Source organism: Adlercreutzia sp. ZJ141, assembly GCF_011038965.1.
Lineage (GTDB): Bacteria > Actinomycetota > Coriobacteriia > Coriobacteriales > Eggerthellaceae > ZJ141.
This window is the reverse complement of sequence record NZ_JAAKEB010000018.1, coordinates 1-41,170: the sequence shown is the minus strand read 5'-3', so window position 1 is coordinate 41,170 and position 41,170 is coordinate 1. Positions and strand designations below refer to the sequence as shown.

32 protein-coding genes, 1 tRNA gene, 1 rRNA gene and 1 riboswitch are annotated in these 41,170 nt (G+C 56.1%); of the genes, 14 read left to right on the top strand and 20 right to left on the bottom strand.

Going from position 1 to position 41,170, the window contains the following annotated elements; translation table 11 throughout:
* Nucleotides 1-209 precede the first annotated feature (209 nt).
* Nucleotides 210-338 (bottom strand): hypothetical protein, encoded by a 129-nt coding sequence (locus G7Y44_RS10490; RefSeq protein ID WP_255464354.1) that lies wholly within the window; start codon nucleotides 336-338, stop codon nucleotides 210-212.
* 11 nt (nucleotides 339-349) lie between these two features.
* Nucleotides 350-525: riboswitch (Lysine riboswitch) on the top strand.
* Nucleotides 526-585: 60 nt separating this feature from the next.
* Between G7Y44_RS10490 and G7Y44_RS08625 the strand changes: the two genes are divergently transcribed.
* Entirely contained in the window at nucleotides 586-2,130 is a 1,545-nt protein-coding gene (locus tag G7Y44_RS08625) for a Na+/H+ antiporter NhaC family protein (protein WP_165045659.1), read from the top strand.
* 229 nt (nucleotides 2,131-2,359) lie between these two features.
* Nucleotides 2,360-3,586 carry a cation:proton antiporter gene (locus G7Y44_RS08620; RefSeq protein ID WP_165249104.1) on the top strand — a complete coding sequence of 409 codons (1,227 nt, stop codon included), beginning with the start codon at nucleotides 2,360-2,362 and terminating at the stop codon, nucleotides 3,584-3,586.
* 48 nt (nucleotides 3,587-3,634) lie between these two features.
* Here G7Y44_RS08620 and G7Y44_RS08615 read toward each other — a convergent pair whose 3' ends face one another.
* From G7Y44_RS08615 to G7Y44_RS08595, 5 genes are all read right to left on the bottom strand, one after another.
* Nucleotides 3,635-4,186 carry an HdeD family acid-resistance protein gene (locus G7Y44_RS08615; protein WP_165045655.1) on the bottom strand — a complete coding sequence of 184 codons (552 nt, stop codon included), beginning with the start codon at nucleotides 4,184-4,186 and terminating at the stop codon, nucleotides 3,635-3,637.
* A 243-nt stretch (nucleotides 4,187-4,429) separates the two neighbouring features.
* The gene (lysS, locus tag G7Y44_RS08610; protein ID WP_165249102.1) at nucleotides 4,430-5,947 is read right to left on the bottom strand and encodes a lysine--tRNA ligase; all 1,518 of its coding nucleotides are present in this window, start codon (nucleotides 5,945-5,947) and stop codon (nucleotides 4,430-4,432) included.
* A gap of 214 nt (nucleotides 5,948-6,161) precedes the next feature.
* The gene (gene greA, locus G7Y44_RS08605; protein ID WP_165045711.1) at nucleotides 6,162-6,632 is read right to left on the bottom strand and encodes a transcription elongation factor GreA; all 471 of its coding nucleotides are present in this window, start codon (nucleotides 6,630-6,632) and stop codon (nucleotides 6,162-6,164) included.
* Nucleotides 6,633-6,830: 198 nt separating this feature from the next.
* Complete coding sequence (gene tatA, locus G7Y44_RS08600; protein WP_165045651.1) at nucleotides 6,831-7,082, bottom strand: twin-arginine translocase TatA/TatE family subunit; 252 nt, start codon at nucleotides 7,080-7,082, stop codon at nucleotides 6,831-6,833.
* 116 nt (nucleotides 7,083-7,198) lie between these two features.
* Nucleotides 7,199-7,275 (bottom strand) — tRNA-Pro (locus G7Y44_RS08595).
* A gap of 344 nt (nucleotides 7,276-7,619) precedes the next feature.
* Here G7Y44_RS08595 and G7Y44_RS08590 point away from each other — a divergent pair.
* The 8 genes from G7Y44_RS08590 (at nucleotide 7,620) to G7Y44_RS08555 (ending at nucleotide 13,862) form a co-directional block, all read left to right on the top strand.
* Entirely contained in the window at nucleotides 7,620-8,375 is a 756-nt protein-coding gene (locus G7Y44_RS08590) for an SDR family NAD(P)-dependent oxidoreductase (protein ID WP_165045650.1), read from the top strand.
* 291 nt (nucleotides 8,376-8,666) lie between these two features.
* The gene (locus tag G7Y44_RS08585; protein ID WP_241159235.1) at nucleotides 8,667-9,773 is read left to right on the top strand and encodes a transglutaminase-like domain-containing protein; all 1,107 of its coding nucleotides are present in this window, start codon (nucleotides 8,667-8,669) and stop codon (nucleotides 9,771-9,773) included.
* Nucleotides 9,774-9,838: 65 nt separating this feature from the next.
* Entirely contained in the window at nucleotides 9,839-10,927 is a 1,089-nt protein-coding gene (locus tag G7Y44_RS08580) for a type II secretion system F family protein (RefSeq protein ID WP_165045648.1), read from the top strand.
* 3 nt (nucleotides 10,928-10,930) lie between these two features.
* A complete protein-coding gene (locus G7Y44_RS08575) occupies nucleotides 10,931-11,257 on the top strand; it encodes a hypothetical protein (RefSeq protein ID WP_165045646.1) in 327 nt (108 codons plus the stop codon).
* On the top strand, nucleotides 11,254-11,751 hold the full coding sequence (locus G7Y44_RS08570) for a DUF4860 domain-containing protein (protein WP_165249100.1): 498 nt from the start codon (nucleotides 11,254-11,256) through the stop codon (nucleotides 11,749-11,751). The genes G7Y44_RS08575 and G7Y44_RS08570 overlap by 4 nt, the downstream gene beginning before the upstream one ends.
* 1 nt (nucleotide 11,752) lies before the next feature.
* Entirely contained in the window at nucleotides 11,753-12,262 is a 510-nt protein-coding gene (locus tag G7Y44_RS08565; protein WP_165249098.1) for a hypothetical protein, read from the top strand.
* Nucleotides 12,262-12,780, top strand: coding sequence for a S4A5 electrogenic sodium bicarbonate cotransporter 4 (locus G7Y44_RS08560; protein WP_241159234.1), 519 nt, complete (start codon nucleotides 12,262-12,264; stop codon nucleotides 12,778-12,780). Before G7Y44_RS08565 ends, G7Y44_RS08560 begins: the two co-directional genes overlap by 1 nt.
* Before the next feature lie 8 nt (nucleotides 12,781-12,788).
* Entirely contained in the window at nucleotides 12,789-13,862 is a 1,074-nt protein-coding gene (locus G7Y44_RS08555; RefSeq protein ID WP_165045640.1) for a type IV pilus twitching motility protein PilT, read from the top strand.
* A 130-nt stretch (nucleotides 13,863-13,992) separates the two neighbouring features.
* Here G7Y44_RS08555 and G7Y44_RS08550 read toward each other — a convergent pair whose 3' ends face one another.
* From G7Y44_RS08550 to glmS, 12 genes are all read right to left on the bottom strand, one after another.
* On the bottom strand, nucleotides 13,993-16,953 hold the full coding sequence (locus G7Y44_RS08550) for a hybrid sensor histidine kinase/response regulator (RefSeq protein WP_165249096.1): 2,961 nt from the start codon (nucleotides 16,951-16,953) through the stop codon (nucleotides 13,993-13,995).
* Nucleotides 16,954-17,009: 56 nt separating this feature from the next.
* The gene (locus tag G7Y44_RS08545) at nucleotides 17,010-17,378 is read right to left on the bottom strand and encodes an Hpt domain-containing protein (protein WP_165045636.1); all 369 of its coding nucleotides are present in this window, start codon (nucleotides 17,376-17,378) and stop codon (nucleotides 17,010-17,012) included.
* 35 nt (nucleotides 17,379-17,413) lie between these two features.
* A complete protein-coding gene (locus G7Y44_RS08540) occupies nucleotides 17,414-19,570 on the bottom strand; it encodes a bifunctional diguanylate cyclase/phosphohydrolase (RefSeq protein ID WP_165249094.1) in 2,157 nt (718 codons plus the stop codon).
* A 556-nt stretch (nucleotides 19,571-20,126) separates the two neighbouring features.
* A complete protein-coding gene (locus tag G7Y44_RS08535; protein ID WP_165249092.1) occupies nucleotides 20,127-20,720 on the bottom strand; it encodes an ABC transporter ATP-binding protein in 594 nt (197 codons plus the stop codon).
* Nucleotides 20,713-21,798 (bottom strand): ATP-binding cassette domain-containing protein, encoded by a 1,086-nt coding sequence (locus G7Y44_RS08530; RefSeq protein ID WP_241159233.1) that lies wholly within the window; start codon nucleotides 21,796-21,798, stop codon nucleotides 20,713-20,715. The genes G7Y44_RS08535 and G7Y44_RS08530 overlap by 8 nt, the downstream gene beginning before the upstream one ends.
* Nucleotides 21,799-21,810: 12 nt before the next feature.
* Nucleotides 21,811-22,755 (bottom strand): ABC transporter permease, encoded by a 945-nt coding sequence (locus G7Y44_RS08525; protein WP_165249090.1) that lies wholly within the window; start codon nucleotides 22,753-22,755, stop codon nucleotides 21,811-21,813.
* Entirely contained in the window at nucleotides 22,752-23,732 is a 981-nt protein-coding gene (locus G7Y44_RS08520; RefSeq protein WP_165249088.1) for an ABC transporter permease, read from the bottom strand. The genes G7Y44_RS08525 and G7Y44_RS08520 overlap by 4 nt, the downstream gene beginning before the upstream one ends.
* 8 nt (nucleotides 23,733-23,740) lie before the next feature.
* Nucleotides 23,741-25,396 carry an ABC transporter substrate-binding protein gene (locus tag G7Y44_RS08515; protein WP_165249086.1) on the bottom strand — a complete coding sequence of 552 codons (1,656 nt, stop codon included), beginning with the start codon at nucleotides 25,394-25,396 and terminating at the stop codon, nucleotides 23,741-23,743.
* 228 nt (nucleotides 25,397-25,624) lie between these two features.
* On the bottom strand, nucleotides 25,625-27,760 hold the full coding sequence (gene ligA / locus G7Y44_RS08510; RefSeq protein WP_165249084.1) for an NAD-dependent DNA ligase LigA: 2,136 nt from the start codon (nucleotides 27,758-27,760) through the stop codon (nucleotides 25,625-25,627).
* Between the two features lie 90 nt (nucleotides 27,761-27,850).
* Nucleotides 27,851-28,834 (bottom strand): ADP-dependent NAD(P)H-hydrate dehydratase, encoded by a 984-nt coding sequence (locus G7Y44_RS08505; RefSeq protein WP_165249082.1) that lies wholly within the window; start codon nucleotides 28,832-28,834, stop codon nucleotides 27,851-27,853.
* A gap of 12 nt (nucleotides 28,835-28,846) precedes the next feature.
* Nucleotides 28,847-29,449: a holo-ACP synthase gene (gene acpS / locus G7Y44_RS08500; protein WP_165249080.1), complete on the bottom strand. Its 603-nt coding sequence runs from the start codon at nucleotides 29,447-29,449 to the stop codon at nucleotides 28,847-28,849.
* A 10-nt stretch (nucleotides 29,450-29,459) separates the two neighbouring features.
* Nucleotides 29,460-31,283 carry a glutamine--fructose-6-phosphate transaminase (isomerizing) gene (glmS, locus tag G7Y44_RS08495; protein WP_165249078.1) on the bottom strand — a complete coding sequence of 608 codons (1,824 nt, stop codon included), beginning with the start codon at nucleotides 31,281-31,283 and terminating at the stop codon, nucleotides 29,460-29,462.
* A 486-nt stretch (nucleotides 31,284-31,769) separates the two neighbouring features.
* Here glmS and G7Y44_RS08490 point away from each other — a divergent pair, with 486 nt between their 5' ends.
* The 4 genes from G7Y44_RS08490 (at nucleotide 31,770) to G7Y44_RS08475 (ending at nucleotide 38,419) form a co-directional block, all read left to right on the top strand.
* Nucleotides 31,770-34,154 (top strand): VaFE repeat-containing surface-anchored protein, encoded by a 2,385-nt coding sequence (locus tag G7Y44_RS08490; RefSeq protein WP_165249076.1) that lies wholly within the window; start codon nucleotides 31,770-31,772, stop codon nucleotides 34,152-34,154.
* A 186-nt stretch (nucleotides 34,155-34,340) separates the two neighbouring features.
* Nucleotides 34,341-35,843 carry an ATP-binding protein gene (locus G7Y44_RS08485; RefSeq protein WP_165249074.1) on the top strand — a complete coding sequence of 501 codons (1,503 nt, stop codon included), beginning with the start codon at nucleotides 34,341-34,343 and terminating at the stop codon, nucleotides 35,841-35,843.
* A gap of 13 nt (nucleotides 35,844-35,856) precedes the next feature.
* Nucleotides 35,857-37,341 carry a vWA domain-containing protein gene (locus tag G7Y44_RS08480; RefSeq protein WP_165249072.1) on the top strand — a complete coding sequence of 495 codons (1,485 nt, stop codon included), beginning with the start codon at nucleotides 35,857-35,859 and terminating at the stop codon, nucleotides 37,339-37,341.
* 31 nt (nucleotides 37,342-37,372) lie between these two features.
* Nucleotides 37,373-38,419 (top strand): leucine-rich repeat domain-containing protein, encoded by a 1,047-nt coding sequence (locus tag G7Y44_RS08475; RefSeq protein WP_165249070.1) that lies wholly within the window; start codon nucleotides 37,373-37,375, stop codon nucleotides 38,417-38,419.
* 101 nt (nucleotides 38,420-38,520) lie between these two features.
* Here G7Y44_RS08475 and G7Y44_RS08470 read toward each other — a convergent pair whose 3' ends face one another.
* Together G7Y44_RS08470 and rrf are read right to left on the bottom strand one after the other, a co-directional pair.
* Nucleotides 38,521-40,590, bottom strand: a complete 2,070-nt coding sequence (locus G7Y44_RS08470) for an elongation factor G (protein WP_165249106.1) — start codon at nucleotides 40,588-40,590, stop codon at nucleotides 38,521-38,523.
* A 463-nt stretch (nucleotides 40,591-41,053) separates the two neighbouring features.
* Nucleotides 41,054-41,169, bottom strand: a 5S ribosomal RNA gene (gene rrf / locus G7Y44_RS08465).
* Nucleotide 41,170: the final 1 nt, after the last annotated feature.

Below are 41,170 nucleotides of genomic sequence, written 5' to 3'. Positions count from 1 at the left end.
CCCTTTTGAAGTATTTTGTCAATCCTCCACAGAATATACAAAAAGACCAGCTCATTGGCTGGTTTTTACAGATAAGCGTATGTCGAAAATCCTAAAGAATTCTGGTGTCAAATCCTAAAGACGGGCACATCGCGCATATCGTACCACTTCGCTTGTTTTGCACGGCGACAGGTTGGTCATATCCTTTGAAAGAGAATGCAGCAACGGCATTACAATTCGGCAACGTCAAGCGGAAACGCACCAAATGGCCGGATATGCACTGTACACACCGTGCAACCGGTCAAAACGCCGTACCTATCCACCAAACCATACACATCCGCCGAATAATCTGCTACCATATGTCCGTTGTAATCATGGTAGAGGCGCGGTGTCCATCAGTAACCCCCACCTTGAGCGCTCGGGTGGCGCGGGGGCGAAAGGGAGCATCGCCGAAGGATCGGACAAAAGGCCCCCGAGCCAACCGAATCCTGGGGCGCAGCAGAACATGCTGCGCACTGTCGCGAAATGCGGAGAGCTGCCATGGCTGCGCGCCGTTTTTCCAACCGCGCCCTGCCATGTCCAGGCTCGCCGCGGAAAGGAATTGACGTGGAATTCGTCAACACTGCCTGGGCATTGGTTCCGGCGCTGGTTGCCATCGTTTTGGCCTTGGCAACCAAAGAAGTGTACGTGTCGCTGTTCGTCGGCATTCTCATGGGCGCGCTGTTAGTAGCCGGATTCAATCCAGTTGCCACCCTTGATGCCATCATCAACGACGGCATGATACCCGCCGTCGCCGACAACGCCGGCATCTTCATCTTCCTGGTGATGCTTGGCATGATGGTCGCCCTTGTAAACAAAGCGGGCGGCGCCGCAGCGTTCGGCAAGTGGGCCGCCGCGCACGTAACCTCGCGTGTGGGAACGCAGTTCGCCTCGTTCGTACTGGGCGTGCTCATCTTCGTGGACGACTACTTCAACTGCCTCACCGTTGGTTCGGTCATGCGCCCGCTCACAGACTCTAAGAATGTTTCACGCGCAAAGCTGGCCTTTATCATCGATGCCACTGCTGCTCCCATCTGCATGATTGCTCCGGTGTCATCGTGGGCCGCCGCTGTCTCTGGCGTGGCATCCGACCTGAACGTAAACGGCATCGAGCTGTTCATTAACGCCATCCCCTTCAACTTCTACTCGTTGCTGATGATCGTATTTGTTGTCGGGCTTATCTTCCTGAACTTCGACTACGGCCCTATGGCGAAGGCCGAACTTGAAGCGTACAAGAATGGTAACCTGGGCGCACTTGATGATGAGCCGGCCGTCGAGAACAGCAAGGCAAGCCTGTGGGACATGCTCGTACCCATCCTCGTACTCATTATCTGCTGCGTCGGCGGTATGCTGTATGTAGGCGGCTTCTTCGGCGGCGACGCTGCGGGTGATGTGATCGGAGCCTTCGGTAACACCGACGCCTTCGTGGCACTTCCGTGGGGTTCGCTCATTGCTGTCGTGTTCACCTTCCTGTACTTCCTGGCACGCCGCCTGCTCACGCTGCGCGAGTCATCTGAGTCGTTCGTCTCGGGCTTCAATGCCATGGTGCCCGCCATCTTGGTGCTTACCTTTGCCGTGTCTCTGAAGAACATGACAGGCCTTCTGGGTGCCGACGTGTTCGTGGCCGGACTCATGGAAGGCGCGGCTCCGGGCCTGTTCAACCTGCTACCCGCCGTGATCTTCCTGGTCGCCGTGTTCCTTGGCTTCTCCACGGGCACGAGCTGGGGAACCTTCGGTATCCTGATTCCTATCGTCATGCCCATCTTTGCAAGCGATCCCACGCTGCTCATCATCGGCATCTCCGCTTGCCTGGCTGGCGCAGTTGCAGGCGACCACTGCTCGCCTATTTCTGACACCACGGTCATGGCATCGGCGGGCGCAAACATGCTGCATGTTGATCACGTTTCAACGCAGTTACCCTACGTCATCACCATGGCGGTAGTGTCGTTTGTGATGTTCGTCATTGCCGGTTTCGTACAGAATGCCTTTATCTGCCTGCCATTGGGTGTGGTTCTCACACTGGGCACGCTCGTAGTGATGAAGAAGTTCGTTGGTGTGAGCGTAAAGGACATCAAGCTGGACGATACCGACGCAAGCACCGCAAAGGCGTAAGGCACGCAACGAAAAGCGACGTCGTGGCGTCAAGGTGTCATGTCGTTGATGCTTGGTTGTAACGATTTATCGAAGGCGCGACCGAATACGAGTTCGATCGCGCCTTCCTCTTTTTCTTGAAAGACGATACCGAGCCACGTTCGTATCGTGCGTTACGGTATAGTGCTACGTTACCGGCTAAACCTGGTAAACCACCCTGACCAGCCTCAACCGAACGGAGATCGCGACCATGACTGCCGACCTCATTTCGCTTACCATTATCGCGCTTGTATCGGCCCTCTGCCCCATCGTGGCGAACGTGATACCTCGAAAGCTCGTTCCCGAAACGGTAATGCTGCTGCTCGCCGGAGCCTTACTGGGACCACACGGTGCAAACGTCATCTGGCTCACCGATTCTGTGTCATTGCTGTCCGAATTGGGCCTCGCATTTCTGTTCCTGTTGGCAGGTTATGAAATAAACCCGAAGAGCCTCATGGGTTCCCAAGGCAAGCGCGGACTCGCTACCTGGGCAATCTCTTTTGTTGTAGCTTACGTGATACTAAGCCTTGCCTTTGAATTCCCCAGCGACCTGGAAGTAGTGGCACTCACCGTTGCGCTCACCACCACGGCGCTCGGAACGCTGTTGCCTATTTTAAAAGAACGCGGACTTATGGGAACTCGATTGGGAGAATCGGTGCTGGCATACGGAACCTGGGGCGAGCTCGGTCCGGTGCTCGCCATGGCGTTACTGCTGTCGACGCGCGCTGGATGGAAGACGATCGTCATCCTGCTGATCTTCGCCATACTGTGCTTGATCGTGGCCATCGTGCCCACACGATCGAAACGCGCGGGCACAAGGCTGTACCACTTCCTTACCGAACGAGCTGACACCACATCACAAACAATGATGCGCCTTACTGTACTGATGCTGATGATGCTTGTAGCTTTCTCAGCACTGTTCGACCTCGACATTGTACTGGGATCCTTCGCAGCGGGCTTTATCTTGCGCTACGTAATCCCTGAAGGAAATCACAACCTAGAAACGAAGCTCGACGGCATTGCGTACGGCTTCCTAATCCCGTTGTTCTTCGTGGTATCTGGGGCGAAGATCGACCTGACGTCGGTGGCGCAACGGCCGGTTTTGCTGGTTTCATTTATTGTCTCGTTGTTAATCATCCGCTGCCTGCCCGTATACATAGCCCTTTCAACGGGAAAGGACACGCGCGACATGTCGCAGCACAACCGCGCGACGGTGGCACTGTACTGCACCACCGCTCTGCCCCTCATCGTCGCTGTCACCTCGGTTGCAGTTAATGCCGAGGTCATGACGCAGAGCACGGCCGGCGTACTGGTGGCAGCAGGAGCCGTGACGGTGTTTCTCATGCCGCTCCTCGCGTCGATCACCTATCGCATGGTCGGCACAAATCCGCCCAGCGATCAGCACAACCACACCGACGAACCCGATAGCAAGTATTAGACAAGCGGCCCGCTTAACACAGCGCGGGCCGCAGCATTCACAGGTTCCTTAAATGAAAGGCACCGCGCGCGGCTCCATGAAGCCAAACACCGCCATGGTTACACCGCGCATGGCCAAGAACAGCCCAAGGAAAATCACGAACGACTCCGGCACCAGTATAAACGACAGCCCACACAGTAGAGCGACAATACCATTGGCCAGCATGAACCCCCAGCCGAAGCCCACCTTACGCAACCGAATCGCCGCCACGATGGCGAAGACACCGTAAACACACACGAACACTCCCATAAACATGGGTATGACCTCGGCGGTAATCAGAGGATGGGTGACGAAAAGGAGGCCTAAGATAATATCACACACCGCATTGACCATCACCCAGCCCGATACACCTGCGCTCTTACGTGTACGAAAATACGCAATCACATCGTAAATACCCACAGCAAGAAGCAAAAGTCCCGCCGCCGTGGCAATAGAAACCAGCGTCAACCCTGGCCAAAGCATAAGCACAAACCCTGCGATGAATACCATCACTCCGCCAAAGACCATACCCCAATCATGACGTGGTGCCGATTTCTCCTTCTTATGAGCTTTCGGACTCATACGACCACACTCCTCCCCGCATACCAGTATCCCTGTTTCCCATACACAAAGCCCCAATGGCATTGTGATTGAACTCGATGATACCATGCGCCTTGACCTCTACAATGTTGACCCAAGGTAATATTGTCGTTAAGAATCCTAAGCGAGTTAAATCCTCAATCCATTGTCAACACACCCCGCGAAAAGAATCGGCCCACGCCAAGTAGGCGCAGGCCGATTGAAAGATTGATGGACGCAGAGTGGTTAGTGCAGCTTGACACCCGCAGGAGCTTCATCGCGCATATGCGGGAACAGCAACACATCGCGAATACTCGGTGCATCGGAGAGCAACATGACCAAGCGATCAATGCCTACACCCACACCACCCGCAGGAGGCATGCCATATTCGAGCGCACGAATGTAGTCTTCATCGTAGCCCATGGCTTCATCGTCGCCCATATCCTTCGCCTCAACCTGTGCACGGAAGCGTTCGGCCTGATCGACCGGATCATTCAGCTCAGTGAAGGCGTTGGCATACTCATGCCCACAGATAAACAGCTCAAAGCGATCGGTAAGCTCAGGTGCACCCGGCTTCTTCTTCGCGAGCGGACTCACTTCAAGCGGGTGGTCGACCACAAACGTCGGCTGCACCAACTTATCTTCGGCAACCGCTTCGAAGATCTCAGCGATAAGCTTACCCTTACCCCACGCGCTGTCTGCGTGCCCACCGTTGCGTTCGAGAATAGCCACCAACTCGTCACGCGAACGGCTGAAGTCAACCGTGTCTGTTGCACCTTCGCTTGCCAGCTCGATCATAGTTGCTCGACGCCACTTGCCCGACAAGTCGATATCTCGTCCTTGATAGGTAATCTGCAGCGTACCGCAGGCTGCCATGGCGGCCGCCTGAATGTAACCTTGGGTGAGTTCCATCATGCCATCGAGGTCGGAGAACGCCTGGTAAGCCTCCATCGTAGTAAACTCAGGGTTATGGAAGGGGTCCATGCCCTCATTTCGGAACTGACGGCCGATTTCGAACACCTTCTCGAACCCACCCACCAACAGGCGCTTCAGCGGCAGCTCGGTGGCAATACGTAGAAAGTAGTCGCGATCAAGCGCATTGAAATGTGTAACGAAGGGCTTCGCGTTCGCACCACCCAGAATGGGATGAAGAAACGGCGTCTCAACCTCGTAAAAGCCCTGGTCTTCCATGTAACGGCGAATGGCCGAAACCACCTTGAAGCGCTTCTCGAAAGTTTCTCGCACCTCGGGGTTGATGATCAGATCCACATAGCGCTGACGATAACGGAGTTCTTTGTCGGCTAACCCGTGAAACTTCTCAGGCAGCGGACGCAGCGACTTACTCAGCAGTTCATAGCGCTCAACCGCAATGGAAAGCTGACCGCGTCGCGTGCGCATCATGGTGCCCGCAACGCCGATCCAGTCGCCCATGTCAAGGTCTTTCATGTCCGCGAACGCTTCATCACCCAGCGCATTAACGCGACAGAACAGCTGCATGTCGCCCGATGAGTCGCGCAGATTCATGAAGATGATTTTACCCTGATCGCGCTTGGCAATGATGCGACCAGCCACCACCACTTCATCCTCGGTACTCTGACCGTCTTCAAGGTTGACATACAACTCAGTTAGGTCAGCGAGGTGGTGCGTGTAGCTGAAAGCATGGCCGTAAGGGTTTTGACCAGCAGCTATGAGCGCTTCGCGCTTGGCGCGGCGCACCGCAATCGGGTCGTCCTCAATAACCTCTGTCTTGTTGTTCTCGGTCATGTGAATCCTTATCTCATGGTGCAAATGGTTCATACAATGTTATGGGTCAAACGCATACGTCAGCGAGAAGGGCAAGGGTGCCCCGAATTGCCGTGAAAGCTTGATGAAGCGTACGTCGTACGCGATGAAAACTTAGAGCAGCAAGGTAGGGTGCCCCAAGCCTTCACAGCGAACGTACAATTCCGCCGTCGCATCAGCACGGGGGAAACAAAAATTAGTGCTCGATTTTGAGGATGGTCATGGTAATCTCACGGCCAGTCGGGCCGGTTGCGCTTACCTCGTCGCCCTTCTTGCAGCCCAAAAGCGCCGCGCCTACCGGCGACTCGTTGGAGATCTTACCCGACGCGACGTCGCTCTCGGCGGCACCTACGATCGTAAACACACGCTCCCTGCCGCCCATGTCGACAGTCACCGTGGAGCCGATGTTCACGCGGCTCGAGCGCTTCGGAGTGTTGACCACCGTCGCCTCAGACAAAATACGCGAAATCTCAGCGATGCGCGCCTCCATCATGCCCTGCTCGTTCTTCGCGTCGTCATACTCGGAGTTCTCGGAGATGTCGCCGAACTCACGGGCGACCCTAATACGCTCGCCAACCTCGTCGCGCTTCTCGGTTTCCAGGTAATGGAGCTCTTCTTCAAGCTTGCCCTTACCCTCTTGGGTAAGAACGTAGTTTCCCTCGGCCATACCAATCACACCTGCCTTAACGTAAAACAGGCACGCCGTTTGTCCAGCGTGCACAGCCTTCATGCGAATCGAAATGTGCGGCACCATGTGGAATATCGTCCAACATCGAGCGCCCTTGTGCGGAAGCACACATGCCTCCAATAACAAGAAAGGCGGTGCGCGGCCGTTGCGCCCGCGCACCGCCTGCAGTAACTGAGGTTATTCAGACTTCTTCTTAACCGTCTTCTTGACTGTCTTCTTGGGAGCTTCTTCCTCTTCTTCGACAACCTCGACGACTTCCTCTTCAACTTCTTCCTCGTCGTCCTTGTCGCCACCGATGCCCTCGCGCAGATTCTTCACGGTCTTACCAAGCGCACTGCCGAGTTTTGGAAGGTTTTTTGGCCCGAAGATGAGCAGAATCACCACGAGGATGATGAGAAGCTCGGGCACGCCCATTCCCAGAAATTTCATGTCAACCTCCATTTGCCACACGAGACGCCCTATCGGCGTAACCCGCCCGCCTTTCCCGTAAGGCGGCCTACGTATGCAAAAAGGGATGTTCTGAAAAGCACATCCCTTAAAGCTCATGGTCGGGATGACAGGATTTGAACCTGCGGCCTCTGCGTCCCGAACGCAGCGCTCTACCAAGCTGAGCCACATCCCGATGCCGCTCTCACAGCAGACGGTATATTACCACAACGCACACGCTTACAACCGAAATCTTCGCAACTCGCGCATTCTCCACGAGCAATGCAAAACGAAGCAAACGATATGGGTGAAACAGATGGTGCTTACCCAGACCACCTTGCAACATTCCTGCAATCTACCTGCGATCAACCTACATCCTGCCTCAGACCTGCTTCAAGTCAATCCCCGTAATCTCACACACAACCGAAGTTCATCGATCGTCATCCGTTTGGCAACGCGATAGAGGGTTATGCGCGTTCTTGCGCTGAGGAAATGAGATAGTGTGTACAGCTGGCAAACACACGGATGAGGAGGTTTTAAATGCTGCTCGAGGGAAAAACGGCAATTGTCACTGGCGGAACCCGCGGAATTGGATTTACCATCGTCAAGAAATTCCTCGCCGAAGGAGCTAACGTAGCCCTTTGTGGATCGCGCCCGGAAACAGCAAACGCCGCTGTGGAGAAACTGGTGCAAGAGATGCCCGAAGCAGAGGGGCGCGTTATAGGGATTTCCCCCGCACTGACCGACCCGGAATCCGTCGCTGCCGAATTCGCAGAAGTAACGCGCACGTTCGGAAAACTCGACGTTCTCTGCAACAATGCAGGAGTGAGTTCTCGCACGCCCTTAGTTGACTACACGCTCGACGAGTTTAAAAAAGTGGTCGACCTTAACTTAAACGCCGTGTTCGTTTGTACGCAGGCGGCGGCTCGCATCATGATAGAGCAAGGAGAAGGCGGCGCTATCGTAAACACGTCTTCCATGGTGGGCAAGCACGGACAGCCCTCTGGAAGCGCCTACCCCACAACGAAATTCGCTGTGAATGGATTCACGCTTTCCATAGCGCGCGAGCTGGCCTCGGAGGGCATTCGCGTCAATGCGGTTGCTCCGGGCATTACGCACACAGACATGGTCGATGCCCTACCCGAGAGCATCATTCAGCCGCTGATCGCAAGCATCCCGCTTGGCCGCATGGGAGAGCCCGAAGACATAGCCAATGCGTTCGTGTTCCTCGCGTCAGACAAGGCAAGTTACATTTCTGGAGCAGTGATCCCCGTCGACGGACTGTCCCGTTCGTAAAGCACGAGTTCAGCTACCTTCCTCTTGTGTGAGAGTGGAGAACAGCCCTCGCATACGTCGAGCGCCGCCATCTGTGCGACGCTCGACGTTTTTGGTATACAACACGAATCAACCGCCTTGAGCTTTTTTGAATCGCATCGTAGAAGACAAGGTGGACTTAAGGCAGAATCTCTATGCAAAAATTTGGGCTTTGTCTGGTACAACGCCTCGTTTGAGTTTTAAAAACGCCTGCCCTCTGTTACCATTTCCCCTGTAGTCGAACGTTCGAAAACTGCAGGAAAGGCATGCATCATGTCAGCCCCCCGTCAACACGTCGTCGCTTTCACACGCCGCCATCGCGCCGCGTGCGAAACGCGTACAGGCACGTGCATTATGCCGGGTTGCATAGAAGATGCATCAGAGGGCTCCATGCAGGGCCGAGCGCGACACCTCACAAAACGCTTGGCTTTACGCGCGGCGAAGCATGCACTTGTAATCACGCTGGCGATAGCAGCCGCCTTTGGCCTTGCCGCCTGCGGGGGCGGCTCGCAAGATGGCAACGCTACCGGCGAAACAAACGCAGCAGCCAGCGGTGAAACCTCGGGTCCTGCATTCGAACGCGCCGAACTGGCATCGTCCCCCTTTGACGAAGCGGCCGCCACAAACAGCAACGGAGCGCTCATTGACACCTCTCACATAAGCGAAGGCTACGTGGCCGCAGCGGCAACCTCGCCCGTGCGGCTGAAGTTCGAGGTGACACAGGGCGATATGAGCTACTACTACGACCTACCCAACGACGGCACGCCTATTTCGTGCCCCTTAAATATGGGCGACGGAAGCTACACATTCTGCGTGTGGGAGAACACCTCGGGCACGCGCTATGCGGCGCTATCTGACCCGATTTCAGCCGACGTAGCGCTGGCTGACGAATTTCAGCCCTTCATCCGACCCAACCAATTCTGCCAGTTCGACGAGACGAGCGAAAGTACGAGCCTAGCCAACCAGCTGTGCGAAGGCGCACAAAACGAGGGTGACGCACTGCGTGCCATTTGTGAGTGGGTAGTTGAAAACGTAGCTTATGACGAACAGAAGGCAGCAACACTCGCCGACGCCACCAGCTACGTGCCAGACCCCGACAGCACACTTTCTTCGAAAAGTGGCATTTGCTTTGACTACGCATCGCTCACCGCAGCGATGCTGCGCAGTCAGGGCATCCCCTGCAAGATAATTACCGGAGATGTTGCGCCTGATGGCATCTACCATGCATGGAACATGGTGTATATTGATGGGAGCTGGATTGCTGCAAGTTTCAGCGTACAGGAAAACACGTGGACACGCGTCGATCTAACGTTTACTGCCGGAGGATCGACAAACTTCGTGGGTGACGGTAGTTCGTACACCGACCGATACGTTTACTAGCGTTAGAGAACGCTTGAGCACGCAGCAATTCATTCGTTACTGAAAGACAAGGAGCGAACACGGACATGGCAACGAAGATGCTCGAAAGCGGCGCGCTTTCCGCCTTCTGCGAAAGCCTGGCCATCATGTACTCCGCCGGCATCCAAACGGATGAGGCGCTGTACCTACTTGGCGAGGAACAGCAGAGTGCAGGCGCACTCGCAAACAAGGGGCGGGCAAGCACGGGGAGCTTCAAAAGCGCATGCAGCGACGTGTACGCAGCGCTCGTGGCTGGTAAGTCGCTAGCGGCAGCGCTCGAAGAAAGCGGGGCGTTTCCCACTCACCTGGTAAACATGGTGGGCGCAGGAGAAACCTCAGGTCGTTTGGAAAGCGTACTGTGGAGCTTAGCGAAGCACTATGACGAGGAAGATCGCCTATACGCAAAAATGCGCAGTGCTGTCGCGTATCCAGCAGCGCTTCTGTGTGTGATGACGGTGATCTTGCTATTCTCCGCTGCGGTGATCCTTCCGGTGTTCGTCGACGTGTACGAGGGGCTCACAGGTAACCTGACCGCAAGCTCGTTTGCCTACGTGAATGTGTCTATCGGCATTGGCTGGGCGGCGCTTATTATCACGTTTTTGTGCACGGTACTGGTGTTGGTGGGAATGGCCATCGGCTCGACCCCGGACGGGCGAGCAAAGCTGGTGCGCTTGTTCGAAAAGCTTCCGATCACGCGCGAACCCATGCGCCAAATTGCCGTGGCTCGCTTCACTGCGGCGCTCGCCACCTTCGTCTCAGCTGGCGTGGACACCGACACCTCCATGCAACGCGCGGTAGACATGGTGGAACACGCCGAGCTCAAAAGCCGCCTTGCGGCAGCGCATGAAACCATGGTCGACCCCGCGCAGGGCAAGAGCTTGCCGCAGGCGATATCGGAAAGCGATGTCATCGAGCCTGTATACGCACGCATGCTCATGGTAGGATCGCGCACAGGCAGCTTGGAAACGGTACTGGGAAGCTTGTCCGACACGTTCTTCGACGACGCCATCACCCGCATCGACAACGTAATCGACAGCGTAGAGCCAACGCTGGCGGCGTTTTTGACCGTGAGTATCGGCGCGACACTGATCGCCGTAATGCTTCCGCTGATCGGCATCATGAGCTCGATAGGATAACCTATGCATCACGAACTTACACAGGATCAACTGAGACACCGCGCCAGACGGCGCGTAGGCGCACTGCTGGCAGTGGTACTGATTGTGATCGTTGGCTGGTTTACCTTCGAACGCATCGATGCTTCGCTGCGAGAGCAAGGTGAGCTGTCAGTACGCAACGCTATTCTTGGCAGCGCGAAACAGTGCTGCGCGATCGAGGGTTCCTACCCTTCCTCGCTTCAGTATCTTGAAGACAATTACGGGCTTGTGGTCAACCATGATGACTACGTAATCACGTACAGCGTGTTTGCGGGTAACGTAATGCCTAATGTGGTGGTGTTGGCGAAATGACCGGCCGCGATAAAGACTTTGGCATAAGATCACACGACCGCGAGCGTGGCGGACGAATGTTTACCACGCTGTTGTTCGCGGTCATCACTCTGTTTTTGCTGGCAGCGTTTCTCGTTGGCGTGAACGCATATCAATCAGCAAACAGCATGCGCGCCAATGCCGACGAAATGCGATTAGGGCTCTCGCTTCTGTCTAATTCCGTGCGTACCAATGACGTAACTGACGCCGTGGGTGTTGCGGAAGGCCCCGAAGGGCCGGCACTCGTGTTAAGCGAGCACGTGGACGCAGGTGATTACGAGACACGGCTGTACCTGTACCAAGGCAACGTTGTGGAAGAATACGCTCGCGCAGGTTCGGCATTTACGCCCGAACGAGCTCGCGAAATGGTTGCATCTGAGAGCTTTGATTTTACGTACGAGAACGGACTCCTTACCATTTACACCGATCAGGGATCCACGTGCATCGCCCTGCGAAGCGTGCGAGGAGGTGCTTGATATGGCTGAAACATTAAGCGCATCGTTCGCAGAATCTATCGCGAGTGAAAAAAGTGCCGAACTGGAAGGTTGCGACGCAACAGCTATCAATATGGAGCGCATGCGTCGGCGAGCGCACCCCGCAGAGCACAGATCGCGCCACGGCCGGGCGTTTGTGATCGAGGCACTGTTCTTGCTCGTGTTCATGATGGGATCACTCGCAGTGCTCACAGGACTTATGGTGTCATCGTACGAACGGGGCGCTGCCTCCGATGACTTGTCACGCGCCGTGGTACTTGCTGCCAACGACGCTGAAGCTTTCGCAGCTAACCCCGAAGGCGAAAGCCTTCAAGCTACTGATGGTTTCGGCGCTACCGACAGTGAAAGGGACTTTAAGCTTGAGCGCATTGTCGAGCAGCATCCACAAGAAGCAGGCACGCTCTATGTGGCTCATATAACAGTTTCTGACAACGAGAGAATAATCTATACACTCTACACGTCACGCTACGTCTCAAACGGGGAGGTGGGTTGATGAGCAGCAACATAAGAATGACACGCGAAAGCGGGTCGGTACGCATCGGCCCAGTGAGCGTGTTCTCGCTCGTGATCGTGCTCTGCTTGGCGGTTATGGCTGTGCTTGCCGTATCAACAGCGCAAGCAGCCTACACCGCCGCAGAAAAGCAGGCCTGGTTTACATCCGCCACCTACAACAACGAGCAAGCGGCGCAAAGCTTCGTTGCCGAAATCGACGGTGCGCTCGCTGGTGTGCGTGCGAGCAGTGAAGTCACCAACGCTGAAGAGGCAAACGCCGATGTCACAGCAGATGCGCTTGTCGCCGTAGCAGACGTCATCAGTGCATACGAGGGTGCCTACATAGACGACAACCAGGTGGGAGCCGAGTTCTCAAGCGACAGCGGACGCACGCTTTCGGTAGTGCTCACCATTCGCGACGATGCCACCTACGAAATATCTCAGTGGCGTGCCACCACTCAATGGAATGAAGCCGGCTCTGGCGAGGTGCTGTGGTCGGGTTCCGCTCAATCACGATAGGAGATAACATGGAACTGAAACAGCTACTCAAGGAAATGGTTGACGCGAACGCGTCCGACATCTTCGTCATCGCTGGCCTGCCGCTTTCCTACGAGATGGGTGGCAGGCAGGTGCGCCTTGACGTTGCGCCGTTTACACCCGCCGACACCGAGCGCTTCGTTCGCAGCATCTACGAGATGTCTGGGCGAAACATGAACGCGTTCGAGAGCAGTCTCAACCATGACGACGACTTCTCCTTCGCCATCGCCGGCATCGGTCGCTTCCGCGTGAACATTTTCCGACAGCGTGGCTCGTACAGCGCGGTTATCCGCGTGATCCCCTTTGGCTTACCCAACCCCGCCGACTTCCATATTCCCGACGAAGTACTCGACCTGACGCGATTCCAGAAAGGCCTCGTGCTGGTGACAGGACCTGCTGGTGTGGGTAAGTCAACCACACTCGCATGCATCATCGACAAGCTGAACCATGAACGCACCGGGCACATTGTTACCATGGAAGATCCCATCGAGTACATACATCGTCATGGAACCTGCATTGTAACGCAGCGCGAAATTCCCACCGATGTGGCCACGTATAGCGAGGCACTGCGCTCGGCCATGCGCGAAAGCCCCGACATCATCTTGCTGGGCGAAATGCGAGATCAGGACACCATTGGAACCGCCGTCACCGCTGCCGAGATGGCGCAGCTGCTGTTCTCCACACTGCATACCTCGGGTGCTGCGAACACGGTCGACCGCATCGTTGATGCATTCCCTGCTTCGCAGCAGCGTCAAATTCGCATTCAGTTATCCATGGTGCTTCGCGCTATTGTCAGCCAGCAGCTCGTGCCCACCATCGACGGCGGCGTGATGCCGGCCTTCGAGATTATGGTAACGAACACCGCCATCCGTAACCTCATTCGCGAGTCGAAGACGCACCAAATCGACAGTGCTATCGCCGCAGGAGGCGCCGAAGGTATGCGTACCATGGACCAGAGTCTGTTTACACTGGTGAAAGAAGGGCATGTAGCTCGAGACGTGGCACTGCATTACGCACACCATCAGGAAGCTTTGGAGAAGCGTTTCGAGGTTGAAGGATTGTAAGCGATTCGACGAGTAGCAGCAAGCAAACAAGAATAGCCACACCAACCGCACCGAACAACCGCACCGAAAAAAGAGAGGGTACCGACATAAACATCGGTACCCTCTCTTTTCGTACGTTCTTACTGTAAGATTACTGCAAGAACTCCCTCAATACCCTCACCAATGTGTTGATCTCGAGCGGCTTTGACATGTGCGCGTTCATACCCGCATTCAACGCTCGCTTCATATCGTCAGCGAATGCATCGGCTGTGAGTGCAACAATAGGAATAGTTGCCAAGTCGGGGCGACCAGCCAATCCTAACGAACGGATGGCTCGCGCAGCCTCGTAGCCATTCATCACCGGCATCTGACCATCCATGAGAACCAAATCGAAGGTTCCCGGCGGGTTGTCGCGCAACATTTCCAGCGCAACCCTACCATTGATAGCATGCGCTGTAGCAGCTCCCGTAAACGATAAGATATCCAATCCAATGGATGCTGCAAGCTCGTTATCCTCAACCAGCAGAATACGCTTATCCGAGAAGTCGGCTTGGCGAAGCAAGTCGGCTTCTTTCGCTGCATCATCACGCTCAGCTTCATCGTCCTTGCCACCCACCAGCAGGCTATTCATCACATGAACCAAGCGAGACTTAAACATCGGCTTTGACACAAACGCATCAATGCCCGCCATACGTGCCTCTTGCTCGATCGCCATCCAATCATAGGCCGACAAAATGATGATAGGCACATGGTCGGGTAGAATCTCACGCAGCTCACGAGCTGTCTCAATGCCACTTTTACCTGGCATCTTCCAGTCCAGAATAACCGCTGAGTATTCTTCGGGTGTCTCAACCCGCTCCCGCACACGAGCAATGGCAGCATCGCCGGAAAGCACGTAATCGGGTACCATGCCAATCTCGTCCAGCATCTCGCAGGCACCCTCGCACGCCACCTGGTCGTTATCAGCCACCAAAACGTACAAATCGCACAGCGCCGAGGTGTCTTCAAGATCAGCCTCGCGCAGCTTCAAATGCACCGTCACCACAAACGTGGTACCTTCGCCCAGTTTGCTCTGCACGTCGATAGAGCCGTTCATCAGGCTGACCACGCTCTTCACGATGGACATACCCAAACCCGTGCCCTCAACGTTGGTCATGCGGTTGTCGTTCGCGCGCGCAAACGGCTCGAACACGCGCTCAACGAATTCCTCACTCATGCCGCAACCCGTGTCGGTGAACGTGAACTGGTAGCACGCACACCCGCTGATGCGCGTGGGAATTTCGGCGATGGTAAGCCCAATGGTGCCGCCTTCAGGCGTGAACTTTACCGAATTACCCATAATGTTAACGAACACCTGCTGCAGGCGCATGAAGTCACCCACCACATGCTCGTGGATAACACCTGCAGTATCAACCTTTAGGTGCTGTTGCTTTGCCGCCACCTGCGGATGGATGATGGTAAGCAAATTCTCAATGGCTTCAGGCAAGTCAAAGTCATCCTCTGCCAGCCCGATATTGCCACTCTCGATCCGTGCCATGTCGAGCACCTCGTTAATAAGCCCCAGCAAATGCCGGCTTGACACGGTGATCTTCTGCAGGCAGTCCTTCACACGCTCGGAATCGTTGATATGCATAGTCGCGATGGCGGTAAGTCCCATGATGGAGTTCATGGGCGTACGAATATCGTGGCTCATGCTACCTAAGAAGTCGCTCTTCGCACGCGATGCCTGCTCGGCGGCACGGTAGGCGTCCTCGAGCGCCTCACGGGCGCGCGCTTCCTCCACCTTCACCGTGGTCACGTCCTGCACGGCGTACAGCAGGCTAGCAGGGTGGCCTTCATTATCGCGACGCAGGCACACCATGGACGGCTGCAGCCACCGCACCTCACCCTGATAGTTCACGCGGTATTCGAAACGCATAATTTGCACGTCGGGCGTGAAGTTGCGCATGATGCTATCAAGCATAATCATGTCGCGCACTTTCTCGCGCTCATCATCGTAGACGGCCTGACTGACCCAGAAGTTAGCGAAATCCGTAAACTTGCCGCGTTTCGGAAGACGATCGTCGAGGTCCTCCCCTTTGATATACTCGTATATGTTGTTTTGCAAATCGAGAACAGCAAAGCGCTTAAACAACTGAGAAGATGCATCGGCAACACGTTCGAACTGGTCTTTTTTAATTGTGATCTCTTTATTCTTCCGTGACGCACGCACGATAACAACCGCGAGGGCACAAATAAACACCACGATGATGGCCGCGATCAGCGCAATGCCGATAATGTTGGTACGCTCTACAATGGATGTATTGATGGTTGCCGGATAGGTGCGCAACAACGTCCAGTCGTGATCGGAGAGCTTCACCATGTACGCAAGTCCCAAACCACGCGGAGATTCGTACGTAAACGTCATGGACTCGCCTCGCTCAAGCGATGGCAAGAGTTCTCCAACTGAAGTTCCATCAGTACTGTCAACCGCGCTGATGTCAAGCTGATCAGACTCAACCTTTACAAACGTGCTCGAGCATGCAATAACAACACCCTCGTCGTTGCACAGGTAGGTCGACGCGTACTCGTTGTAATACGTTGTCGATATGGTCCTCTCGAGCAGCTCGTTGCTCCATACGCCCGACATCACACCGACATAGGTATCCCCGTCATACACAGGTTCGAAGAATACGATGGACAAACCCTCACCAATACGCTCGTCGTTCACCGTGGCAACGCCTGCTTCCTTGATGGGGTTTTCCCGAGGTTGTACCTGGCTGACCTTGCCGCGCGAATTGTACGTGGTTCCATCAACCGTTTCGAACGCTAGATAGTCGAAAGGTGTACCTTCCTCAAGAAACTCCAGCTCGTTGCAGATCTCGTCGTCGGTCGGATGAACCTCTTCGAAGAGAGTACTCGCCATGAATAAGCTCTGTTGAGAGTTCTCGAACACGCTATCAAGACGTTCGAGCGCCTGGTTCGTGCTTGCTTCGAGGTACAGCGCATTTTGAGAAACGGTGCGCTGATAATTCATCGAAAGAAACGCGGCGATGATTGCCACGATACATGCCGCTACGATCGTCGCGACGACAATGCGCCAGCGAAGCTCTTTCTTATCCTCGCTTTGCATGGTGAGATACCTTCTCTCCCGTCCTACTATCCTGATGAAATTGTGAGTCGGGCACGTTACTCGTTAACGGTCGCCAATGCGTCGATCGTCGTTCGGTAGGCGTCTTGCACGGCTTCCATGAGCGGTACAAGCGCCGCCTCATCAACAGCGCCGCCCTCTTTAACGGGACGCAACGCTTGCGTGAGTTCGTCGGCTGCCACGTGCAGCGGCATGAAGCCTAAGTCGTGGCTCACACCTTTCAGTGTGTGAGCTGCGCGGAAGGCGTCTTCCAGCGCATGCGCTTCCATGGCGCGCTCAAGGTTGGCAAACGTATCGTCGTGAGGAAACATCCCCACAAACTTCGCCACACGCTCGTCGGTGAGCAAGCGCCCGCGCACCCCTTCTAAGTCTCCACCCATCATGGCATAGCACGATTCCAACGTCATGGTTATCTCTCTCCTTGTTTCTTCGTTTATCTCAACTATGATTTATCGTTTCCTCGCCGTTTTGCGACACCTGCCGATTGGCGTCGCTCACGCCCGGTATAGCTCCGTTCTGGCTTATCGATGGGAGACAGGCTCGATACCTCGCAAACGGGCCCTGTCTCATCTTCGCAGAACGAGCATGAACCGCCACCCAACCGTTTCACGCGGTAAAGCGCCCGGTCGGCGCAGCGGAACATTTCATCGTAATCCTTTCCTACCACGTCGGCGCAAGCAACACCCATACTCGACGACACGGGGAAACCCTCGAATTCGCTGCGAATGGCAGAATGGATACGCCGCGCCAGATGTCGCCGGTCGGTTTCCTGGTCGCACATCATGAACACAAGGAATTCATCGCCCCCAATACGCGCCACCAAATCATCCTCGCGCACGCTAGCGCTGAGACGATCGGCAAAGTAGCGCAGCACGCGGTCACCGAATTCGTGGCCGTACGTATCGTTAGCCTCCTTGAAATGATCCAAATCAACAATCAGCATAATAAATAAGCAGTCGGGATTCGCCTCCATACGCTCGGTTGCCACCTTGCGTGCGTAGGCATGGTTCGCCAGTGCCGTGAGCGAGTCGTGCCATGCCCGAAACTGCAAATCCATCAGAAGTGAGCGCTGGTCGTGCACGTCAGTGAGCTTGCCGAGTGCGCCCATGTACACCGGTTTGTCATCATCGGACCACAGCGCGCGCGACACCACGTTGTACCAGCGTGTCTCGCCGTTCGCCACACCGCACATGTCGAAACGAACGATGGGATCGTCAGGCGAGGTATCCATCATGCGATGAAGAAACTCGGTAACCCCTTCGCGCCCAAACACACGGATAAGCGCCTCGCTCTTCTCTGGATCGGGAATAACCTCAGGCAGCCCCAAATTGATGCGCCCGTAGTCAGACATCACCAACATAGGAGGATCTTGCGACAGCTCATACTGAACCTCGTTGGACATCTCGGCATAGAAGTTATACTTCATACGCTCGTAATCCAACAAGCTAATCGTGCGGCTCGTCGTTCCCTTTTCGTCAACGTCCGCCAACGCCTCCATAACGCGTTTCGTTCCGTAATTGCCGCGTCCGTCGGATGAGAGGCTTTCCATCTGTCCGTGGATGGAGTCAGCGTTATCGCGCAAAACGTCAATAAGCAGCGGGTTGAACGCGCCGCATTCACCACCAATGATCATGCTCATGGCCTTCTCGTGTGAGAAGGCCGGCTTATACACGCGTTCGCTGGTGAGAGCGTCATACACGTCAGCCAAAGCAACCACCTGAGCGGAAATAGGAATATCATCACCCACCAAGCCATCGGGGTATCCGCGCCCATCGTAGCGTTCGTGGTGCCAACGGCAAATGGCGTACGCGGTCTTCACCAGCGGCTCGTTTTGACCGGTGGGTAGTTTTTCCAGCATTTCGGCTCCCACAGCCGAATGTGTCTTCATGATACGGAATTCCTCGTCGGTCAAGCGCCCTGGCTTGTTTAGGATTTCCTCGGCGATAGCAATCTTGCCAATATCATGCAAGCTCGACGCCATGGAGATCGTCGAGATGTCTGCAGAGGCGAGATCATATGCATCGGTTTTTTCCGCCAGACAGGTGAGCAAAATCTCAGTTAAGGCACGCACACGCAATACGTGCATGCCGCTTTCGCCGTTGCGGAACTCCACGATGTGGCTCAATATGGAAACCATAAGGTTAACGTCGCGCTCGCGCTCGTTGATCTCATCGGCCACCATACCAGCTAGTACTCGCTGCTTGCTGTACAGCATGATAGTGTTGCGCACGCGGTGACGCACGATGTTAATATCGAAGGGCCGGGTAAGAAAATCAGTGACACCCAGCTCGTAGGCGCGCTCAATGTATGCCGGATCGCTTTCGGCCGACACCATAACCACAGGTATGTCTTTGATCCAGCCGCGTCGCTGCATGACGGAAAGCACTGCGAAGCCGTCCATCTCAGGCATCACGTAGTCGAGCAGCACAAGTGAAATACCCAGCCCCAACTTGCTAATGGCGGCAATAGCCTGCTTGCCGTTCTCTGCTTCGATAACATTGAACTCATCCGCCATCATGTCAGCCAGCAACGCGCGGTTAAACATCGAGTCATCCACCACGAGAACGGTCTTCTTTTTACTCAGAGAGGTGGCTACCATATACCCCCCCCCCCGATGATCGTTTGGGTTGCGAGCCAGCATGCACCAACAGTCCCTTTCCATCTCGCGCGCGCCCGCACCTGAACGCGCAACGAAGAGCTTCGCGTTTATGCCTAACACCATAGTGCCAAACATCCGATAGTTCTTCCCATTAACTTGTATCCCCTCCCCCGCAAAAATGCGTTCCCGCAGAATCTTATCACGTATGGCATACGATTGTGCTGATCGTAACCATGATTACATATGAGTGACACCATACTATGGGAACCACAACACTCAAGAGCACGAGTAAGGATTCGATAGAGTTCTGACGACGTGCGAAACGAAAGCGCCAGACCAGAGCGAAATGCCCGTCAAAGACCACAAGAAGTTAAGGAAACACTAATTAATCCGTCTTGCCCTTCGTTGACGACTCGGCACAGGGTAAGACGAATTCAATCAGTGTTTCCTTCATATCGTCTAGGACGGCGCAGCGATGGATACAGAAGAGCCGGAGCAGTGCGGTAGTGCAGCAGTGTGGAGCAGTTCAGCGGTGCGGCGCCATGGCCGCAACGCGCTAATCAAGACGTACGACTCTCGTGGCAATACGCTCGGTAAGCACCGGCGAATGCGACACAAATACGAGTCCGGCGTTCGCGCGCGCCACTTCTTCGAGTAACACGCGCCAAATTCGGGCCTGCGTAACAGCGTCAAGCATAGTAGACACTTCGTCGGCGACGAGATAGCGTGGGCGCGCGATAAGCGCCCGCGCAATGCAGAAACGCTGCAATTCACCGCCGGATAACTCATGGGGATAGCGCGACATCCAGTGGCTCTGAATACCAAGTGTGCAAAGCAGTTCAGTTGGGGCTTCTCCCGCCTCGGCGAGCACATTACGCATGCGCATACGGGGGTCGACCGTCCGTTCGGGATGCTGCGACACCAGCTGCACCGGACACACGCCACGCCTCGGCAGCGGTGCGCCGTCAACCAGCACGCTCCCCTTCTGCGGCAACTCATAACCTGCAAGCAGGCGACACAATGTCGTTTTGCCGAAACCCGAGCGCGCAACAAGCGCCACACGCTCACCCGGCTCAACCGCCAGATTGAAATCGCGGTAGAGCGGCGCACACCCCGGATACGCAAACGTAACACCCCGAACCTCAAGCATGCGTTATCCCTTTCTCAGAACAAACCTCCTCAAGCTGAGCAGCATCTCCTCGGTCCACATCAGTCAGCGAGGGTGCGCAGGGTGCGCCAGATTGCGGTGAGAGCCCGAGGAAGCGGCCTTCGGGCCGCGACGAGGGGTAGGAACCGCAAGATGGCGTGCACTGTGCGACCGCAGCGTCGGCGAGTTCCGGCCGTTCGTTAGAACGGACGGAACCAAAAAGCGCGTGCCAGAGTTCCTTTGTGAAGGGATGCTGCAGCGTGTCGGGACTGGCAAAGTTCTCCACGGCGGTTTCCTCAACGATGGTACCGTCTTGGAATACAGCCACACGATCAGCTACACGGAGCGCAAGCTCAATGTCGTGCGTGATAAGCATAACCCCACCCCCGCCGTCGGCGAACGCGCGGAAGTCATCGAGTGCACGAACAGCCAGTTCAAGGTCGAGCCCAGGCGTCGGCTCATCGGCAATAATCACACGTGGGTTGTCCATAAGCGCACAAGCGAGCAGCACGCGACGAGCCATGCCACCGGAAAGCTCATGCGGATAGAGTTCTTCCACAGAAGATGCAAGTCCGTAACGCTCAAACAGCTCACGCTGACGCGCTGCACGACCGCCACGTTGCACACCTCGCGCCGCGCGGCCGAACCCTCGAACCTGGCGGCCCACCTTCATCAGCGGGTCTAAGCTGGCAATACTTTGAGGAACGAGCGATATTCCGTTACCACGAAGGCGGGAGAGCTGTTCCGCATCGCACGGCTCGCCGTCAAACCACACCCGACCTCGCACTGTGGCATTCGGTTCGAAAATACCCATGATAGTATCGGCCAGAAGCGACTTTCCCGAACCTGATGCACCCACGACGGCAACAATCTCGCCACTATGAACCGAAATGCTCAGATCGTGCACAACTTCAACAAAGCGCTGCTTCGCCAAAAAGAACGAAGCGTCGGTGTCATACATACGAAAACCGACAGAAAGCCCCTCTACCTGCAGTAAATGGTGCCCCCCACCATGATAAGAGTCAGGTGCATGCGTGTGATGATGGTGCGAATCGTGCGCATGATGATGCAACTCGTGCAAACCGGCGACCTCCTATTCCTGTGAACTGTGCGGATCGACAAGCTTACGCAAACACGACCCCGCCACGTCGAACAGCAGCACCACCCCAACGAGCGCACATCCGGGAAACACTGCCAGCCACCACATGCCAGCGGACAGATACGCCATTGATTCGCTCAAGATAATACCAATCGCCGGCTGCTCGGGCGACAGACCGAACCCCAAAAACGTAATAGCTGCCTCATGCAGGATGGCATGGGGAAACAGCAGGATAAGCCCAACCAAAAACTGTGGAAACACGAACGGGAACACATGCGTAAGCGCGATGCGCACTCGGCTTTGCCCGAGCCGCCGCGCTACCTCAACATAACCCGCTTGCTTGCATTGCAGCACTTCGGCGCGCACCACACGTGCCAAACTTGGCCAATGCGTCACCGCTACGCCAACAGTTACACCCCAAAACCCTTTACCAAGCGCAAACGATATCAGTACGAGCAACACAATATGGGGCACGCCCATAACCAGATCGATAAGCCACGTGACCGCTGCATCGACCCGTTTGCCTCCCAGTGCCGCAGCAGCGCCTAAAACAAGCGCGATGATCGATGACACTGTGGCGGCCAACAACCCCACGAGCACACTCGTTGACAAGCCAGCCACGGTGCGCAGTAGCATATCGCGTCCCATCCAATCGGTGCCGAAGGGATGCTGTGCACTTGGAGCTAAGTTTTTCGCCATGAAATCGGTAGCTGTGGCAGCGTCGGAAACAAGAATGCCAAAAACCACCACCGCAACCAGCGCGCAGACAGCGGCAATGAATGCCGCAAGTGTCGCTTTCCGGTTAGCTACACGCGCGCGGCGCGGCGCATGCAGCAGCGGCACAGATGATGTAGATGGTTCAGACGGTGTGGGGACGAAAACGTCGTCGGAATGAACAAGTTCTCCAGATGAAGTCGCTTGGACAAAGGGACGGCTCATAATACGGCCCCTTTTCGGATACGTGGGTCGACCACCCCGTACAGCACGTTCGCAACCAAGTTTCCAAAAAACACAATGGCTGCCGACATCACTGCAATACCGGCAAGCAGCGCTGCGTCGCCACCAAGACCGGCCACAACCGCAGCCTGCCCCAACCCCGGATACGAAAACACCTGTTCAACCAACACTGATCCGCCTAAAATCTCGGATACAGATGCGAACTGCAGCGTGATGGCAGGCAGCGCGATATTGCGCAACCCATGCGCGCGAAGCGCCTCCCACAGGGTTAGGCCCCGCGCGCGAGCAAAGCGCACGTAGTCACTCTCAAGCACATCGATGGTTTTCTCGCGCGTGTGCAAAGCGATGTTCGCCACGCCCACCACCGACAACGTGAGTGCAGGCAATATCAAATGACGCAGCGTGTCAGTAAGGGTCACGTCGTCGGCCGAAACGCCAATGGGTACCGAAAAACCAAAGGGAAACCACCCCAGCTGCACCGAAAACACAATCAGGAACACCAGGCCCAGCCAAAACGTGGGAACCGACGCCAACAGGAAGCAGTACCCCTTGACAATACGATCAAGAAGACGCCCTCGGTTTGCACCTGCTGCAACACCAAGCACGAAGCCTAACGCACCGCTTATCACCCACGCCACTACCATGAGCGCCAACGAATTGAGCGCACGTGTGGCGATAACCTCAGAAACCGGCGCATTAAACCGCAACGATGTACCCAAGTCGCCCTGTACGGCGCTGGTAAGCCACGAAACGTAGCGCTCCCAAAACGGCGTTTCCACCCCCCAGTACTCACTGAGCTGGGCGCGCTTTTCCTCACTCATACCAAGGTACGCCGCCTGACCCACGTTCGCTTGAACAGGATCAATAGGCGATACGCTCACCAACGCGAACACCAACAAGCTCACTGCTAAAAGCAGCAGCAACATCTTTACAGCATTTCGAATGAGAAACCGCGCCATAGCTACCTTTAAGCCCAACTCCACCTATCAACGTTGTTCACAAGCGACCACCCATGCCCATGCGGATGCGGCTTCTGCTCAGCAACGCTTAACCCAGCGCGTTGGAAGTACAAATGATCGACGTTGGCCAGCCAAATCCACGTGGAAGCCCCGCGCGGTGCCACACCCGTATGCGTTTCCTCGTCCCACTGCGCACGCTGATAGAATTCATAGGAATCCTCCACGTTGCGCTGCGCAATCGCAGCCTCCAAATTCGCATCAACCTGGGCGTTCTCGTAGCTTGCATAGTTTCCCCAGCCATTCGAATGGGTGAGCTCGTAGAGCTCAACTGGCGAGTTCGATCCCCAACCCCACAAAACCGGCTCTGAGTACTGATGTGGATAAATGTCGTCCCAGCTGGCGCCTTTCACGTTTACCTCGATGCCGAGTTCGGCCATCTGCTCGGCGAAATCGGATGCGAGTGCCTGACGAACCGAGTCGCCTGCCGAATAGTACAAATTAAACGACGCACGAACGCCATCCTTCACCAGCACGCCGTCAGATGCGACCGACCAGCCGCCTTCAGCAAGAAGCTCCCGCGCTCGATCGACGTCGTACTCGACAGCCATATCGGCAGACGACCAGGGCATGCCGTCACCAACACTCCACGCAACCGTGCCATAACCGTTCAGCACGTGATCGATCATGCGGTTGCGGTCAACACCGCAGTTCATCGCCTGTCGCAGAGACACATCGCAGGTGGCAGCGTTACCCACCTCATACGACACGCCGCCGTCTTCCTCTTTCGCAGGGCTACCCACCGGCACACTTGGCAGCGATATGCCACGCGAGTCTACTGAAGCGCAGTTCAGCAACTCGTAGCCACTCGGCAATGCATCGGCGAGCGTGGCTGAGGTGTACGCGACGTCAATCTGACCCGCCTGCGCACCGGCAAGCGAGGCGTCTTCTTCCATGAACACCACCACGACGCGCTCCATCTGAACAGCGTCGCCATAGTAGTCGGGGTTCGCGCGCAGGATAACCTGCTGCCCCTGATCCCACTGCTCAAGTACGTAGCGGCCGCTACCAATGGGGTTCTTTCCGTAATCGTTACCATAAGCGTGCTCCGGTACGATACCAACCACTGCCAGCGTGTACAGCAGCGCATTAAACGGCTTTTTCAAACGGATTTCAACCGTTGTGTTATCGACAACCACCGCCTCATCAACCATGGACAAATCACACTCCGACGCCTCCCCTGTGGCAATGCTGTTTATGGTGAAGGAGACATCGGTAGCAGTAAGCGGCTCGCCGTCGGTAAAACGCACGTCATCGCGAATATGGAAGGTCCACGTCAAGCCATCTTCGGAACACTCATACGACGTAGCTAGGTCGTTTTTGAACCCGAGATTCACATCAGTGGTGATAAGCGTCGATTGGATGAGCGGCTCGTGCACATGCTCGCCGCAGCCCCATGCAACCAACGGGTCGAAACCCGCCGCCGGCTCAGATCCCGGCGTCATGGACACAATCACCTGACGTACACCCTCGCTGGAATTCGCCGACGCACCACCAGCTTCGCCTTCCCCGTTTCCCGTGCATGCACCAAGCACGCCGCCGAGGGTAAGCGACGCCACACCAACACCAGCCAACTTCGCAAAACGCCTTCGTGATAAGGAAACCATACGCCCTCCTAAGGGTCATAAGCGGCACGCAGCCATACTGTAACATGTTACGAATTTTTATTCCGTAACATACAATAGCAGAGCAGCGATGCTTTTTGCCCGCGAATCAGCGAATAGTGCTACGAATTATGGAACTGTGTTACTTGAAACAAGAACGTGAGCCCACAGACATGCAATCACTCTCATCAACGAAGACTCAGGTTCGTAATCTTATACGACGGCCGTCGTTTAGACCTGAGGCGGCTCTCCCGTTTCCAGAATCCGCAGCAGCGCCTGCTCATCAAGCACGGGCACACCTAAACTCACCGCCTTGTCGTACTTGCTACCAGCCGCCTCGCCAGCAATCACGAAGTTCGTCTTCTTCGACACACTGCCCGACACCTTCGCCCCCAACGCCTTCAGAGCACTTCCCGCCTCGTCACGGGTCATGCCGCTTTGTACCAAGCTGCCCGTGAGCACAAACGTAAGCCCTGTCAACGTCTGTTCGCGCGCATCATGCACGGCCGACGTCTCATCCTTCAGACACACACCTGCTGTGCGCAAGCGGTCGATAACACCTATGTTGCCAGGGGTGCGTAGGAACACGAAAATACTGCGCGCGATCTTTGGGCCCACACCATCAACGGCGGCCAAACCCGCCTCGTCAGCAGCCATAAGTTCATCGATGGAAGGATACGCCGCTTCCAGCCATTCGGCTGTGGCCTTACCGACATGACGAATTCCCAATCCGAACAGCGCACGAGAAAACGCGCGGTCGCGGCTTGCGTCAATAGCGCTCACCAGCTTTTTCGCCACGGTATGCCCCAAGCGGATAGGCTCGCCCTCCTTGTTCTGCCGTCCCATGTTAAGCAACGCGAGCTCGGTTTCGGTAAGCGAGTAGTAATCGGCAACGTCGGAAAGACGGCCAGCCTCCACCAAGCGGCTCACGATTTCCTCACCCATGCCATCGATATCCATAGCACCACGGCTCGCCCAATGCAGCAGGCGTTCAAGCGCTTGAGCAGGACAGTCGATAGAAATGCAGCGATGCGCCACTTCTCCTTCCTCACGGATGACAGGGCTTGAGCAGCTCGGGCACACCTCAGGCATACTCCACGGTTGAGCATTCACATCGCGCAGCGAGAGCACTGGCCCTAACACCTCGGGAATTACATCTCCTGCTTTACGCACGATAACCGTGTCACCAATGCGCACATCCTTGCGACGCACCTCATCGAGGTTGTGCAGCGTGGCACGCGACACCGTAGAACCCGCCACCACCACCGGATCAAGCTCGGCCACCGGCGTAAGCGCTCCGGTGCGACCCACCTGCACGGTAATATCGCAAAGAAGGGTCGTTTTTTCTTCGGGGGGAAACTTGAACGCGATAGCCCAGCGTGGCGCGCGGGCAGTGTATCCCATGGCGCGCTGCTGAGTAAAGGAATCGACCTTTATCACCACGCCATCAATCTCGTAGGGAAGCTGCTCGCGGCGCTCGACCGCGCGCTCGCAGAACGCCCGCACCTCATCGCGCGTAACACAACGGGCAACGTCGGGGTTTACGTGGAAACCCGCAGCGCGCAGCCACTGGAGCAGTTCCCATTGGGTTTCAGCGGAAAGCGCGTTCGAGTCGGCAACTGCGTACAGAAATGTTGACAGATCGCGTCCGGCAGTCACTTTCGCATCTTTTTGCCGTAAGCTTCCCGCTGCAGCATTGCGGGGATTAGCAAACGGCGTGCGCCCGTTCGCCTCAGCGGCGCGGTTAAGCCCTGCAAAGCTTGCCTTAGGCATGTACACCTCACCACGAAGCTCGATGGCGGCGTCTTGTCTCCTTGAAGCAATGCCACGTTCAAACCCTTCGCGCAAACGCAGCGGCACGTCATGCACCGTGCGCATGTTCACTGTCACGTCCTCGCCGGTGGTTCCGTCCCCACGCGTGGCAGCACGCACGAGCCTACCGGCCTCATAGGTCAGCGCAATAGACGAACCGTCGATCTTCAGCTCACACACCACTGGAACAAACGATCCAAACGTCTCTTCGACGCGATCCATCCACGCACCGAGCTCGCCAAGGTCCATGGCATTGTCGAGCGAATACATGCGCTGTTCATGACGAACAGGAGTGAACTGTTCGCCCACATAACCTCCCACACGCTGCGTGGGACTTGCCGAGTCAACGAGTTCGGGATGTGCTGCTTCAAGCTCTCGCAGCTCGCGCATAAGCGAATCGAACGCCGCGTCGGAGATTTCTGGCGCGTCCATGGCGTAGTACAGGTAGGTGTGATGTTCGATTTCACGACGCAGCGCTTCCGCACGCGCCGCCGGATCGGTGACACAAGCCGCTAGATCACGGCCGTCGAGTAAGGTCTGCTGATGAGCACTCATACGGATATCCTCGCAAATGTAGTTTTCTTCACATTACATTCCAGCCGCACCATAATCCCAAGGTGAGCTGGGAGCGATATTTGGGCAATTCTAGCACTGATCGAAGGAGCGCACCGCATCCGGAATCGAAGCGATAACATCTTCGGGAACAACGCACACCGATGTGAGTCGTTGCTCGGCGATGCGTCCTGCACGGGCATGCATCATTACCCCCGATACCGCTGACTCGAACACAGGGCCACCCTGCGCCAAGTAGGCACCAATGATGCCCGCCAGCACATCGCCCGTGCCAGCCTTGGCAAGCGCGCTCGTTCCGTCCGACACGCACTGGGTAGAGACACCATCCGACACGTACGTGTCGGGGCCTTTTAAGACCACTACCGCACGCGAGGCTGCAGCCAGATCGCACGCATATGCCGCCAGATCGGCTCGATAAGAGCGCCTCGGTTCTGCGGGCTTTGCGAGCTTTGCGGACGCCACCAGCTTCGTGCATGCGCCTGTCTGCAGCGACGATGCTTCAGCACGTGAGAAAACACGCGGTGGCTGAGCAACGCCCACGCATACCGCTAAGCGAGCAGCTTCGCCTCCATGCGGCGTGATCACCGTATCAAGCCCCGCTTCAGCGCGTCGCTGCAAAAGCCCACGGCAATCCTGTGACGCCAAGCACCCAATAGCACCGCCGTCAATAAGCACAGGTGCCTGAGCCATAGAGAGCACGAACGCTAGCAAGCGCGCAGATGCAGCATCGTCGGCATCGAATCCCGGACCAACCACGTAGGCAACCGGTTTGCCCGCCGAGCTCGGCGTGATGCGTGTACACGGCCAATGATCCCACGACCTGACTACCAGCGACAACCCACATGATCGAACGATGTCGACCGATTCTGGCGCGCACACAACCTCAACGTAGCCCGCTCCTAAGCGCTGTGCGGCAAGCGCGGCCAAGCCCGCAGCTCCCGGATAAGCAGCCGAACCACCTACCACGGTTAGCTTGCCGCGCGTGTACTTGTTCGCATCGGCCGCCGGCCAGGGGATAAGCGGCAAGGTGGAAACAAATTCAAAACTCTCAGACATGTAAGCCCTCTATCACATGCAGGCGGCAGAAAACGTGGTTTTATCAGCTGCAACCTCGGTGGAATCATCGGCAATACTTGAAACAACTGGTGCCTCAAGGTTATCAAGCATGCCGCGTGCTTCCTTGAAACGGCGGGCCAATTCCTCCATCGGGTCCTTGCGTTCCTCGGAAGCACGAACCGAACTATCGGTGATAGCCATGGCGCAGGCGACGGCCTCATCGTGCGTGTACGACAGCGATAAGGGAAGTTCACGTACACCCAACTGGGAAGCAACACGCTTCGCCTCACCATGAAGCACCGCATACGGACGACCTTTTGCAGTGCGGCGAACTTCCACATCGCATGGGCCAATGCCACCCGAAAAGCCCGTTCCTAGCGCCTTCAGCACCGCCTCTTTCGCGGCGAAGCGTGTGGCAAAATGAGCTTCGGGTGACGCCGTGCCTTCGCAGTATGCGCGCTCGGCCTCGGAGAACACCTTTTCCGCAAAGCTCGATGTGCGCGCCAGAATAGCCTTCATGCGGGCGATTTCCACAATGTCGACACCAAGACCAACCTGGCCACCAAGCATTTCGCTCGAACCACCCACTTCGCCCACGTCGACCACCTCACGCATGTCGCGCAGCCTATTCAACGGTCACGCTCTTCGCCAAGTTACGCGGCTGATCGACATCACAGCCACGCGCCACAGCGATGCTGCGCGCCAGCAACTGCAACGGCACACTCGCGGTAATAGGGCTGAAACAATCGCGCACCTTCGGAATGTAGATTACATGGTCGGCGTGCTTGCGAATTTCCTCGTCGCCCTCGGTAGCAATGGCCACGATCATGGCGCCACGAGCACGACTTTCCTGCAAGTTTGATATAACTTTGTCGTACACCGGGCTCTTGGTAGCAACCGCAATAATAGGGAATCCCTCGTCAATGAGCGCAATGGGGCCGTGTTTCATCTCGCCCGCCGCATACGCCTCCGCATGCAAGTAACTGATCTCTTTGAGCTTGAGTGCCCCTTCCGACGATATAGCCGCACCCATGCCTCGCCCAATGAACAGTGCACTTGTCGCGTCCTTGCAGGCCAGAGCCGCCCCGTCTACAGCTTCCGTGTCGGAAAGGATGCGCTCGACCTGAGCGGCGGTATCAGCGAGCTCGCGGAATAGCATGCGCAGCTGATTTGTCTTCAGCTCGCCCTGCACCTGCGCAAGCAACATGGCCAAAAGCGTCAAACTCACTACCTGACCAAGGAAGCTCTTTGTGGAGGCGACGGCTATTTCTTTGTTCGCCTTCGTGTAAATAACTCCGTCACTTTCCCGCGCAACAGGACTGCCGATGACGTTCGTAATGCCGAACACCTTCGCACCCTTCACGCGCGCATCGCGGATGGCAGCAAGGGTGTCCGCTGTCTCACCCGACTGACTGACCGCCACCACCAACGTAGTAGGCGTGATAATGGGGTTGCGATAGCGAAATTCGCTTGCTACCTCAACCTCACAGGGAATGCGCGCCCAACCTTCGATGAGATTCTTCGCGATAAGACCCGCATGATAGCTAGTACCGCACGCGATCACGTACACGCGGTCGATAAGACTCAGTTCTTCAGGGCTCATATCAAGCTCGTCAATAGAAAGTGACCCATTCACCAAACGCCCCGCCAACGTGTCGCGGATAACACGCGGCTGCTCGTGAATCTCTTTCATCATAAAGTCGGGATAGCCGCCTTTCTCCGCCATGTCAACATCCCAGTCAACATGGGTAACAGCGGGCGTAATGGGCATACCCCGTCCGTCGAAGTAGTCGATGCCAAGCGGTGTGAGCTTCGCAAACTCGCCGTCGCCGAGCACCACCACGTCACGCGTTGCGTCGATCATGGCGATAATGTCGGAGGCGACGTAGCTGCCGTGCTCGCCGCGCCCAATGACGATAGGGGAATCTTTGCGGGTAACCACGATAACGCCCGGCTCCATATCGCAGACAACGGCCAAGCCGTACGCGCCCACCACCTGGTCGCACGCCGTGCGCACCGCAGCCATCAGATCACCCTCGTAGGCCTCCTCGATCAGATGCGCCACCGTTTCGGTGTCGGTGTCGCTCGTGAATGTGTGTCCGCGCGCCTCAAGCGCTTCGCGCAGTTCGGCGAAGTTTTCGATAATGCCGTTATGTACCACAGCAATGTGCCCGCCGCATGAGGTGTGCGGATGAGCGTTCGCCTCACTCGGGCGCCCATGAGTTGCCCAGCGAGTATGTCCAATGCCGCACTGCCCGCCCATGTCAAGCTGCTCAACGGCCTCAGCAAGCGCGGCAACCTTGCCTTTACGATGGCAAACTGACACGCGCCCATCACGTTCGACAGCAATACCAGCAGAATCGTATCCGCGATATTCGAGCCGCCGCAAGCCCTCGATCAGAATGCCTGAAACGGGCTTAGCTCCTGTGTATCCGACAATGCCGCACATAGGCATGTCCTCCCTTTTCCACATCGTGAACATGCGCCAACGCGGCGCATTGGTTTCGCATTCGGTCATTGTACGACAAGCATCAAAGAAGCCCGGTTGCCGACGTAAGAAGTCGGAAACCTCACATAACGCCTTACTTAACACTGCGCCCCAACGCCGTGTAACCGATATTCGAGAACCTGAGACAAACACACAGCGGCAAGGCCCACGTGATAGATGAGAGCCCCTGCAAGATTCCTGCAAGGTTTTTGCGAGGTTTCACACGGTTTCTGGCAAAACACCGAAGGAACCCGCAGGAACGCAACCTAAAACCCACTTGATCGCGAGTAGAAAAGCATTCCTGTTCCGTTGGAAACGTGCGACTGTGCGCAGGTACCCTGCCTCTATGATCGAAGGTATTGACCCATGCGCCGCAACCTTGGTTGCCTGGCGACGCACACGCGTCGCACAAGCCCTCATACGGCGCTTTTCGAAAGGAGGCATTCCATGACTATGCGCACCGCGAAAGCACGTCGTATCAAAACTGCTTGCTTAACCTTGGCGCTAGCGGTGGCATGCGGTATAGGTATACTGTACGCCACCACCGCTCGTCCTGACGTAGTAGCACCAGATGAGGCCTATGCGGCAAGCACAACGTTTTACTGCTATCAGGGAGGATCGGGAACCAATTCGGGCACCATGTATCGCTCGACGGAGGGGGCAGTCGCGTTCTGTACGAACCAGTACAAGGAAGGACCACTGCCGGAATCGGCGGGCGGGTCGGCATTCAGTGAGACAACCAGCGCGGCTTGCTGGGATTACCTGATGTACCATGGCTATCCGAACACCACCACGATTGGAGGCAAGAGCTGGTCGGCGCTGCATGCCTCCGACATTACACAGATTGCGGCATGGCTTATCACCGACCGTTCCTACCACATGATCGACTACGCAGGCACCGACGTGCTCGCCGCCGCTGAACGACTGGCCGACGAAGCACTTGCATATCGGGGTGGTGGCGTTGAAGACGGATGGTCGACACTGTGGAAACCAGCAGATGACAAGCTACAGGTGCTCGTGACCACCGCCAGCCCCGGCTGGATCGAGCTTGCCAAAACAAGCGCCGATGACACACTAACAAATGGCAACGCATGCTATCGGCTCGAAGGAGCACGTTACGGCGTGTACAAGGATGAGGCTTGCACGACAGAGCTTTGCGCCATGACGACGAAAGCCGATGGCACCGCCGCCTCCGAAAAGCTCGGACAAGGGACATATTGGGTTCGAGAAACGAAGGCACCTGCAGGCTACATACTCGATTCGACCGTTTACCAGGTGACGGTGCAAGCAGGAAAGGCTACACGCGTTAACGACGGCACCGTACAGGACGCCCCGCGCTACGGAAGTCTCGATCTGCTGCTGCTCAAGCACGACGGCGAACTTCCGTGTGACGATGCGGGCAACAGTCCGCTTGGGGCAGCAAGCCTGGCCCAAGCGCGCTTCGCCATCGACTTCTACGGCGGGCAATACGGCAGTGCGCAAGAAGCGCAAGCATCCGGCGCGCCACTGCGCAGCTGGACGGTACAAACCGATGAGCAGGGTCGCGTGTTGCTCGACACACCAGACGCAACGTTTGAAACCGCCGACGGCGAAACCCTGCCGTACCTGGTGGACGGTGACGATCTATTCTTCGCCAATGGTAAGCCAGCACTACCGCTTGGCACCTGCGTCATTCGCGAAGAAACTGCCCCGAGCGGCTATCTGCCGCCCGTTGATGACAACGTACAAATTACGAACATCACCGAAGTAGGAGATGGCCAAACCGATGTCACCTTCGCGATTCCCAAAATAGAAAACCAGGTAAAACGTGGTGATCTCGAATTCACGAAAGTTCGTGCTTCGACGATGGAACGCCTCGTGAACGTCCCCTTCAAGCTGACGAGCGCAACTACCGGGGAAGCCCACATCATCATAACCGACGCAAACGGATACGCCTCAACCGCAGCAGCCCATACACCACGCGTCGACGACACCGGCACGGTCGTTGCCAATGGAAACGACCCGTTTGAACTCGATGCCACCTACCCTCTTGATGACTCCTGTAGCGTATGGTTCGGAACAGCCGACGACAAGCAGAGTACCCCCACCAACGAACGTGGCGCGCTGCCTTACGATGTGTACTCACTCGAAGAGCTACCCTGCCCGGCAAACGAAGGACTTGAACTCGTGCGCATTGATAACATCGCCATCGCTCGTGATTCCGTAACCGTACAACTCGGAACCGTAACCGACAGCTGGCCCGAGATAGGCACCACGGCAACCGACGCACGTGACGGCGACAAAGTACTCGCACCCGAAAGTGACGTCTCCATAGTAGACCGAGTTGCTTACAGCGGCCTTATTCCCGGCAAGGAATACACCGTGCGCGGAACCCTTATGAACGCCGACACGGGAGAACCCATCACAACAACCCGCACAGAAGATAGCAGCGCGGAAACCGAGTTACCCGACGAACCCATCACCGCAGAGGCATCGTTTACGCCCACTAACCCAACGGGTGCAATCGAGGTCCCATTCTTCCTTTCCACCGATGAACTTGCCGGTGCGAGCGTTGTTGTTTTCGAAGAGCTCTACCGCGACGACCGTATGGTTGCAAGCCATGCCGATCTTACCAACACCGACCAAACCGTAACTGTCGAAGCCCCCGAAGAACCCACAACACCCGAAGAGCCTCAAACACCTGAGAAGCCAACCGTTCCAAGCACTCCCGCATCGACGCTACCCGCAACCGGCGACGCTGCCATGCGTGGTGCATCCTTCGCACTGGCCACCGCATTGGTAATGATAGGAATCATTGCTGCAACCATCGCGTTCGCGCGCCGACGCCGCTAACACACCCCGAACGCAACTTAGTGCAGCTCAGTCGCACGAACTCGCATGCTCGCCCAACATCAAACGGGCGGGCATGCGACGCATCTGCCTCAAATTGGATAACAAGAACCACGAAGCCCCTGCCATTTTCGCCAGAAGGCTGCTATTGTTATGCGATGCAAACCACGCAGGCGGAAAGGCTGATCTATGAACATCGAGCAAGCGACCGAGCAGATACGCAGCGCCATCACGGCGTACCTGTCGAAAGACGAGCATGGCCTGTACCGCATTCCCTTCCACATGCAGCGGCCCATCATCATGTTCGGACCTCCGGGTGTGGGGAAAACCGCAATTGTCTCGCAAGTCGCGCAAGAACTCGACATCAACTTCGTCAGCTATTCCATCACGCACCACACGCGACAAAGTGCACTGGGCCTGCCGTTCATTTCTTCCGAAGAATTCGATGGAGAAAACTGCCGCGTGTCTCAGTACACGATGTCGGAAATCATCGCTGCTGTTCATCAGGCGCGCCGCACAAGCGGCGTAGACGAAGGTATTCTGTTCCTCGATGAGGTTAACTGCGTCAGCGAAACGCTTGCTCCAGCAATGCTTCAGTTCCTGCAATACAAAACGTTCGGCATGCACCGCCTGCCCGAAGGGTGGATCATCGTCACCGCCGGAAACCCGCCCGAGTACAACCGGGCAGCACGCGAATTCGACCCCGCCACGCTCGACCGCTTGAAGCGGATCGATATTGAACCCGACGTAACCGTATGGCAAGACTATGCTGCAGCTCACGGTGTTCACCCGGCGATAACCACTTTCCTTGATGCCAAGCCGGGTTCGTTTTACAAAGTGCGCGCTGGAGCAAAAGGTGCAAAGCTGGTGACTGCACGCGGATGGGAAGACCTCTCCCGCATGCTGCAAGCCTATGAAGCGGAAAGCCTCATAGTAAACGCGGAACTGATTCGCCAATACCTACAAGACGAGGATACCGCCCACGAGTTCTTCGCATATTATGAGCTCTTCCGCGCCTACCGAGATGACTACCGTATTCCAGACATCCTGAGTGGCGCTTTCGATGACACCATACGTGATCGAGCACGCGCCGCCCGGTTTGATGAGCGAATCGCCCTCGTTGGCTTACTCACCGATGCTTTGTCAACACAAGTTCACGGCGCTATGGAACTGGAAAGCGCCCTGCGCCTCGTCCGCGCCGACCTCATGGAGCTTAAAGGGACGCTTGTCGGCGACGAAGCGGCACTCGCCTTGCGCAAGCGTGCAAGTTCCGTGCGCGGGGAATGCGAAACGGGCAACCGTGCCAAAAGCGAACCCGGCGACCGCCGCGTGGTAAAGGCGCTGCGCGTGAGCGTACTGAACATGGCAGCAGATGCAGCCGACGAAGCTATGCGAACCGGTAGCGCGCGATTCGATGCGGCAAAAGAGGTGTTCAATTCCCAGGTAAAGCGCTGCGATTCGCTGCTGCAACGCGCCATCTCGTCGGTGAACAGCGTCTTTTCCTTCCTTGATACCACCTTTGGAGAAGACTCGCAAGAATCGCTGATGATGGTCGCGAAGCTTTCCGCTGACCCGCTGCTTGTACGCATGGTGAGCGAGCACGGATGCGAGGGCTACCTGCGACACAACAAGAGCTTGCTGTTCACCGAGCGGGGTCTTAACCTGCTCAAGCAGGCGGACAACCTCGCCTAGGTGGCACGCGACTATGCCGCAAATCAACCTGACGGAAAAAGATGAGCTCGCGCTGCGCGTCATCAACTTGGCGAAAGCCCTCGTGCTCGCTGACAACCATTTCCTCTCAGCCGCCGTCGGGCGCTTGCACGTGACACCCTCGTTTCTTGATGACCCCTTCGCAACCGATGGGTTCTCCCTCGCATTCGATGCCGAGCGAGTATTACGAGCGTTTCGCAGCTTACGCGCAGCCCCCAAGCACGACCTGCTGCACAGCGTCATGCATTGCGTTTTTTTGCATCCGTACGTAGGTCCGTCAGTCGATCAGCCCCTCTGGGATCTCGCTAGCGACATTGCCGCAGAGCGCGCTGCGGCAAAGCTCTGCGGACCACGGCCCGGAATGCGAGGGGTTGAAATCGCAGATGCTCTTGAGCGTATCGAGCGCGAATTAGGCGGTCATGTGACTGCGGAAAAAGCATATGGACGCTTGCGAGCGGGACAATGGCACTCTTATGTGGAAAAATGGGCGAGCCTGTTTCACTCCGATGCCCACGGTATCTGGTACGTACCGCTCGGGGCAGGCGACGTTGACGGAAATGATTCTGCCGACAGCAACCCATCTGACGGAGACGGACAGCATACAAACGACTCGGATAGCGACGGGGCAAATGCCCCTGGGTGCAGCAATACCAATACTGAGAACAACCCATCTCACGACGACGGCTCAGCAAGTGGGCACACCCTTGCTCGTCCACTTACCGAACGTCAGAAGCAAGAGTGGCGCCACGTTGCAGTCAATCTCTCGGTTAACCTGCAAACCATGTCACGCACCCGCGGCGAACAACTTTCGGGTTTTTCAGAAGAACTCATGACTATCTCACGCGAAAAGATTGATTACGCAGCGTTCCTACGGCAATTCGCTACACCCGGCGAAGTGATGCGTCTCTCAGATGACGAGTTCGATTACATCTTCTATACGTTCGGCCTTAAGCTCTACGGCGATTTGCCACTCATCGAACCACTGGAAAGCCGCGAAGAAAAACGTATTCGCGAATTTGTGATCGTCATCGACACCTCGGGCAGCGTATACGGCGAGGCAGTACGTCGCTTCATGGGAACGACCGTCGACATCTTACAATCAACCGAATCATTCTTCGATCAGGTGAACATCCATATCATCCAGTGCGATGCAGGCGTGGTCAGCGACGACGTCGTGATAACCCTTGATGACCTTACGAAATGGGAATATGCTGCAACAGTACGCGGCGGTGGAGGTACCGACTTCCGCCCGGCATTCGAACATGTTGACACGCTGCTGGAGGACGGGGCATTTGAAAACCTGGGTGGCCTCATCTACTTCACCGACGGATGGGGCATCTACCCCGAACACATGCCCGCATACCGGACGGCGTTTGTATTCTACGATGATGACCACCGTCCAGAGGACGTTCCGCCATGGGCGGTACAGATCGTGCTCGGTAACGAGGATATCAACCACTTAACTCCGCCTTCAGCTTAGACTAGAAGCGCACAACAAAAAGGAGCACCGCATGAGTAACATTCGCACCATCGGCGAGCTCACCCTTGAACTCTTCGATGAAGGTTGGCACGTCGTCGCATGCGATGACGGTGTCACACACGTCATCATACCCAGCGAGGTTGAAGGCACGGCCGTCACGTTCATCGGGTCGAAAGCATTCGAAGACCATCGAAGCTTAGAATCGGTAGTCCTACCCGACTCGATAACGTTCATCGGAAACTTCGCCTTCCAGAGATGCGGTGCACTTTCGTCGGTGTGTCTCCCCTCCGCCATAAAGTCGCTCAACCTCGGTGTATTTTGGGGCTGTGTGTCTCTTGTGGAAATCGACATCCCTTCTTCGGTAACCATCATTGGCGACGGAGCGTTTCGCAATTGCACTTCGCTGGTATCTGTGACGATACCCAGCAGCGTCGAAACGATCGGTGATAGTGCGTTTCGGGGATGCACAACCCTTCCCACAATCCACATCCCTCATTCGGTCACCACGGTCAGTCGCAGCGCGTTTCGCGACTGCAGCTCACTTTCAACAGTGAACTTGGCGAACTCGGTAACCTACGTTGGACCACGTGCGTTTCAAGATTGCCCAAAGCTCACCACGATAACAATCATCGGAGAGAATCCCGACGCAACCGCTTCGGCTTTCCTTAACACACAAACTGTTTATCTGGTCGCCGACTATGTGGTTTCTCGAAACCTTATGCCGTTTGACGACGCGAAGCGCTTGTTATTGTCAACCGTTCCGCAAGAGAAGCTGCTCGGCGCGCGCGTGGCAGCTTCTTACCCAGACCGCTTAGATGAGATTCCCAGCAAGTTTCCTCTCATGCGAGCACTCGCGGAAGCAGGACGTGTCGTTGATCTGCGCTCACTCGAAAACCAGCCCGGCTTCTTTACGCGTGCAAACCTTCTGCGCGGCATCGATGCAGCCTCGCGCTGCGGACAAACCGAAGCCGTAGCGTATCTAATGGATCGAAAAGCCGCACTTGATGCGCCCACCACTGCGGATGTAGACCCCGAAACAAACACCAGCCGTTCGGTATCCTGCGGCCTTGAGTTATAGAGTAAACGGTCTTTTCATGCAAGCGGGGTTCGGTCACATAACCGAACCCCGCTTACTCTCAACAGCTTCACCCGTAGACGAAGTACCCTACTCTACGGCTCCTAGTTACTGGAACGAGACACCTGATATGCTTCCACCAGCTTCTTGGTAACATCAGCAGGTGCTGGCTCGTAACCTTCGAGCTTCAGCGTGTAAGAACCGTTACCGCGCGTAATAGAGCGCAGATCCTTGGTATAGGTGACCACCTCAGCATAGGGAATGCGCACCATGATGATCGTGTCGCCCGCATCGTTTGAGTCGGTGCCAAGAATGCGACCACGGCGCATGGACACATCACCCATAACCGTGCCAGCGTATTCTTCACTTACCGTAACATCAATCTCGGCCATCGGCTCAAGCAATACCGGATCGGCCTTTTCGCATGCAGCGCGGAAGCCAATACGAGCAGCCGTCTTGAACGCCATCTCGTTAGAGTCAACCGAATGATAGCTGCCGTCATACACCACACATTTGATATCAACCATGGGGTAACCAGCAAGGAAGCCTTCAGCCATGGCATCCTGCACTCCCTTGTCGACAGCCGGAATGAGACCATTGGGGATAGCGCCACCCTTGATCTCGTCCAAGAACTCATAGCCCGCTCCCGGATTCGGTTCCAAGCGCAGCCAGCAATCGCCAAACTGACCCGATCCACCCGTCTGCTTCTTGTGACGGCCCTGCGCCTCGGCGGTTTTACGAATCGTCTCACGATACGGAATACGAAGCTTGCCAAGACGAACATCAACGCCTGTCTGATCCTTACAACGCTTCAAAATGGTTTCCACCTGAGTATCACCCATCGTGGTGACCACAGTTTGACGCGTTTCCTCGTTGCGGGTAATGATAACCGTCGGGTCGTTTTCAGCCGTGCGCGCTAAGAACGTACCTAGTTTATCCTCGTCATTCTTGTTGCATGCTTCAATGACCACCGGATACTGGGGCACTGGCAACGGCAGTGGATCGATCGCAATATCGCCCGACTTCGACAGCGTGTCACCCGTGCGCGTGTCGGAAAGCTTCGGCACGACGATGATGTCACCCGCCTTCGCGCTTTTCACGTCAGTGGCTTCCTTACCCATCATCACATACAAATGGCCGATGCGGTCCTTTTTGCCCGTGCGCGAATTGATGATCTCCATGCCAGGTTCAAGCACGCCCGAGAACACCTTCAGGAAGCTCAAGCGGCCAACGTACGGGTCAGCGATGGTTTTGAACACGAACGCAGCAGGCTCGCCGTTCTCATCGACAAAGGTCTCCTCACCATTCGCCAGGCGGAAGCGACCATGATGACGTGGATGCGGGAAGTACGTGGCAATATCTTCCATCAAACCCTGGATACCCTGCTCGATAATGGTCGAACCCACGAACACCGGAATGAACAGCTCTTGCGCAATAGCCTTGTCAAGCAAGTTCTCAAGCTCTTCCTGTGTGAGCTGTTCTTCGCCATCAAGGTATTTCATCATCAGATCGTCGTCGGCCTCAGCAACCAAATCACACAGCTTCTCACGCGCAACACGAGCCTCATCGAGATACTTCTCAGGAATATCCTCGATACGTTCTGTCGTGCCATCTTGGTCGAAGTAACGCGCCGTCATGCGAATGACGTCAATGACGCCCTTGAAATCGGCATCCTGACCAATAGGAATAGTTACCGAACCCAAGCGCGAGCCAAAGCGAGCATGCAGCAGCGCCATGGCGGTGTCGAAATCGGCATGTTCACGGTCGATGTGGTTGATAAATACCGCACGAGAAAGGCGCATATCCTCGGCTTCACGCCATAGCTTCGTGGTCATCACCTGCGGACCAGCAACGGCGTCAACCACAAACAGAGCCATTTCCGCCGCCTGCATGCAAGCCATAGTGTCACCGATAAAATCGGGGTGCCCCGACGTATCGAGCACATTGATTTTGAAATCCTTATACGGAATAGGCGCAATCGAAGTGCCTATAGTGAACTTGCGGCGAATCTCTTCATCGTCGTAATCAAGGAAGGATTTCCCATCGTGCGTGGTTCCCATACGCGGCGTACGCCCGGATACGTGCAGCATAGCCTCTGCAAGTGATGTCTTACCAGACCCATCCTGTCCAACCAGCACGATGTTACGTACATGCTCGGTAGCGGGAGCTGCCATGTTGACCACCAACCTTCCTGTTAGGCGATCTACGCGCGCACCACGTGCGACAGCGCAGACCATCAAGTCGAGCTTTCAGACACACGCAAGCAAAAATCGCAGCGTGTCTTCTAGTGAAACACTGGCTAATCCCGTTTCATCTGCGTTTGCAGAGCGGAAGGCTGAGGGCCAAAATCGAATGCGCACACTGACGTGCGCAAACGAGGTTTATCACCTTCAAGCACCCCATTGCAAACGCAGGACAAACGGAGTTATTCAGTATTTTCCTAGTCTACCGCACCTTGAGCTTTTCATGGTCGACAACATGAGCAAAAGCAACACTTGAAAGCAAGAGAGTCTCCATCCAAACCCCGCCACGCACGTCTAAGCAAGCAAAAGGCCCCGCACGATACGGGGCCTTGTTTGTTGTTGTGGGATAAGGGCCAAACACACAGGTGGCACTAAAACACACATGTGCCCCCCGCGAGCGCGGCACCCTATCCTCCCACGGGCTTGCCCCGCAGTACTTTCGGCGATGGCGGGCTTAACTACCGAGTTCGGAACGGTATCGGGTGTGTCCCCGCCTCCATGGCCACGCTCG

What these genes read in the sequence shown, in the direction of transcription:
- G7Y44_RS10490 (WP_255464354.1), bottom strand. Translation starts at nt 338, where the DNA reads ATGGTAGCAGATTATTCGGCGGATGTGTATGGTTTGGTGGATAGGTAC.
- G7Y44_RS08620 (WP_165249104.1), top strand. Translation starts at nt 2,360, where the DNA reads ATGACTGCCGACCTCATTTCGCTTACCATTATCGCGCTTGTATCGGCC.
- G7Y44_RS08615 (WP_165045655.1), bottom strand. Translation starts at nt 4,186, where the DNA reads ATGAGTCCGAAAGCTCATAAGAAGGAGAAATCGGCACCACGTCATGAT.
- lysS (WP_165249102.1), bottom strand. Translation starts at nt 5,947, where the DNA reads ATGACCGAGAACAACAAGACAGAGGTTATTGAGGACGACCCGATTGCG.
- greA (WP_165045711.1), bottom strand. Translation starts at nt 6,632, where the DNA reads ATGGCCGAGGGAAACTACGTTCTTACCCAAGAGGGTAAGGGCAAGCTT.
- tatA (WP_165045651.1), bottom strand. Translation starts at nt 7,082, where the DNA reads ATGAAATTTCTGGGAATGGGCGTGCCCGAGCTTCTCATCATCCTCGTG.
- G7Y44_RS08590 (WP_165045650.1), top strand. Translation starts at nt 7,620, where the DNA reads ATGCTGCTCGAGGGAAAAACGGCAATTGTCACTGGCGGAACCCGCGGA.
- G7Y44_RS08585 (WP_241159235.1), top strand. Translation starts at nt 8,667, where the DNA reads ATGTCAGCCCCCCGTCAACACGTCGTCGCTTTCACACGCCGCCATCGC.
- G7Y44_RS08580 (WP_165045648.1), top strand. Translation starts at nt 9,839, where the DNA reads ATGGCAACGAAGATGCTCGAAAGCGGCGCGCTTTCCGCCTTCTGCGAA.
- G7Y44_RS08575 (WP_165045646.1), top strand. Translation starts at nt 10,931, where the DNA reads ATGCATCACGAACTTACACAGGATCAACTGAGACACCGCGCCAGACGG.
- G7Y44_RS08570 (WP_165249100.1), top strand. Translation starts at nt 11,254, where the DNA reads ATGACCGGCCGCGATAAAGACTTTGGCATAAGATCACACGACCGCGAG.
- G7Y44_RS08565 (WP_165249098.1), top strand. Translation starts at nt 11,753, where the DNA reads ATGGCTGAAACATTAAGCGCATCGTTCGCAGAATCTATCGCGAGTGAA.
- G7Y44_RS08560 (WP_241159234.1), top strand. Translation starts at nt 12,262, where the DNA reads ATGAGCAGCAACATAAGAATGACACGCGAAAGCGGGTCGGTACGCATC.
- G7Y44_RS08555 (WP_165045640.1), top strand. Translation starts at nt 12,789, where the DNA reads ATGGAACTGAAACAGCTACTCAAGGAAATGGTTGACGCGAACGCGTCC.
- G7Y44_RS08550 (WP_165249096.1), bottom strand. Translation starts at nt 16,953, where the DNA reads ATGCAAAGCGAGGATAAGAAAGAGCTTCGCTGGCGCATTGTCGTCGCG.
- G7Y44_RS08545 (WP_165045636.1), bottom strand. Translation starts at nt 17,378, where the DNA reads ATGACGTTGGAATCGTGCTATGCCATGATGGGTGGAGACTTAGAAGGG.
- G7Y44_RS08540 (WP_165249094.1), bottom strand. Translation starts at nt 19,570, where the DNA reads ATGGTAGCCACCTCTCTGAGTAAAAAGAAGACCGTTCTCGTGGTGGAT.
- G7Y44_RS08535 (WP_165249092.1), bottom strand. Translation starts at nt 20,720, where the DNA reads ATGCTTGAGGTTCGGGGTGTTACGTTTGCGTATCCGGGGTGTGCGCCG.
- G7Y44_RS08525 (WP_165249090.1), bottom strand. Translation starts at nt 22,755, where the DNA reads ATGAGCCGTCCCTTTGTCCAAGCGACTTCATCTGGAGAACTTGTTCAT.
- G7Y44_RS08520 (WP_165249088.1), bottom strand. Translation starts at nt 23,732, where the DNA reads ATGGCGCGGTTTCTCATTCGAAATGCTGTAAAGATGTTGCTGCTGCTT.
- G7Y44_RS08515 (WP_165249086.1), bottom strand. Translation starts at nt 25,396, where the DNA reads ATGGTTTCCTTATCACGAAGGCGTTTTGCGAAGTTGGCTGGTGTTGGT.
- ligA (WP_165249084.1), bottom strand. Translation starts at nt 27,760, where the DNA reads ATGAGTGCTCATCAGCAGACCTTACTCGACGGCCGTGATCTAGCGGCT.
- G7Y44_RS08505 (WP_165249082.1), bottom strand. Translation starts at nt 28,834, where the DNA reads ATGTCTGAGAGTTTTGAATTTGTTTCCACCTTGCCGCTTATCCCCTGG.
- acpS (WP_165249080.1), bottom strand. Translation starts at nt 29,449, where the DNA reads ATGCGTGAGGTGGTCGACGTGGGCGAAGTGGGTGGTTCGAGCGAAATG.
- glmS (WP_165249078.1), bottom strand. Translation starts at nt 31,283, where the DNA reads ATGTGCGGCATTGTCGGATACACAGGAGCTAAGCCCGTTTCAGGCATT.
- G7Y44_RS08490 (WP_165249076.1), top strand. Translation starts at nt 31,770, where the DNA reads ATGACTATGCGCACCGCGAAAGCACGTCGTATCAAAACTGCTTGCTTA.
- G7Y44_RS08485 (WP_165249074.1), top strand. Translation starts at nt 34,341, where the DNA reads ATGAACATCGAGCAAGCGACCGAGCAGATACGCAGCGCCATCACGGCG.
- G7Y44_RS08480 (WP_165249072.1), top strand. Translation starts at nt 35,857, where the DNA reads ATGCCGCAAATCAACCTGACGGAAAAAGATGAGCTCGCGCTGCGCGTC.
- G7Y44_RS08475 (WP_165249070.1), top strand. Translation starts at nt 37,373, where the DNA reads ATGAGTAACATTCGCACCATCGGCGAGCTCACCCTTGAACTCTTCGAT.
- G7Y44_RS08470 (WP_165249106.1), bottom strand. Translation starts at nt 40,590, where the DNA reads ATGGCAGCTCCCGCTACCGAGCATGTACGTAACATCGTGCTGGTTGGA.